This is a genomic window from Pseudomonas sp. OTU5201, assembly GCF_038440135.1.
In the GTDB taxonomy this organism is placed as follows: domain Bacteria; phylum Pseudomonadota; class Gammaproteobacteria; order Pseudomonadales; family Pseudomonadaceae; genus Metapseudomonas; species Metapseudomonas resinovorans.
The window spans coordinates 1-51,572 of record NZ_JASATC010000040.1 but is presented as its reverse complement, the minus strand read 5'-3'; the positions used below and the strand labels follow the sequence as shown (position 1 = coordinate 51,572).

Below are 51,572 nucleotides of genomic sequence, written 5' to 3'. Positions count from 1 at the left end.
CTGCTAGCCGATCACGTGGGGCGGGCGCTGCAACTGGTCTTCGTCCAGATTGCGCTGCACGTGCTCGGTCAACCGCTTGGATAACGCGAGCTTGATCGCCTTCCTGCGATCCGCATACGCCTGTCGCCGAGAGTCAGTAACACCCAGAAAACTGCGACAGTGCTTTAACGTGCTTATAGTTTGTTTGTAGTAGTCAGCCCATGTGCTTGGCTTTTTTTTGCCTGCCATTTGACTCGGCTCATGAGGCTGATTGGCCTTTCACTTTGGAGGTTGTCTATGCACATCGCGGTTCAGCGGCTCGACGACCAGGGACGAGATGCATGGCAAGTGGAAGCCTGCGGAATGGCGGTGTCGTTCAAGGACCAAGCCTCAGCCATCTCTTTCGCAGAGAAGTGGAAAGCGCGCGTAGAGGCGCCCCACTGCATCCCGGAAGAGGTTCTTCACCGTTGGGCTGAAGAGCACGCCCGGATGCTGGAGGGCTAAACGCCTTACCGATCAGGTGGCGTGCTTCATGATGCTGTGCCTAACTCTCTTGTCCCTACCCTGGAGGATTAGAGCATGGCGGAAACCTATTGGCAGAAAGCCGACAGGCTCGCGCGCGACGCAGGGAATGCGTTCAACGCAGTTGCGGATTTCCTCAGTTCTGGACCAGACCTGAGCGATGACGATGTAAGGGTCGACTACTGGGAGCTCCAGTGCAAAGCAATCGTGGCTGCCGAGACATTCAAAGAGCACTACGAGCATTCGTTGACCGGTGCCGGCAGGCTGGATACCGACGATTAGGCAGCACATGTCGGCGCGCCATCCGCAGGTTTGAACGGGCGAACAGCGTCATGAGATGTGCAGTGTTCTTGGCAAAGACACGGAAGCGCACCTTCATGTAGCCGAACTGGCGTTTGATCACCCGAAACGATGCTCGACCTTCGCCCGTACCTGCGCCTTGGCCTTCTTGATCGTGCGCCTGGCCTTTTACGGTGCGCTGCGTTCGTCCAACTGCTTGACCGTACTGCGCCGGGCTGCGACCTGCCAGATGACCTGGCGCCTTGCATGTTCTTCGCGTTTCTCTACTCCGGCATAGCCCGCAGGGGCGCACCGCAGCCGCTGCCGGCCACACTTCGCAGCGCCCCGGTGGGCCGTATCGCAGGTCGGCAATAGGCCTACCATTTGTCAGGTTTTTGGTTAAAAACTGAACAGATCGCCCGTTCGGCACTCTGAGTCCCGTGAGTGATCGAGTGCCCCGCCTCGCTTTTCCCTCAAAGACCCCGGAAGCGATAACCCCTTATGCGCATTGGCGCGCAGGGGCGTTTCATGTCCAAAAAAATTGGAGGGCAGAAAATGTCTAGCCAATCGTTGCAGAGCATCGAGCGCTTGCCGCGCCTCGTCCAGGCCCAACGTCAGCCGCAACAGAAAACCTTCTGGCGCCGCCTGCTTGCCATCGCCTCACCCTCACACCGCAGCTGGCATGGAGGGCTGAAACTCAGAGGCTACAAGGAATTATCCAACGCCGAGCCAATCGTCCCCGTGGCAATCGGAGACGTACAGCTGGCAATCCCGCTCGGGCGAGGGCGTCGATGCGCCCAGCCTTTCGTGCAGCAGGGACAACATGTGCGCAAGGGCGAGGTGATCGGAATCGGCGATCACAACACCCCTTGGGTGCATGCCAGCACGTCCGGTACCGTGGAACAGATCGGCTTCGCCTTCGCGGCTGACTCGGCCGAGCCGGTGATGGCCGTCATTCTGAACGCAGATGGTCTGGATGAGTGGATCGAGCGCCCGGAGATAGGGGCACCGCAAACGCCCGAGGCACTGGTCGAACGGGCCTTGCAGATGGGCATAGTTGGCCTGGGTGGGGCGGGTTTCCCTACGGCCCTCAAGCTGGCCGGCGCCCAGCACCCAGACCTGCTGCTGATCAACGGTGCCGAATGCGAGCCCTTCCTGACCTGCGATGACCGTCTCATGCGCGAACGCGCCGAGGCGTTGATCGAGGCCGCCGATTATCTCGCCGATCTACTGGGAATAACGTTGACCCGCTTCGGTATCGAAACCAACAAACCCGAGGCAATGGCCTCGTTACTTGCAGCCGCTCGCCAGGCGCGCACCCAAGTCGAGATCTGCCCGCTACCTGAGCGTTACCCGGCAGGGGGCCAGCCGCTGATGATCAAGAGCCTGAGTGGCCGGAACCTGGCGCCGGGGGCTCGGCCCGCCGAGATTGGAGTACTGGCGCTGAATGTCGCGACACTCCATGCACTGGGACGGGCCATCTTCCACGCCGAACCGCTGATATCACGCGTTCTGACACTAACCGGGGCCTGTGAGCGCGCCGGTAATGTCGAGGTGCCGGTGGGTTACCCGGTCAGCGCATTGCGCGCGGTTGCCGGTGCAGACCCCGAAGGCCAGTTGACCCAGGTCGGCGGCCCGATGATGGGGCAGCCGCTACCAGACGCTGCTGCCGTCATCAGCAAGACCAGTAGCTGCCTGATCTTCGGTGCCGAGCGCTACCTGCCAGCGACCCAGCCCGCGGGCAGTTGCATCCGCTGCACACGCTGCGTGGATGTCTGCCCGATGTCCCTCAGGCCGCTGGATCTCTACGCTGCTGCCGAACGCCTCGACAAGGCCAGCTTGCAGGCGCTGCGACTGGATGCCTGTATCGAATGCGGCAGCTGCAGCAGCACCTGTCCGAGCCATCTGCCGCTGCGCGAGCGCTTCCGCCAGAGCAAGACGGAGTTGCGTCCATGAGCCTGATTCGCCGTCCCACTCCGCTCCGACTCCGCACGGTGATGTTGCTGGTCAGCCTGTGTCTGATGCCGGGCACTGCACTGTACGCCTGGCAATTCGGCGTCGTGGTCTGGTTGCAGACCCTCTGGTGCGTGCTGCTGGCCTTGGGCTTTGAAGCCGGACTGCTGCGCCTGCGCGGACTTGATGTGCGCGCGGGGTTGAGCGACCTGAGCTGGCTGGTGCTCGGCCTGATACTGGCTCGGGCACTGCCGCTGATGGTGCCGCTGTGGATGATCGCCCTGGCCAGTTTTGCCGCTCTCGCACTGTGTAAACACGGCAGCGGAGGCCTTGGCCGCAACCGTCTCAACCCCGCCATGGTCGGCCTCGGGATCATCGCCATTTGCTTCTACCAGCAGTTGTACCCCGCGCCATCGAACTATGCCCCCTGGACCCTCGGCCTGGACGCCAAGGCGGTTCTCCTACAACAGTTACAACTGGCGCCCCCCCTCAACCTCGATGCGTTCGCTGGCGCCACTCAGCTGGCTCGGGACCAGTTCACACCGATCACCCCAAACCTGTCGGGGTACGGCTATATTGCCGGCGGTTTAGTACTGGCTGTCCTGCGGGTGATCCGAATCGAGATTCCGCTGGCGATGCTCGCCAGCACGGTATTGCTGTGCCTGGCAGCCGGCCATAGCCCACAGGAAAGCCTGTACAGCCTCAGCCTCGGCGGCTTACTGTTCACCGCTTTTTTCATCGCCACCGATCCAGTCACCAGTCCCGATACACCTGCCGGTCGCATCCTCTTCGGCGCGGCCATTGGCGTGCTGACCGAGTTGATTCGCGAATTCGGGCTTTATGTCGACGGTCTCTGCTTCGCCGTGCTAGCCGCCAACCTGCTGGTGCCACAGATCGACCAGCTGGTGCTGCGCATACAGCGCCCCTGGTACACGCGAAAACAGGGCACTGAGAGCGTGCCCAGTGCCGTAGGCGGGCGCGAAGGGAAACTGAGCGCCAACAGCCGGGGTATGGCTGGCAAGCGCCAGCTCATCGCGGAACCTGGGCAACACTGACGGTAGCCCGGTGGGCGGGTTGGCGGGCTGGCAGTGCCTCAGCCGTGCCTGCGTTGGCGGTCCCAGAACTGCTGCACCAACTCCCGCAGGCCCTTCGCCAGCTCGTCCACCCGGTGCGCGCTGTGCTGGCTGCGGCCGCCGCTCTCGGCATTGCTGTCGGCGGCGTTGCGGATGCTCGCCAGGCTGCGCTGGATCTCCTCGCTGGCGGCGCTCTGCTCTTCCACCGCGCTGGCGATCTGCAGGCTCATGCCGCTGATTTCGCTGACCTGGCCTTTGATCCGCGCCAGTGAGTCGCTGGCGCGCAACGCCTGATGCAGGCTCGCGGTCGCCTGCTGGCAGCTCTGCTGCATCGCCGTCACGGCCTGGTCGGCGCCTTGCTGGAGATTGTCGATCAGCGCGTGAATCTCCTCGGTGGAACGCTGGGTGCGCGAGGCCAGGGCGCGTACCTCGTCGGCAACCACGGCGAAGCCGCGACCGGCATCGCCAGCGCGGGCGGCCTCGATGGCGGCGTTCAGGGCCAGCAGGTTGGTCTGCTCGGCGACGCCGCGGATCACCGCCAGCACCTGACTGATGTCGCCGCTATGCCCCTGCAGCGCCTCCACTGCCTGGCTGGCCTGTTGCACTTTTGCCTCGAGGCCGGCGATGTGCGAGCGGGTGGCGTCCACATCCTCGCAGCCGAGGCTGGCCGCAGCGTCTGTCTGGTCGGCGGCGTTGGCACTCTGCTGGGCGCTGCGCGCCACTTCCTGGACGCTTGAGGCCATCTGCTCGATGGCGCTGGCTACCTGCTCGGTATCGCTCTGCTGCTGGCGCGTGGCCTGGCTGCTGCTGGCTACTGAGGCAGCGAGGTCTCCAGCATGCTCGGCCAGTTGCCGTGCGGACTCGCTGATACGCCCGACTACGGCGCCCGCCTCGGCCTCCAGCATGCGCAGGGCGAAGGCCAGCTCGCCGAATTCGTCGCTGCGGCCGCAGTAGAGCAGTTGGCTAACGGGGTTATCGGCGATCGCCCTGGCTTTGCCCAGCAGCGCCGCGAGGGGCCGCAACTGCCAGTGGACCCAGGCGGCGCAGAGCCCGAGGCCGGCCACGGCCGACGGTAGCCAGGCATGGTGCCACTGGCCATGCAGGCTCGCTGCCAGGACTGCTGCAAGCAGGCAGGCGGCGGTACAGCCGGCCAGCAGGCGCGCACGCAGGCCCAGAATAGGACGCCTCAGGGCGCGCGGCGCGCGGCCTTCGCGAAGCTCGCCGTAGAGCCATTCGGCGGCGGCGACCTGGGCCGACTCCGGGCGGGTGCGCACCGACTGGTACTCCACCACCTTGCCCTCGCGCAGCACCGGCGTGACATAGGCGCTGACCCAGTAGTGGTCGCCGTTCTTGCAGCGGTTCTTCACCAGGCCCATCCAGCTGTGGCCTCTCTTGAGGGTCTGCCAGAGGTCGGCGAATGCCGCCTGCGGCATGTCCGGATGGCGCACCAGGTTATGGCTGCGGCCGAGCAGGTCGTCCCGGTCGAAGCCGCTGATGGCTAGGAAGTCGGGGTTAACGTGGGTGATGACGCCCTTGAGATCGGTGGTGGAGAGGATATTGGCGTTGGCGTCGAACTCGACCGCCTGACCGCTGACTGGCAAGTTGATTTTCATTGGCTGATTCCCTGTTTGCTCCCGTGGGCCCATCCGGCGCTGGCCGGAAGGCAAACTTCACCCTCGAAATCTTCTTTGCCGCGCAGCAGGGGTTCCAGACCCTCCGGCGGGCGCGGCCGGCTGAACCAGAAACCCTGGGCGTAGCGACAGCCCTCGCCCTGGAGGAAATCCAGGTGCGCTGGGTTTTCCACGCCCTCGGCCACGACTTCCAGGCCGAGGCTGCAGCCCAGGCCGATGATGGCGCGAGAAATGGCGTTCAGTTCCGGGTCGTCTGGTACGCCACCAATGAAGCTGCGGTCCACTTTGAGGATCTGCAGCGGGAAGCGCTTGAGATAGCCGAGGGACGAATAACCGGTGCCGAAGTCGTCCAGGGCCAGGCGCACCCCGAGTACCGCGAGCTCACGCAGGCAGGCCAGGGTTTCGGCGCTGTCCTGCATCAATAGGCTCTCGGTGATTTCCAGCACCAGGCTGCTGGGCGCCAGACCGCTCTCGCGGAGGATCGCCGCGACCCGCTGGGCGAAGCCCGGCTGCAGCAACTGGCGGCTGGACAGGTTCACCGAGCAGCGCAGTTCCGGCTGCCCGCCCAGCTGCCACTCGCGGGTCTGCCGACAGGCCTCGCGCAGTACCCAGTCGCCAACGGCGACGATCTCGCCGGATTCCTCCAGCGCCGGGATGAACTGCAGCGGCGACTCCAAACGGCCGCCGCGCCGCCAGCGCAGCAGAGCCTCCACCGCGGTGACCAGGGGGCGCAGCCCGTCGATGCGGCAGATGGGCTGGTAATGCAGCTCGAATTCCTTGCGCGTCAGGGCTTGGGCCAGAGCGTTGAGCAACTCCAGGCGTTTCTGCGCGTCTGCCTGGAGTTCGACGCTGTAGCGGGCGAACTGCGCCTTGCCGGCTTCCTTGGCGCGGTACAGGGCCAGGTCGGCTGCCTGTAGGGTGTCCACCGCCTGGCCTTCGGCGAGTAGCCCGGTGATGCCGATGCTGGCGCTGACCGCCAGGTGGTGTTCGTCCAGGTGCAGAGGCTGGTGCAGGCTGTCGAGCATGCGCTGGGCGACCTGCTCGGCGTCGGCCAGGCACGCCAGGTCATCGAGTAGGACGACGAATTCGTCGCCGCCGAAGCGCACGAGGTGGTCCCCCGGTCGCAGGCAGCGCGACAGGCGCTGGGTCACCGCCATCAGCACCCGGTCGCCCATGGCGTGGCCGAAGCTGTCATTGATTAGCTTGAAGCGGTCGAGATCGATGAACAGCAGCGCGGCTTCCCGCGTGCCGGGCCGCTTGCGGCGCTGCAGGGCCTGCTGCAGCAGTTCGTCGAGACGCAGCCGGTTGGCCAGGCCGGTCAATGGGTCCTGGCGCGCAGTGTGGCGCAGTTGCTGCTCGTAAGCCTTGCGCTGGCTGATGTCGGTCTGCGAGCCGGCCATGCGGCCGTCCTCGGCCACCCCGCGCACCAGCACCCAGAGGTAGCTGCCGTCGCGCTGGCAGATGCGGTACTCGTGGTTCAGCCATGGCGTTTCGCCGCGCACGTGGGTGTCTATCGCCTTGCGCAGGCCGGGCAAGTCGTCCGGGTGGACCCGGGCGAACCAGCTGGGGCTGCCCTCGCCCAGGCTGTCGCGGCTGAGGCCGAGCATGGTTGCCCAGCGTTCCGAGAAATACAGCCGGTCCTGTTCCAGGTCCCAGTCCCAGAAGCCGTCGTTGGCACCGCGCAGGGCACGGGCGAAACGCGCCTCGCTGTCCTCCAGGGCCTGGCGCTGGGCGCAGGCGTAGGTGTCGATGGCCAGCGCCATGTCGAAGAACACCGCCTTGAGCAGGCTGGCGTAGGTGTCGCGGGCCTCGCCCGGCTCGAGCAGCGCGTCGAGCATGTGGTCGAGGTAGAGGCGGTAGGCGCCCAGGTACCACTTGAGGTCTACGCCGACATGCTGGTGCACCAGCCCCACGCGCAGGCGGTTGAGCACGTAGTCGTGGTCGTAGGAGCCGTTCCAGAGGCGCTGGTAGTAGTCTAGCTGGCTGTGTTTGAGGCGCTGCAGGGTGGCAGGCTCGTGGAGGATGCCGGCGATGGATTCGAACTCGTTCAGGTGGTCGTAGAGGCGTTCGATGAAGGTCCGGTGGCAGCCGTCCACGCCTGTCGCCCGTTCGCCCAGGCGGGCGGCGTCCGCCTCGCTCCACTCCAGGTAGTGGCGACGAGTGTCGATTTCCTCGCGTGACAGGCCGATCCGGTCGAGCATTTTTTCTAAACGCTGCCCAAGGTCCATGTCTCTTCCTTTCGTAGATTCCGGGCATAAAAAAAGCACCGTGACCGGGAATCCTCGAGAGAACTCACGCTCACGGTGCTCTGTCTTGCAGGCCCTTGCGTCCTGCCCGGCAAAGCCGGCTTCCGCTATCGCGGAACCTTGCACGGGCTGGTTTTACATCAGTCAAGCGGTTCCGACAACTCCCTGATAGCTTTCTGCAGGCGCTTGCGTAGCTGTGCTAGATCCGGGGACTTGAAGGCATGGCGCGTGCGCTCCAGGGTTTCCACAGTTTCACCCAGCAGGGCCTGGATACGCCCTGGCTGATTCAGTGGAGCATCGCCGATCCAGCGGCAGAGGGGCATCTGTCGGCAGTCTTCGCTCTTACTGATGAGGGTGCAGTCCAACTCGCTGTGGTTCAGCAGGGTGCTGGCCTGACAGGCCGTGTTGGGGTCGTTGCTGGCAAGGATCAGGTAGGGTTGCACGGGTTTCATGGCGTTTTGTGAATGGTTGATGTCAATGTGCCATTATGCTGGGTGGCTTATCGCGCGCGGATGCTGATCCGGATCAATGAACTGAGCCAACAGGACCAGCCCATGGCCAGCTTGCCGGTTTTGCCGAACCGGGGCAGCCAGGCGCGCTCGCCGGGAGACAATTGCATGTGGGAGCTTTGCAGCACAGTCATAATGAACCCCTATTATCTAACGGCGACAGGTTCCGGCACGGGTGAGAAATTACGGGCAGAACCGCCTTTTAGAAGTTGTATGTGAACTGTATGGCCAAACCATTGGCTCTATTCTTGAAGTTCGCGCTATACGCCGGCTGAAGTGCAGTGTCTCCAGGTTGTTTCACAGAAGCCTCGGAGTCCCAGAGATAGCCGTAGGCAAAATCGACCGTCAAATCGGGGCTTGGCGAATAGCCTGCGCCGATTGTCACCGCTTTTCGATTGCCGACAGGGATTCGCACGCTGCGGTCGGCATTGCGAACAGGGGAAGGGTCATATGCGTAACCGGCTCTCAATACCCACTGCGGATTAAGCTGATAGGAAACTCCAACTGCAGTGGTCCAGGTGTCATGCCAGTTCAGTGTCTCACCGACTCGATTCAACCCTACACTTTGGCCGATGGGGGAAACATTGCTATTGATGGCTTCAAACTTCTGGAGTCGGCTCCAGCGAGTCCAGGTGGCACCCAGGTATCCGGTCCAGCGGCTATTGAATCGATGAGTAATCGAAGTATCCACTGATTCGGGCATTTCGAGATCAATCGTGGCGGCGTAGTTTCCGTCAAGGGAGAGAAAAGCCGGCGAATCGGAAACCGTGGTATGTCCTTTTAGCTCATAGCTCCGTTTGGAGTGATAGGTAATTCCCCAGGTGGTTGCGTCGCTCAAATCAACCAAGAGCCCGATGTTGTAGCCAAGTGCCGTGTCGTCGCCCTTGATGGTGACCAGCGTCTCCGTACCGTTGTTCAGGTTGCCGGTGGCCAGATTACTTTGAAGCTCCGCATCGAAGCGGTTCAGGGTCAGGCCGGCACCTATGGAAAAAAAGTCATTGACCCGGTAGGCAATCGTCGGTTGCAGGGTCATTTCCCTGGTCTCGCTATAAGAGCCGTAGTGACGACCCTGGAAGGTGCTCTCGTAGTCATTGATGAGACCACTTGGAGCATAAAAGCCCAGGCCGATCGAGATGCGCTCATCAAGTGGCATGGAAATATAGCCGAAGGGCATGACTCCAATGGGGACCGAGTCTCCCTTATTTGTCCCTGGAGTACTGCTGCTTGCATCGCTGATATCGTTGCTGACCGATATCAAGGCTGCTCCTCCACTGACCTGCCTGCGTTTCAGTTTGGTCAGGCCGGCAGGATTTCCATAAATGGTGCTGGCATCCAATGCAGATGACGATCTTCCGGCATAAGCGGTTCCAGCGCTGCTGGCGCTCTGCTCGTTAAGTGCAATGCCATTGGCACTTGCGGTCGTTGAAAGGCTGAACAGGGCAGTGGCAAAGGTGAGCCTGGTCAACAGAGATTTATCCAGGGAATTGGAAGTGTATCGAGTTGCACAGCTATTGGTTTTCATCTTTCATATCTTTTTTGTACTAGTTTGTTTAACGCTGACCAAGCTTTTAGGCAATGACTTGCTTTTCCGAGCACTTTTCAGTGTCAGTTGGAGTGTTCCTTAGTTGTGCTTAATTCCCTGATTGCCCGTACTTGAAGGCGACTGAGTTGGTAAATGGCACGTAAAAGGCCGCCAGTCGTGGTGGCGGCCCAGGTCTCGGGCTTGTGGCCTTCAACTAGTGAAGTTTTTCAACGGACCCCGGCATTGCGCAGGGCGGCGGGGGTGTAGTCGGCGGCAAGGGCTTTGCCCCCGAACTCGACACCCTTACTTTCCTCGTTTTTCAGGCCCGAAACGATGTAGCGACCATTCAGCAGGTCATGCAGGGTTTCCACGGCCAGCCAGGGCACCTGGACGTTGTAGTAGGGCTGCAGATGGCCTTCGCCGACCCGCCAGAGGGTGCCGCGCGCGTCGTAGTGGTCGGCCAGGACGATCTGCCAGGAGTCCTCGTCGATAAAGAACGCGCGCTTGGCATAGACATGCCGCTCGCCCGGCTTCAGGGTGGCCTCCACTTCCCAGACCCGGTGCAGTTCGTAACGGGTGAACTCCGGGTTGAGGTGCCCGGCCTTCACGATGTCATCGTATTTCAGCTTGGGAGAGTCCAGCTTGAAGCTGTTGTAGGGGGTGTACAGTTCACGCTTGCCGACCAGCTTCCAGTCGTAGCGGTCTTGCGCGCCGTTGTACATGTCGAAGTTGTCGCCGACGCGCAGGCCCTCGGAAGCAGGGTAGGGGCCGTCATAGGCCACCTGGGGGGCACGTCGTACGCGGCGCTGGCCCGCGTTGTAGAGCCAGGCCAGACGCGGTTCCTTCACCTGGTCGAGGGTTTCGTGAACCAGCAATACACTACCGGCCAGGCGCGCGGGGGATACGACCTCCTCCTTGTAGTAGAACAGCACATTGCCCGGATTGGCCGGATCGAAGTCCTTTAGCTGATCGCGGTAGGTAAACTCCATCTTGAATGTCACCGGCGTGAAGGCACCGCTTTTCTCCGGCGTAGCCTGCGCGCTGGTGCGTTTCATGCTGCCGCCGCGGTAGCGAGTGAGGTGGTTCCAGACGACTTCCTGGCCATTCTGCGGGATGGGGAAGGGGTAGGCGGTCTGGAAGTTGGTCAGGCCATTGCCACCTGCCACGAGCTGGGTGTTCTGTGCGTTGGACCGTGCTGCGGCGTAGACGGAGTTCGGGAGTGCGACGCTGCGGTGGCTGGGGTAGACCGGCAGCCGATACGAGTCGGGATAGCGCTTGAACATGGCCAACTGGCCGGGGCTCAGCTTGTCCTTATATTGCTCCGCGTTCTGTGCAGTGATGGTGAAGAGCGGCTGTTCACTGGCGAAGGGGTCGTCGAGAAAGCCTTGGGCGTTCTGCTTGCCACTGTCCTTGCCGAGGCCGCCAGTCCAGGCCGGAATGCTGCCGTCGGCATTGCCCGCTTGCTCTGCGCCGAGCGGGGTCAGGGTCTTGCCGAGCTGGGCGGCTTGTTCCGGGGGGACGGCGGCCAGCGCCGCGCCGGCCACCAGGGAGAGACTCAGGGTTGTGCTGTGGATCAAGAATTTCATGGTCTGCTCTCCTGCTCAGAAGGACAAGCCGACGCTGAGCGCGATGAAATCGCGATCGACGTTGGTGTTGTAATCGCCGCCGAAGAAATCGGTGTACGACAGGCTGGCGTTGTAGGTATTGCGGTACTCGGCATCCACGCCCAGGCTGATGGCCTTGCTGCCTTCGTTGAAGCCCGGCTCAGGACCATAACCATCAACATCGTGGGACCAGGCCAGGTTCGGCTTGAGGGTTACCGCCGGAATCAGGTCGGTGTATTCCCAGATCGCGCGAGCGCGATAGCCCCAGGAGGTGGTGGTGAGGAAACCCTTGTCGTTGCAGTTCTGCGGCGTGGCAGAGCTGGTGAGGCACAGGTTGTTGTCCGGGAGCAGCTCGCCTTGGCCGAACACCGCATCGCGGCCATAGCGCAGGCCGCCTCGGCCTTCCAGATCACCGACATGCACCATGCCGATCTCGCCGACCAGGGTCAGGCGGTCAGCGCCCATGACTTGATCGAAGAAGTGCACGGCGGTGATCTGAGCCTGGGTCACGGGTTTGCGTTGATAACCCTGCACCAGCCCATTGTTTGTCGCCTGATAAGCCCCCGAGGAGAGCAGCGGCGAGAAGGCGGTTACGCCCGTGCCGGCGAGGACCTGATCGTTGCCGTTGAGTTGCAGTGGCAGGTTGGGCCGGTAGCTGATTTCCCCGGAGAGGGCGGTGCCGGTCGGCAGGGTGGTGGCGAAGCTCAGGCCATAGAGGCGGATATCCTCCGGGTAGGTCACCTGGTACTGCGCGGTGCCGAGGCGATAGGCGCCGATCAACTGCTGGCCAATAGCGGACCCGGCGACGCCGGCACAGACCGCGGGGTCGGTGATGCCGACGTTGGCGCAGAGCTGCGGGACGGAGGACAGGTCGGCGACGTTCGGGCTGGCGATCGAACTGACGTAGGGCTGACGGCTGTGATAGTTGAGGAAGTAGGCGCCGAATTCGGTATCCAGGCTGGGCACGAACCAGCGCAGGGCGGCGCCCCATTGGCCGCCATCGCGCGCATCGTCATCGGCAGCGCGCGGTACCTCGATGCCTTCCGCGCCCAGCCTGATGCCGAAGGGACTCAGGGCAGCTTGGGCCAGCGGGTTGGCACTGAGATTCGGGCCAACCGTAAGGGGCTGGCATCCATCGGCGACGAAATCGCTTTGCGAGAAGAAGGTGCCGCAGTTGTCCACCACCGTCTGCTGCCAATCCAACTGGTAGAAGGCTTCGGCCGTCAGGTTCTCGGTCAGGTTCTGCGACAGGTAGAACATATTGACCGGGATCAGGCCTTCCTTGATCTCGGCACCGGGACGGCGGAAGGCAGACACGTCCACCGGGTTGATGCTGTTGATCCCGCCCTGGATAAAGGTGCTCTCGCCCCAGCTGACCACCTGCTTGCCCAAGCGCACGACGCCGGGTAGTTCGCCGATCACGTAGTTGTGATAGACGAAGGCATCCAGCAGCTCGGCGCCGGAAGACTTGGCGCCTTCCTTGCGGCCGCTGTCGTCGATGTCCTTGAACAGGCGGCTCTCGTCCTTCAACTCGAAGTCGTACCAGTACTTGCCACGCACGAAGAGCCCGGTCTCGCCGTACTTCAGCTCCAGGTCGTGGATGCCCTTGAAAATCTTCGAGAAGGTTTCCCCTTTCTTAAAGTTCAGTCGGCCGTCATCCGTGACGCTGGCATCGCCCTTGCCGCCGTTGGTGGCACCGATCAGTTCGGGGTCGGCGCCACGCATGGCCCAGCTGGCGCCGACGCTGAGCGACGAGTCGAATTGCCCCTCGATCTCACCGAGGTTGAAGTTCAGGCCGAACGCTGGCGTTGCCAGGCCGCCGGCCAGGGCGATGGCCAGGGGTAGGCGGGCGCGCCGCCAGGGAAATCGCGTGTTGCTCATGCTCATTACCTCTTGTTGTTGTTTTGCACGCTGCTCGACTGGGATTTGCGGTACTGACTCCGGCGCTAAAGGTGGAATGGACGGGATCGCATAAGCTCTGCGTCGACTTTGGTAACGCTACTGGCTAGGGGAATGACCGAGCGTGGAGGTCGATGCGATTGATGGCAGCCACTCGACTTGAAAGCTGTAGCGCCCAAGACGAGAGGCCAAGGTTTCCCGGCTGGTGCAGCCTCGGATGCAGGCGACCAATCCACGACGACTGTCCTGAACGACCTCCACCGTGATGCCCGATAGCCCCAGGGGTTCGACTTCCTGAAGGACCACTCGGGCAATTTCCTGCTGCTGCAAGGCGGGCTTGAAAATCTTGCCCACGGCAGTCAGTGGCAGCGCCTCGAGTACCTCGATGCGCTTGGGCACGGCGGCGCGCTCGCTGATGTTGAGGTTGGCGAACTCCTGTAGTTCTTCCACCGTGCAAGCCTGCCCCTGGCGCAGTTGGACATAGGCCACGGGAACCTCGCCCGAGTAGGCGTCCGGGCTGCCCACTGCCGCGGCCATGGCGACCGCCGGGTGGGCCTGCAGGGCCTCCTCGATCTGCTTGGGATCGATGTTGTGGCCGCCGCGAATGATCAGCTCCTTCTTGCGCCCGGTCAGCCAGAAGTAGCCCTGCTCGTCCTGGCGCCCCAGATCACCGGTATTCAGCCAGCGCTGGCCGTTGATATCGATCCACACGCCGCGGTTATGGCTCTCTTCCAGATAGCCGTCGAACAGGTTCGGGCCGCTGATGGTGATCAGGCCGATCTCATCCGCGTTGGCGTCGCGCAGGTAGGCGCCTGCGTCATCGAGCACGACGGCGCGCATACCCTGGTAGGCGATCCGTATCCCGATGGACCCAACGTGGCGTTCGCCATGGGGCGGGTTGACCGAGGACACGCAGGCGCCTTCGGTGAGGCCGTAGCCTTCGAGAATCTTCACTCCGGTCTGCTGTTCGAACTCTCGGAACAGCTCCACCGGCAGTGGTGCGGCACCACAGAGCGCATAGCGCAGGCTGGAGAGGTCGCGGCCCTCGAGTCCGGTCTGCAGGAGCGCTGCATAGACGGTGGGAACGCCGGAGAAGAAGTTGATGCCGAAGTGTTCCACCATCTCCCAGAAGCGCGCGATCACGCCCTCGCCGCGGTAGCCTTGCGGCGTGCCGAGAATCACGTGGTCGCCCTGGGTCCAGGGCATCAAGCCTGTTACCAGTTGCCCGTTTACATGGAACAGCGGCAGCCCACAAAAAATGACCTGGCCGCCGTCGCGCGGTGCCATATGGGCGGCCATGGCCCAGGCGTTGAACACTTCGGAACCATGAGTGCGGGTGGCGATCTTGGGCAGTCCGGTCGTGCCGCCGGTGCTGAAGAACGAGGAGCGCTCCTCCGGGCGGATTTGCCGACCGCTCTTGAGGTGCGTGCCGGGCTGTGCGTCCATCAGCGCGCGCAGATCATGTATCGCGGTGCCCTTGCGCAATTCACGCTCTTTCTCTGCCAGGGAGCGGAGGGCTTCGCCTTGAGCCTTGCTGACATAGGGCTCCATGCCGACCCAGACGATGTTCCGGACCTCTGGGAGCCGATCCAGTTGCGAGGCCAGTTTGGGCCACAGGTCGCTACCCGGCGTCGGCGCCAGGGTCACCACTACGGATGCCTTGGCGGCCTGCAGCAGGCTGGCGGTCTGCCCGGCCTCCAGCAGCGGGTTGATCGCCATCACGATGCCGGCCGCCTCGCCGCCCCAGATGGTGAAGTGGGTCTCTGGCAGGTTGGGCAGGATGAAGGCGATGACTTCGCCGGGCCTAATACCCAGGTCGTGGAAGGCGTTCGCTGCGCGGGTGATATCCGCGAAAAGCTCGGAATAGCTCCAGTCGTGGGTGTTCCTGAAAGCGGTGGCGTCGGCGAAGAAGCTCAACGCGGGCGCGTCGGGTGTGCGCTCGGCCGTGCGTTTCAACGCTTCATAAGTACTGGAAGCCAGGCCGCGTTCCGATAGGGGGACCCGCTCGAGCTCCTTGATGTCGTTCAGGCACTGCACGGTCATCAGGCTTCCTCCACGACGCGGTTACGTTGCACACCCAGGTCGATCACGCCATCGGCGCTGCGAATGCGCGCCTCGACCACGTCGCCAGGCTTGAGGTATTGCGGCCGGCTCTCCTGGGCCTTGAGGAACATTTGCCATTTGGTGGCTTCCGGCAGCAGGGCCGCGATGCGTTGTTTGGCGGGGGAGGGGATCGACAGTGCGCAGCCCGCCGGCGTGCCGGTGGCGATCAGGTCGCCGGCGTCGAGATCTTGTACGGATGAGAGTTCGGTCAGGGTTTCTGCAGGGCCGTAGACCAGGTTGGCCGTGCTGTCGCTCTGACGCACCTGGCCATTGACCGTCAGGCGCAGCTGCAGGTCCTTCAGGTAATGCATGTCCTTGGCATCCAGCAGGCAGAGGTAGGGGCCGACCGGGCCGAAGGTGCGGAAGCTCTTGCCCTTGTAGAACTGCATCTGGGGAATCTGGATGTCGCGGGCCGAGTAGTCGTTGACGATGACGACGCCGGCGATGAACTCATGCAGGTTGGCGTCGGTGACGGCGACGGCGCCGTTGATCGCGCGCTTCATCACCAGCCCCAGTTCGATCTCGTAGTCCAGGAAGCGCACGTTGCGCGGCTTGATCAGGTCGCTGTCCGCCGCCACCAGGCAACTCGTCGCCTTGGTGAAGATCATGTTGTACTTCTTCGCGTCAGGGTCCATGCCCGACTCGATCATGTGCTGGCGGTAGTTGGCGCCCTGGCAGACGAACTGCTGGTTGCGGGTCAGCGGCGACAGGAGTTTCACCGCGCCCTCATCCAGCTCGGTACCTCTCACTTGAGCGAGGTCCTCGATACGGTTCTGTCGAATGAAGTCACCGGTGGTTTCAAAGGTACCGGGGACGACCGTGATGCGGCCCTGGCGTATCACGCCCCAGTGGATACCGTTCTCATATTCAAAGCGGACTACATGTACAGCAGACATTGAAGGCACTCCTGGAGCAGTGTCTGTCTCGTGCTCGTTGGCGCGAGGACTGTGGTGTTGTTCTGAACTTGGGCCGGCAAAGCGGTAGACCAGTGAACCGCCAGCGATCAAAGCGCCGGCTTTGAGCACGTTTCGCCGGCCTAACCTGGTTGAGTTGCTCGACATGGCGATACCTCTATCCGAACGTCCGCATGAGGGTCAGCAACTTGCGCAGCGTGAGGTCCGGGCTGCGTCGCAGGTTGCGGACCAGCGCGCGCAGATTGGCCAGGCCCAGCTTGGGCTTGGTGAAACTCTTGGGCATGCGTTGCCCCCACTGCGCCATGGCCTCCGGGCTGACGAAATGAACGCCAGTGGGTTCCGTGGCGGTGAAGATGTCGCCGTCGCAGTAGTGCTCGTGCTTGTCGCCCCAGGGGTCTTGCCAGTAGTCGAAGATCTGGCTGCCCAGGATGTGCCGGCCGATGCCCCAGGCGTGACGCCAGCCCCGCTCCCGCAAGACGCGCTGCCCCATCCCCACGGCATCGGTATCCACGAGCTCGTAAGCGCTGTGGCTGTAGGTCGCCATGAAGCCTTGGGCGATGGCGAGGGTGTGGTGATCGGCGGGCGTCTCACCGAGGTCCAGGCGCATGAAGGCGACGATGGGCGAGCCATCCGGGAGCACCTGTACGTCGCTGGGAATGAACCCCAAATGCTGCGTGTACCAGGCGCAGGTCGCCTGGTAGTCAGCCACTTCCACAACGACATGGCCGAGCTTGAGGACTTCCGGCGGCGCTACCGGCGCTCGCTGCGTGCTGTTGACTCGCGGATGCTCCACCAGATTGAGCGGCAGGGCGGCTCTATGGGGCAGAGGTTCACAAGGTGCCTGTCCGCAGATGGCCTCGACGATGAAGCCGGAGGGGTCAACCAGCCTGACCTGCTTTCCACCACCCGGATGCCTGCACGCTTCGAGGTAAGAGGCGCCGCTGAGCTGGCTCAGGCGGTTCAGGTCATCCAGGTTGCTAACCTCCAGTCCGAAACCGAGAAAGCGTGCCTGCGCCGCGCGATGGATGCGGTAGCAGTAGGGCGAAGGTGCGGCCGCACGGAGATAGAGCGTATCGGCATCCTGGTGACTGACCACCAGGCCGAAGTCGGTCAGGAAGCGTGCCGCTTCATCAAGGTCGGGACGCTCGAAGATCAGGTGAGCAAGGCGTTGAGCCTTGACCGTGGGGGCGGGGTGCCGGGCAGGTTGTGGTGTCGCCAGCCGGGGCATTTCAGTTCTGCTGCTCATTGTTCTTGTTGTCCGGTTTTCTGGAGCAAATACGGGCCCGCACCCCTGAGTTGCAGGGGTGTTGTCGAATGGAGTCGGTTACGAAATCAGTCGAGTGGGGGGAGGGCGGGCAACTCCATTGTCGCCAACGTACGGGCCTCCTCTGGCGGTACACCCAACGCTCGGAGCACGAATTCGGCCGTGTCAGTGCCCGATTCGCGCCATGTCTTGTGCCCTTCCAGCACCAGGAAAATCGAGCCCAGGACGCTGCCCGATATCAGTGTTATGACCGAGAGCAATTGTTCCTGCTGGAACTTGTAGCGCCCACTGGCCAGTCCGCTCAGAAGATCCGTAGTCGCCTGGCTGGTGAACATCTCGCGTAACGCGGAATTGCTCATGGCGAACTTATGGATGAACGCGCCCCACTGGGAATCCTCGTGTGCGCGACGAATGAAGAGTCGTATGCCACTGGCGAGGCGTTGAGCCGGATCCGAGAGGGTGTTGAAGCTTTTCTTGACGCGCTCGTGCATCTCCCCGGCGAGTTGGCTGGCGACCGCCTCGAACAGGCTCTCCATGCTCTCGACGTTGCTGTAGATGGTTCCGCGCGCGACGCCCGCCTCTTGGGCAAGGTCGAGGATGTTCACCTGGGAGGTGCCTTTGGCAGCGAACAGGCGAAAGGCGGCCTGATGAATGCGGCGCTGTGTGGGATTCAGGGCTTCCACGCTATTTCTCCACGTTTGCTTGGGTTTGATTGAACACGCGTGTTCTGTTCTCGTCAACAAGGTTTTTGAATGTCGGATCTGGCTTGCCAAGTTTAAATGGTTATAAACCCATTTTACTTGGGTTTACGAGCTTTTCAGCGGGGCTTGTGACGGTCTGTGAGGTCATGTGTATTGACTTGAGTGAACACGCGTGTTCAGCTTTTGGCGTTTCTGGCTCACACATCGACTGGGCCACCCGGCCGAGGGGCGATGCGAACCGACCCTGCCAAGCCAGTGGAAGGAGGGGCAAGACACCGAAGTGGAACCCATCGTCGTCCGCTGGAAGAGCAGGGCGTTGGCATCGCTTGCCGTGGCGTCGGTGGTCAAGAAGCAACTCGGGTTGCTGAGCAAGGGGAAACGTGCAAGGCCAAGGACATCGCCGCACATGGCCTTGATCGGCAACCAGCTGAAGTCACGTCGTCAGGCGAAACGCTACAGGCGATGGATTGGCGAAGCCTAGTGGGCACTCGAAACACCCGGTCCATAGACCTCAACCCGTCGGGAGGTGATGCGTTCTCAAACAATCGACCCAGGGAGCCGGCCTTTCCCGGCTTGTGAGCCCTGTGCGGGCGGACGGCTAACGCCGGACGGAGGGAGCCGCCCCGGCAACTGGACGCACCGGCGCCCAGAAGTCGTCCTGCTGCAGTGCCTCGAAACCCCAACACCACTGGCAACCTGAATGAAAAAACTACTTCTAAAAACAATATTGTTCGCCCTACCGAAGGTACTCGGCTTCACTGCCCGCAAGCATCCGCAATTCCGCGCCCGGCTCAAGCAGAGGAACTGTACCGTCTACATTGGCCTTCAGGACGGCAGCATCGGCCGATTCCTGGAAATTCGCGGCGGTAAGGTGTTCTCGCGTGTTGGCAAGGCGGCAGAGGCGGACGTCAGCATGCTGTTCAAGGACCTGCCGACGGCGCTGAAATTCCTCTCGCCCAACCCGGATATGGGCGAGATCGTCCACGCCGCCAAGAACTTCAAGGTCGTCGCCAAGGGGCCGGACCCTCTGGTGGTGTGGTTCACCCAGACGCTCAACCTCAGCCAGACGGTCGGGCTGGAGATGGGGCTGCCGATGCGCGACGGCACCCGGCGCTACACCACCTGCACCAATGGCGGCCCGCTGTTCATCTATGTGAAGGATGGGCGCATCCAGCGTGTTACGCCGTTGGAGCTGGATGAGAAGGACGCCCCGAGCTGGGAACTGCAGGCGCGCGGCAAGACCTTCCGTCCCAAACGCCGCGCCCTGGTGGCACCGCATGCCCTGTCGCTCAAATCCCTGGTTTATTCGGACAAGCGCATCCTGCAACCGATGAAGCGGGTCGACTTCGACCCGGACGGTGAACGCAACCCACAGAACCGCGGCAAGTCAGGCTATGTGCCCATCAGCTGGGACGAGGCGCTCGGAATCGTCGCCAAGGAAATCAATCGACAGAAGCGCGTCCACGGCCCTGGCTCGATCACCTTCCCGATGTCGTCCCACCACCAGTGGGGCAATGTCGGCTATTACCTCAGCTCGCTGATGCGCTTCGCCAACCTGATCGGTTTCACCCGCGTCGCCGCCAACCCGGATAGCTGGGAAGGCTGGTACTGGGGCGCCATGCACCACTTCGGCAACTCCATGCGTGTCGGCGTGCCGGCCGGTTATGGCGCCGTCGAGGACTGCCTGAAGGAAGCCGAGATGATGGTCTTCTGGTCCTGCGATCCGGAGAGTACCAACGGCGCCTACGCGGGCTTCGAGGGCACCACCCGGCGGCTCTGGGCCAAGGAACTCGGCATCGAGTTCGTCCATATTGATCCGCACAACAACCCCACCGCGCAGCTCCTCGGCGGGCGCTGGATTCCGATCCGCCCGCAGACCGATGCCGCCCTGGCCACGGCGATCATGTACGTGTGGGCCGTCGAAGGCCTGTACGACGCGGATTACGTCGCGAAACGCACCACCGGGTTCGACGAGTGGAAGCGCTACCTGCTGGGTGAAACCGACGGCATCGCCAAGACGCCCGAATGGCAGGAAGGCGAGACCGGCGTGCCGGCCAAGGACGTGCGCGCCCTGGCTCGCAAGTGGGGCAACCGCAAGGTCTATCTGGCGACCGGCATGACCGGCGCCGGCTTCGGCGGCGCCGGTCGCGGCGCGACCGGGCAGCAGTGGGCGCGCTGCATGATCATGATGATGGCCATGCAGGGCTGGGGAAAACCGGGCGTCAATTTCGGCTGCCTGCAGATCGGCTCGCCGGTGGACCATCATTTCTACTTCCCCGGTTACGCGGACGGCGGCATCTCCGGCGAATTGATGTGGACCGGCAACGCGGTGAACAACTACCAGCGCATGCCGCACATCCTGACCATGAACCCGGTCAAGCAACTGGTGCCCAGACAGCAGTTGCCCGACGCCATCATCAATGGCCATGCCACCGGCTACCTGTGGGACGGCATGTCGCAGGAGGCGCAGTTCGCCCCCTTCACCTATCCGATGGCGGGCTATTCGCCCATCCACATGATCTACCGCTACGGCGGTTCATCATTCAGCACCGTGACGCAATCTGGCCGCTGGGTCGAAGCCTACCGCCACGACAGCATCGAATTCGTGGTCAACCAGTCCATCTGGATGGAGGGTGAAGCCCAGTTCGCCGACATCATCCTGCCGGCCTGCACCCAGCTCGAACGCTGGGACATCGGCGAATGGTGCAATTCCGGCGGTTACGCCCACCATGGCTACACCCTGGTCAATCACCGCCTCGTGACGCTGCAGCACAAATGCATCGAGCCACTGGGCGAGTCGCGTTCGGACTACGACATCTTCGCGGCCATCCTCGAGCGTCTGGGCTTGGGCGGCGTATTCACCGAAGGCTGCAGTGAGCTCGATTGGGTCAAGCGGGTGTTCGACTCCTCCGACCTGCCGGATCACATCTCCTGGCGCGAGTTCTGTCGCAAGGGCTATTACGTCGTGCCGCCGGAAAGACCGGAACTGCGCCCGCCGGTGGACATGCGCTGGTTCGCCGAAGGCCGTCAGAAGGATCTGCCGGAGCCGTTTCCGCTGCCGTCGCAGTGGGCAGAAGAGTTCGGCAAGGGCCTGCAGACGCCCAGCGGCAAGCTGGAGTTCGTTCCCGAAACGCTCAAACGCCACACCAAGGACAATCCCGACCGGCCGGCGCTCAACCGTTACATCCCCTCCTGGGAAGGCTTGGGCACGACCGAACTGGTTGGCAAGTATCCGCTGCAGATGATCGCGACCCATTCGCGCTACAGCTTCCACACCTCCAGCGATGGCAAGAACGGCGTGACCAGTCGAGTGGCGGATCATCGTGCTCGCATCCTGGGCCATGACTTCTGGCTCTTGCGCATCAGCCCTGGCGACGCCGCTGCCCGAGGTATCGCCCATCGCGACCTGGTCAAGATCTACAACGACCGCGGCGCGGTGATCTGCGCTGCCGACGTGTCGGCTCTGGTGGTGCCGGGGGTGGTCAAGTCCTATGAAGCGAGCGCCGAGTTCCAGATGCTGGAAGTGGCCGGAGAAACGGTGGAGATCGGCGGCTGCCTGAACATCCTCACCCCGGATCGGCCGCAAACCCGGGGGACCAGCAGCATGAGTCCGAACTCATGCCTGGTGCAGATCGAAAAATGGCAAGGCGCCGACGCGTTCAAGCGCCTGCGCGCCGAGGTGGGAGTCGCCCATGAGTAAGTGGAACCTGATCATCAATGTGGGGCGTTGCGAGAACTGCTACAACTGCGTGCTCGCCGAGCGGGACGAACACGTTGGCAACGACTATCCGGGCTATGCGGCGCCGGCCTCGCTCGCCGACGAAGCACCGATCCGCATCCTGCGGCGCGTGCAGGGGGCGGCGCCGATGGTCGAGACGACCTACCTGCCGGTGATGTGCAACCACTGCGACGATGCGCCGTGCATGAAGGTCGGCGGCGACGCGATCAGCAAGCGCGCCGATGGCATCGTCGTGATCGACCCGGTGAAGGCCAAAGGCCGCAAGGACATCGTCCGCTCCTGCCCCTACAGGGCCATCGTCTGGAACGAAGAGCAGCAGGTTCCCCAGACCTGGATCTTCGACGCCCATCTGCTCGACGACGGCTGGAAAGGCCCGCGTTGCCAGCAGGTGTGTCCGACCGACGTGTTCGAGGCGGTGAAGCTGGACGACGTGGCGATGCAGCAGAAGGCACGCCAGGAAGGCTTGCACGTGCTGCTACCCAAATTGAACGCGAAGCCGCGAGTCTATTACCGGGGCCTGGAGCGCTGGGACACCTGCTTCATCGGCGGCAGCCTCAGCGCCAGCGTTGACGGCGTGGTCGATTGCGTCGCCGGTGCCGAAATCACGCTTTTTCAGAACGGGAAACCCATCGCAGTCACCCACAGCGATGCCTTTGGCGACTTCCGCTTTGGTGGCCTGGCCAAGAAAAGCGGCGGTTATCGCGTTGAAATCCACCACGGCCTGGGCGAGGCGCAGCGCGACTGCGAGCTCGACGAAAGCCTCTATCTCGGCGAGATCCGGCTGGTGAACAGCCATCAGCAATGCATTGAGGAGCAAACTGTATGAGTCACACTCAGGAACTGAGCGTGCCGCCGGAGTATCCGGAAAGCGCGGCGCCCGCCCACGTCAAGAAACTGGTCCGGCCGAAGGCCTGGCAGAAGGCGACGCAGCTTGCCTTCCTGCGTTTCGAAAAGAAGGATCTCGTCGCGGCTGAGCGCTTCTGGAACGATTTCGGCCTGGTGACCGTGTCGCGCACCGCGGAGCAACTGGTACTGCGCGGTGCCGGGACGGCGCCCGCCATCCTGGTCGCCACCAAGGCCGAGACTTCGCGTTTCGTCGGCTCGGTTTTCGTGGTCCCGGCCGATACCGATTTCGCGCGGCTGGAACGCGAAAGCAACGCCAAGCCGCTGCCACCCGAGCGCATTCCTGGCGGCGGGCGCGGCGTCACCCTCAATGACCCGGACGGCACTGAACTGTGGTTAATCACAGATTGGGGGACGGTGCCAGCGTTGCCGACCCGGCCGCCGATCCATCGGGAAATGAACGTACTGGGCGAGATCCAGCGGGTGAACCGCACGGTCCGTTCGCCTGTCGAGCCGGCACTGGTCGGTCGTCTGGGGCACGTGGTCTACCAGACCAGCAACTTCGAGGTGATGTCCGAGTGGTACATGCGCCACCTCGGCCTCATTCCGACGGACGTGCAGTACCTGGAAGACGGTTCGCCGCTGGTCACCTTCTTCCGTCTGGACCTGGGCGACCAGCCAGCGGATCACCACACCTTCGTCATGGCGAGCGCGCTCCAGCCGCGCTACGAACACAGCGCCTGGGAAGTGATCGACCTCGACGCCCTGGGGCAGGGACAGCAAGTCATGCATGCCCGTGGCCACAAACACTTCTGGGGCATCGGCCGGCACCTGCTCGGCAGCCAGCTGTTCGATTACTGGAAAGACGCCGACGGCTTCGACTTCGAGCATTACACCGATGGCGACGTATTCACCGCCGATCACGAGACGCGCTACGTGCCGTTCTCGACGGGCAGCATCTGGGCCTGGGGGGACGATGCACCCAGGAAGATCTTCCCGGCCAAGTCTCTCGGGCTCGTCTGGCGGGCACTGAAGCTCATCCGCCAGGGGCGCCTGACCTTCGCCAAGCTACGGATCATCGGCAAGACGCTCGATACGCCGGCGCGTCCCTGGCTTTGAATTCGACACACAAGGACCTGATCCATGGCCACCCCTCTTATCCGCTTCATCCCGGTCAACGCACCTGCCGACACCGACCCCCGCTGGGGTGTCGTCTTCGGCGAAAAAATCGCACCACTGGACGGCCGCTACGCGACCACCGCCGACCTCATCCGGAACGGGCGCGAAGCCGCCCGTCAGCTCACGTCGGCCCAGGCAACGCTCGAACTGGACAGCGTCCGCGTCCTGCCACCGATCACCTCGAACCAGCAATTCATCTGCCAGGGCGTCAATTACGAGAGCCATGTGCGGGAGTCGGGCCTTGATCCGAAGAACTTCCCGTTCAACACGATCTTCACCAAGGCACCATCGTGCATCAGCGGCCCGTACGACGACGTCGTGCGCCCCGTCCACGTGAAACTGCTGGACTACGAGATTGAGCTGGGTCTGGTCCTCGGGCGCGATCTGGTTCCTGGCGAGGTTGTCACGCCGGACAAGCTTCACGAGGTACTGGCCGGCGTGACCATCGTCAACGACGTCTCGGCCCGCGATGTGCAACTGCCTCAGGGCCAGTTCTACAAGGGCAAGAGCTACCAGACCTTTGGTCCGGTCGGCCCGGTGCTGCTCCTGCTCGAACCCCGGGAGTGGCAGCGCTGGCGCGAGCTGAAGATGACCCTGACGGTCAATGGCATCGCCCGGCAGCAAGCCTACTGCGGCGAAATGCTGTTCAAGCCGCATCAGACGCTGACCGAACTCGCCTCGCTGCACGGCATGCACGCCGGTGACCTGGTGGCGACCGGGACTCCGGCCGGTTGCGCCGCCAAGGCACCCGGCAAATTGGTCATGTTCATCCTCAAGCACTTCATGTCCGATGCCGGGAAGTGGAAGGCCTTCATCGCCAAGGCGACGAAAAACCCGCTCTACCTGAAACCCAGCGATCTCATGTCCCTGAGCATCCGTACCGACGATGGCGCGCTGGATCTCGGCCAGCAGCGCACACGGGTGGTACAGGCATGACCGCAGGCGAATGGCCGCTCTGCCTGAGCCCGGCCGAACCAACCGTGTGCTCGGCCGCGTGTGATGGATAGCATGCTGCGGGATGGCTTCGGTCGCAGCATCGATTACCTTCGCATGTCGGTGACTGATCGCTGCGACTTCCGCTGTGTCTACTGCATGGCCGAGGACATGACGTTCCTGCCGCGTCAGCAGGTACTCAGCCTGGAGGAGTTGTATCGCTTGGCGGCGCTGTTTGTGCGTAGCGGGGTGAAGAAGATCCGGCTCACCGGCGGCGAGCCGCTGGTGCGCAAGGGCATCGTCCAACTCTGCGCGCAGATCGCCGCCTTGCCGGGGCTGCGCGAACTGGTGATGACCAGCAACGGTTCGCAGCTGGTCAAGCTGGCCCCGCCGCTGGCCGATGCCGGGGTCAAGCGCCTCAACATCAGCCTGGACAGCCTTGATGCACAGCGCTTTCGGGCGATTACCCGTACCGGCGACCTGGCCCAGGTGCTGGCCGGCATCGACGCGGCTCGCGCCGCCAGCTTTGCCCGGGTCAAGCTCAATACCGTGGTGATGCAGGGGCGCAATGCCGACGAGGTGCTCGACCTGCTCGACTATGCGGTGAACCGTGGCCTGGACATCAGCTTTATCGAGGAAATGCCACTGGGCGAGGTAGGCCGCTCGCGTGGCGAAAGCTACTGTTCCAGCGACTGGGTGCGCGAACGTATCGCCGAGCGCTACAGCCTGCTCGATAGCGCCGAACAGAGTGGTGGGCCGGCGCGCTATGTGCGCCTCAAGGAATTCCCTGGAAGCCGTATCGGCTTTATCTCACCGCATAGCCACAACTTCTGCAGCACCTGCAACCGCGTGCGCCTGACCGTGGAAGGGCGCCTGCTGTTGTGCCTCGGGCACGAGAACTCCATCGACCTGCGCGCCCTGCTGCGCCGCCATCCGCACAGCGATGCGCCCCTGCTGCAGGCGATCCACGCCGGCTTGGCGCGCAAGCCGTTGCGCCACGAATTCAGCGTTGGAGGCGAGGTGCAGGTGCTGCGCTTCATGAACGCCAGCGGTGGTTGACCCGCTTGAACAACATGCATCGAGCGAAGCTACCGCCCAAGAAACTGTCGTCCAATCGATCTGCCATACCAAAGGGACAAGCATGTTCAATCCAGGTCATCTGCATCGCACCAATCCAATCGATCTGCCGCACCTGCCGAAGTTCGACATCAACGTGTACTACGAGGTCCGCCGCGACGCGGTCGAAGGCGTGCTGATGCATTTCAAGGTGGTCGGCACTATCGGCGGCCGCGAGTTCTGCGAGGAATTCGACCTGCATCGCGATACCGCCTTCAACTTCGCCATCCCGATCACCAAGGCAGTGGCCAAACACGGTCTGCCACTCAACGCCGGCCCGATCATGCCCGAGCATGCCGAATACGACGCCATGTTCGAGGATATCCGCCAGCAGCTCGGCGCTCGAACGGGCGAGCCCGTCGATTTCGATCACCTCGACAAGGATGGCCTGTAAGCCCGCAGCGTTCGTATGCGCTGGGATTCTTGAGCGTTTTCTCCGGGCGCCGGCCCAGAAGCGGGTGTCCCAGTGGGTTCGCGACTGGGTCAGCCGATGGTGGGTAACGGCAGGCTGGCGATCTTCCTGGCCTTGGCCGGGGTAGTGCCCAGAGCCTTGAGGACCATCTCGGCGACCTGAACATCGTGCCCCGTCACCGCGCGACCCTCGACGACCGAACGCATCGCGCCGGTTGTGCACGACACCACGAAATCCATGGCGATGCCTTCGTCCTCGAACGTGAAGGCACCTTCGCGCCGGCCTTCACGCAGGTCGCTCAGCACATGGGTGGCCAATCGCGAGCGAATGGCCTGGTCGAAATGGATGATGCGCAGCAGCGCGTTGGCCCACTGGCGGTCTTCCGTGGCGCGGTGGATGAACATGCGCACGCCTATCGAAAGCCGCTGGGCACCGCTTTTTACGTTCGCGCTGAGAACGGAAATGGCGTCGGAGAACTCCGCTGCCAGGGTAATTCCCACCGCCTCCAGCACTTCGTCGCGGGTGCGGAAGTAGTTGTAGATGGTGCCGTTGGAGACTTCCGCTTCCGCAGCGACTTCGAGCAGGGCGATTTCCCCCACCTCTTTGCGCGCAATGAGGCGCAACGCGGCGTCCACCAGACTGCGGCGCGTGCGCTCACGCTTCTTGTGGCCGCGCGTGAGCGGCTGCTGTTCGTCCTGGTCGGGCGGTGGAGTGGAGGAGGGCATGCTCAGGCTCGCATTCGAAGAGGCTCGGTGATGGTAAAGGAAACGCTGTCGGCGGTGGAGTCGCCGCTGGCCATCAGGTCCATGCAGGTTTGAACCAGTCTGGCGGCCTCCGTGCTGGCGGCATGGTGCATGATGTGCCGGTCGGGGCGTACCACGACGAGTGTGCCCCTGGGCGCCAGCGGCAGGATGGCATGGTTGAGGTCTTCGATGAATGCGGAGTTTCCGCCAGGGTGCTGGCCGCAGGCTCCGATCTGCACGAAGCTGCCACCCAGCTTGACCCAGGATGCGGCCTGGGCAGGGGAGAGCAGCGAGAGCGGATCGACCCCGAATCCGACCAGGGTGAGTTGGTCACCCAAGGCGTCGTCACTCAGATGCACGCGCTGCTGTGCGTTGCGCACCCAGGCTTGAGGAAACAGGCCGCCGCGAACAAGCTTGTCGCCGCGGCGATGGGGCGCAAAAAGGCCGTGCCTGAAGATGTTTTTCGGCTTGATCTGCAGCTCCTCGAAGTACTTCCGGGTAGCGGGCGTCAGCGCCAACGTGCGCATCAGTCCATGAATCAGGAAGGCGGCCAGTTTGTTCCTGGGCATCACCAAACGGCCCATCAGCTTGGCCATGTCGATCATGGCTTTCGCGTGGGGGCGGCGCTCCTCGTCATAAGAGTCCAGCACCGCGGGCGAGGCTTGACCGCGCAGGACCCAGGCGAGTTTCCAGGCCAGGTTGGCGACATCGCGAAGCCCGGCGACGAGCCCCTGGCCGACGAAGGGGGGCGTGATGTGGGCGGCATCCCCCACGAGGAAGATGCGTCCTTTGCTGAAGCTGTTGCAGCAGCGGGCGTGAAACCGATACACGGCCTTGCGCTCGATCTGCAATTCCTTCGAATCGATCCACGGCGCAAGCAGCCTGGCGATGCTTTCCGGGCGTTCCATCTGCTCGCGAGTCTCCCCCGGCTGCAGCATGAACTCCCAGCGCTCCCGGCCGCCTGGCGCGGGCATATGCGGAGCGGGGCGCTCGGGGTTGCAGCGGAACTCGACATGATCGATGGCGGACTGGCGCCGGTTGCCGGCATCGATGATCAGCCAGTCCTCGGCGTAGGTCTCGCCCTCGAAGTCCTGGCCGATCAGGCTTCTGACCCTGGAGCTGGCACCATCGGCTCCTACCAGGTATCGGGCGCGAACGAAGTGTCTCCTGCCTTTCTGATCCTTGACTGAAGCGACGACGCAATCCCGTTCCTCGGACAGGTTCTCCAGCTCGAGACCGCCCAGGCTGGTCACCGATTCGAATTGCGAGACCCGCTCGCGCATCGCGTGCTCGAGGTCGGGTTGGTAGAAGGTCACCAGCTTGGGATGGCCGTCGATGCAACCCGCCGTATTGGCCCGAGCGAACTGTCCGAGCACCGGCGAATGCATGCGCACCTCGGGAATCACGATCTTCTCGAAAGCGTCTTCGGCCAATCCGGCAAGTTGCAGGATGCGCAACGCTTCGTTGTCCAGGGCAATGGCTCGGGGTATCAGCAAGACCTCATGGGCCTTATCCAGGACCAGAGTGCTTACGCCATAGCGACCCAGTAGTGCGGCGAGTGTCGCGCCTGCGGGGCCGTAGCCCACTATCAGCACATCGACTACATCCGGCGGCAGTGCGGAGCATTTCTTGTTGTTCATATCGAGCCCTTGTTGTGATTGAAATCGTGAGACGCGAGATCTCATCGTCAGGCAGGGTCAAGGTATGTAAAATTGAGATGTTTTTCAATATTGATGTTTTTGTCATGTTTTGTCGGGATCGTTTGCCCTGCCAGGGCGAGGCCGCGCAGGCTCTGCCGAAGACGCTCCGATAACGGATGTCGTGCGCGACCGCCCACCACTCACCTGTCGCCGGGCAGGTTTCCGACCGGCGAGGCTTGGCTTGCGCATCGATAGGCGTTGTCATCGGAGCAACGGAGCAGGTTCCAGCCGCCGAGGCACAACGGTGAATTTGTCTTAGATTTCAGGAATCAAGCGTGGCGCGTCCGCAGCTCCAACCGAGTCCAGTCCAGATCCGCTTCGTCGACTTCGAGCTCGACGAGGCCAACGCCTGCTTGTTGCGCCATGGAAAGGCCGTGGCGCTGGCGCCCACACCCTTCATGCTGCTGTGCGTGCTTGCCCGCCAGCCGGGCTCCCTGTTGAGCAAGGATGCCTTGCTTGACGCTGTGTGGGGCCACCGACATGTCAGCGAATCGGTGCTGAAGACCGCCATCAGCGAACTGCGCACAGCGCTGGGTGACGATCCCAGGCAGCCACGCTTCATCGAGACTGTGTCGCGGCGGGGCTATCGCTTCATCGCCGCGCTGTCGCCTGGCGCTACCTCGCTGCCTGAGGCCACTGTGGCTCCGGCGGCCGTCGGGCAACCGTCGCTACCCTTCGTCGGTCGCGCCGATGCGGTCGCAAGGCTGCAACGGGCCTGGGAGCGGGCGAATCGCGGCGAGCGCGCCGTGATCTGGCTCGCCGGAGAACCGGGGATCGGCAAGACCACGCTGATTGAGCGTTTCGTCTCCGGCCTGGGCAGCGTCGCCTGCGCGCGCGGCCAATGCGTTGAGCACTACGGTGCCGGTGAGCCTTATCTGCCGGTGCTGGAGGCGCTGGCCGATCTGTGCCGCAGTGACCCCGCGCTGCCGGAGCTGCTGCGCACCGTCGCGCCGATCTGGCTGCTGCAACTGCCGTGGTTGAGCACAGCGCAGGAGCGCGATGCGTTGCGCCGCGAGCTTGCCGGCGTTGGGCCGGAGCGCATGCTGCGGGAGATGGGCGAATTGCTGGACCGCTACACGGCGCAGCGGCCGCTCTTGTTGGTGACCGAAGATTTGCACTGGGGCGATAGGGCGACCGTTCAGCTCATCGACTACATCGCGCGCCGACGTGGCTGTGCGCGGCTGATGTGGCTGGCGAGCTTCCGCGTCGCCGAGGTGGTGGCGCTCGATCATCCGCTCAATTCATTGCGCCACGAACTGCGCCTGCAGCGGCTGTGCGAAGAAGTGGCGCTCGACCCGTTCTCGGAAACCGAGGTCGCCGCCTATGTCGCGCGACACTCAGCCTCGCTGGCGCGTGATGAAACCTTCGTGCGGGCCCTGCACGAGCGCACCGACGGTGTGCCGCTGTTCGTGTCGTCCGTCATCAGTGAGGTCATGGACCAGACGGACGACGACGTCACCATCGAAGCTCGGCTGGCCAAGCTGGCGGTCCCCGAGAACCTGGTGGCCATTATCGATCACTACATCGCCAGGCTCGGGCAGGCGCAGCGTGAACTGCTCTCGGCGGCGGCAGTTTGTGGGGGCGAATTTCGCGTTGAGACGGTTTCGCTGGCCCTTGAGCGCGACCTCGCTCCGCTGGTCCAGGCCTGCGAGGAGCTGGTTCGAGAGCAGTTGTGGCTCGCACAGTCGCGGGGCGCCGAAGTCGACGAGCCTACGGAGCGGCCCTACGCGTTCCGCCATGCACTCTTCCGTCAGGCACTGTACGACCGCACGCCGCGCGCCTTGCGCATCAACCTTCACTACCAGGTTGGCGTGGCCCTTGAACGCGAGCGGGCGGCCGGCGTGCCGGTCGCCGCCTCGGAGCTGGCGATGCACTTCGACCGGGCCCGGCAGCCGATGATTGCGCTGCGTTACTACGCCGAAGCGGCGGAAACCGCACTGCTGCACTTCAGTCCTGTCTCGTGCACCGGCTTCACCGAGCGCGCCCTGGACCTGCTGCAGCAGGCACCAGAGGGTGCGGAACGCGACGCGCTGGAAATTACCCTGGCCACGCTCCAGGGCGTGTCAGCGTTCCACGCGATGGGCGTCGGCAGCGAGGCCAGGAACGCATTCGAGCGCGCGTACGCAATGCTGGCGCACGCTCCCGAACATCCGATGCGCGGTCGCCTGCTGCACGGGTTTGGCTATCTCCTGGGTCTGCGCGGTGACTATGCGCAGGCGCTGGCAGTGGCGGAGCGCGCCGAAGCCCTCTCGTCCGAGGTGAACGATCCCGCGCTCTCGCTGATCGCGTGCATCGTGCAGGGCGAGGTGCACCACCTCCAGGGTCGAACGCAGATGACCCGCAGCTGGCTGGAGCGTGCGCTCGCGCTCGCCGAGCCGCTCGATATAGGCGCGAACGAGATCTTCGCGACCGATCCCCAGGTCATGCTGCACGGCATGCTGGCCATCGAACTGGTGCGTTCCGGGCTGATCGAGCAGGGCCGTGCCCATATGCAGCGGGCGCGGGCTCGCGCGCAGGTGCTGCGCCAGCCCATGACGTGGATGGTCGCCGCCTGGCAGGAAGTGTTGATCGAGGTGCGGATGGATAACCACGCGCGCGTGGCCGAGCTGGCTGACGAGATGCAGGTACTGGTGGATGAGTATTCGCTGGCACTGGGGCGTACCGCGTGCCGTTGGTGGCGAGGCTGGGCCGACGCACGCAACGGCGCGCCGCGCGACGGCTACCGCTGCATCCGCGAGGCCTACGAAGAACACGCCGGGCTCGGCATGTGCTCCGGTGCGAGCGAGGTGCTCGGCTACGCTGCCGAGGCCCTGCTGTTGGCGGGTGATTTCGACGGCGCGATGGCCGAGTTGCAGGAAGCATTGAGGGTAGGGGAGGAACTGGGCGAGCGCGTGTACCTGCCGCAGCTGTTGCTGCTGGAGGCGGCGATCGCGCGGGAGCAGGGGCGACCGGATGCCGGCGCCCATGCGGTGCGGCGCGCGGTCGAGGAGGCGCGCGCCCAGGAGGCACCCTGGCTGGAACTGCGCGCCCTGGTCGAGCTGTGCGAACACCACGACGCCGCGCCCGCTGAGCGGCAGGTCCTGGCGGCGCTGCTCGGCCAACTGCCCGAAACCCAAGGCACTGAGCTGGCGCAGCGCGCGTGCACGCTGCTGCGGGCTGAAAGGTCGGATTGAAAGGATGAGGGCGCCCCCTTCATGACGACCGAAGTCTGACCTTTCGCTTACGACTCAACCCGGGGGGCGGCTTACGCTGTCGTCGAACTTCCTTGATCCCCAGGTCCGCAATGACCCTCAAACCTGAATGCAAGTACCCGAGCCGCCGCTCCTATGTGGTGAAGCTGCGTAGCGACGCCACTCCGGGGTGCCTCATGGGACGCCTCGAAAACCTCGTCACCGGGCGTCAGCGCGAGTTTTCGTCCGCTGAAGAGCTATTGGTGTCGATTGCCGCCGACCTCGTGTCGGCGGCTCGCGAGGACGCAGCGGATGCGGCCGTCGAGTGACCTCTCCCACCGAAATCAGCCCTCTGAATGGCGACCGAACCGCGACGCATCGCTGACAACTTTGCGCGCACCGGGCCTTACGCTGCTGCAACCTCGAATCTGCACGAGTCCAATCCGATGCTGCGATTTCCAACCCACTCCTTGATGACCCGCTACGCCGGGCAGATGCCGCTGCGACGGGCCGAACGCCTGGTCGGCGTCTTCGTCGGCGCGGCGCTCGCCGCCTCTATTGCCCTGGCCGTGACCGGCTGCTCCACGGAGGTCGCCAAGCCTTCGCCGGACCTGCCGAGCGGGTTCGCCGCGAGCAGGGCCTCGCAGATGGAACCTGAAGCCGCCTGGTGGGAGGCATTCAACGACCCGGTGCTGACGGACCTGGTGCGCCGCGCAATGCGCGAGAACCGTGACATCAAGATCGCCGCCGAGCGCGTGCGCGCCGCTCGTGCGGGTGAAACGATCAGCCGTTCCTGGTTGTTCCCGACGGTCGGCGTGTCCGCCTTCGGTGCCGATCGCAGCACCGGGTATGGCACCGCCAAGAAGCAGGGCGCCCCGGACATCAACACGGCCGGTGCGGGCCTGGACGTCTCGTGGGAGCTTGACCTGAGCGGACGCCTGCGCGCCGGCGCAGATGCCGCCGAGGCCGAGGCACTGGCTGCGGAGCACGGTGTGCGCGGCGTGCGCCTGCTGGTGATGAGCGACGTCGCCAGCAACTACTTCACGCTGGTCGGTGCGCAGCGCCAGGTCGACACCCTGCGTGCCATGTCGGCGATGCAGGACGAGACGCTGCGCCTGGTCACCGCGCGTCACCGTGTCGGGCTGGCGACCGCCTTCGACGTCGAGCGCGCCCAGACCGACGCCGAATCCGTACGCGCGCAGATTCCCCCCATGGAAACGGTAGCGGCGGTTGCTCGCCATCGCATCGCGGTGTTGATCGGTGACCAGGCCTTCAATGCCGCCTCCATTGTGACCTCCCGTGACGATCAGGTTGTGCCTCAGGCGCGGCCCGGCCAGCCAGCCGAATTGCTGCAGCGTCGGCCTGACGTGCTGGCGCTGATGGCGCAGCTCGACGCGGCGAATGCGCGCCGCCAGCAGGCCGCCGCCGAGTGGTTTCCACGGCTGTTTCTCGGCGCTTCCTTCGGCCGCCAGAACCTGGAGTTGAACGGTCTGGATCTCGGCGCCGCGCGCTTCACCAACGTCGCCGGCCTGCTGGCGATGCCGATCTTCAACGCAGGGCGCACGCGCGCGATCAACGAGGTCGCCGAGAGCGGCCAGCGCGAAGCGCTGCTGCGTGCCGAAGACGGCATCGCGCGTGCGCTCGAGGATGTGGAGAACGCGCTGATCAGTCTTTCCCATGAGCGTCGCCGCTCGCAGTCACTGCAGTTGGCGGCCGCCGCTGCGGACTCCGCGCTGGACCACTCGCAGTCGCTTTACGACCGTGGACAGATCGATCTGCTGCCGCTGCTGGACGCGCACCGTGCGCGCCTCACGTCGCGTCTCTCCGCTAACGAGAGCAGGACGCGGCTGCTGCTCGACAGCGTGCAGCTCTACAAGTCGCTGGGCGGGGGCTGGCAGGTGTTCGATCAGCCGGCCCACCCCACTGCGACCACCGATACCGATCATCCGCCCCTTTCCTGAGAACCTGTCGTCTTCAAAGAGGAATCGCCTTGAAGAACTCCAATACTGCGGCCGTTGCCCTGGCCGTAGCCTTCCTGCTGTCCGCGTGTAGCCCGGACCAGCCGACTGTGCAGGCGCTACGACCGGTACACGTCGTTGAAATCAGCTACGACAATGCCCGTGATATCAATCGCTACGTGGGCACCGTGCAGTCGCGGCATCAAGTCGACCAGGCCTTCCGCGTTGGCGGCAAGGTCACCCAGCGCAAGGTCGACGTTGGCCAGTTCGTGCGCCAGGGCGACGTGCTGGCTCTGCTGGATGACAGCGACTACCGCCTTGCCGAGGAAGCGTCGCAGCAACAGTGGGCGGCTGCCGTCGAGCAGGCGCGTCAGGCCGAGTCGGACCGCAAGCGCTTGACCGCGCTCAAGGAGGACGGCTCGGTCAGCGTGGCCGACGACGAGCGCGCGCACACGACTGCGCAGACTGCCGTTGCGACCGCCGAGGCGGAAGCGCGCAAGCTCGAGTTGGCGCGTAACCGGCTCAAGTACACCGTGCTGCGCGCCTCGCGCAGTGGGGTGGTTACCTCCGTGCGTCTAGAGGTTGGGCAGGTCGTGGCGGAGGGCCAACCCGTCATCTCAATTGCGAATCCAGGCGAGCCCGAGATCGTCGTCGACGTGCCCGAGGATCATCTGTCCTCCTTCAAGGCGGCGCATTTCAAGGTCTCGCTGGCCAGCGCGCCGAACGACACGTTCGATGTCGCGTTGCGCGAACTGTCGCCGCAGGCGGCAGAGCAAACGCGCACCTACCGCGCGCGGCTGAAGCCTGTGGGCTCACGGTCGCTGCCGCTGGGTGCCACCGCCACCCTGGTCGCTGAGCGTGAGATGGAGGGGGTTCCGGTGGCGGCGGTGCCGGCCACGGCGCTGACCCAGGATCGCGGTCAGCCAGCGCTGTGGGTGGTCAAGCCCGAGGAGCTGAAGGCGGTGGGCGTTGTCGGGCTGGAGTCTGTGGTGGTGCTGGGTTACCGCAATGACGAAGTACTGGTGTCCGGGCCTCCGCCGCGGGCGCTGGTCGTCGCCGCCGGGGTGCAGAAAATGGCGCCCGGGCTGAGGGTTGCGCTACCCGGCTTCGGTGGCGCTGAAACCAACACCCTGCAGCAGGCCACGCGATGAGTAACTTCAACCTTACCGATTGGGCGCTGCGCAATCGTGCCATCGTGCTGTTCATGCTCATCCTGGTGGCGGTAGCCGGCGCCTTCAGCTTCACCCGGCTGGGTCAGCTCGAGGACCCGAACTTCTCCGTGCCCTCGATGACCGCCATCGTCATCTGGCCCGGCGCCACCGCCCAGCAGTTGCAGGACCAGGTCCTCAACCGCATGGAGAAGAAGTTCGAGCAGATCGACAACTTCGAAAAGGTGGTCACCTACGCGCGGCAAGGCTATGCGGGCATGACGCTCACCGTGCGCGGCGGCACCTCCAAGGCCGACCAGCGCGAAGCCTGGTACCAGGCGCGCAAAAAGCTCAACGACCTGAGCCTCGAATTGCCCGACGGCGTGATCGGCCCGATCGTCAACGACGAGTACGGCGACGTGTACGGCCTGATCTACGCCGTCAAGGGCGACGGCTTCGGCCAGGCCGACCTGTCCGATGCGGCCGAGGACATCAAGCGCCGCATGCTGAAGGTGCCGATGGTCAAGAAGATCGATGTCATCGGCAAGCAGGCCGAGCGTATCTATGTCGAGTTCTCGCACGAGCGCCTGGCTGCGCTGGGCATCACCCCGCTGGCCATTGCCGAGAGCCTGAAGAGCCAGAACGCCATGCTGCCCGCCGGCCAGATCGACACCCGCAGCGACCGCGTCATGGTCCGCGTGAGCGGCCACTTCGACAGCGAAGACGCCATCCGCAACGTGCCCATCTCCGCAGGCGGGAGGCTGATCAAGCTCGGCGACATTGCGACCGTCACACGCGGCTTCGAGGACCCGCCGACCTACACCGTGCGCCACAACGGCCAGCCGGTGCTCATGCTTGGCATCACCATGACCAGCGACGGCAATATTGTGGACCTTGGTCAGGCGATGGATCAGGCAGTCACCAAGATTCAGTCGGAACTGCCCTATGGTGTGGACCTGGAGCTCGTGGCCGACCAGCCCACCACGGTGAAAGACGCGATCCATGACTTTGTAAAAGCGCTGGCCGAAGCGTTGATCATCGTGATCGTGGTCAGTCTGGTCAGCCTGGGCTGGCGCGCCGGCCTGGTGGTAGCGACCACGGTGCCGCTGGTGCTGGGTGGTGTGGCGTTGGTGATGCTGGCGATGGGCTGGAACCTCGAGCGCATCTCGCTCGGCTCGCTGATCATCGCGCTGGGCCTGCTGGTGGACGACGCCATCATCGCCATCGAGATGATGGTGGCGAAGATGGAAACCGGCTGGGACCGCGTGCGGGCGGCTGCCTTCTCCTACTCGGCCACCGCCATGCCGCGCCTGACCGGCGCGCTGATCACCGTCGTGGGCTTCCTACCGATTGGCATGTCGCAATCCACCACGGGCGAGTACGCGGGCGGCATCTTCTGGATCGTCGGCGCCGCCGTGCTGTTCTCGTGGATCTGCTCCGGCATTTTCACGCCCTACCTCGCGGTGAAGATGCTGCCCAATGACCTGGGCAAGCACCAGCATGGCGATGATCTATACGATACGAAGTTCTACCGCAGCCTGCGCCGTCTCATCGACGCCGCCATCGAGCGCCGCTGGGTTGTCATCGGCGCAACGTTTGGCGCCCTGGCGCTCGCTCTGGCGGGTATGAAGCTGGTGCCGCAACAGTTCTTCCCCAACAGCTCGCGACCTGAATTGATTGTCGACGTGCGCGTCAAGGAAGGTGCCTCGTTCGCTGCGACGACCGAGCAGGTCAAACGCATGGAGGCGATCCTGGCGAAGGACGATGACGTGCGCTTCTTCACCGCCTACACCGGCGCTGGCGCACCGCGCTTCCTGCTGTCGCTCAACCCCGAGCTGCCGAACCCGGGCTTTGCCCAGTTCGTCGTGATGACCAAGGACCTGGAGGCGCGCGAGCGAGTCCGTGAGCGGTTGATGACTATGGCCGACCAGCAGTTCCCGCAGGCGTGGTTGCGCGTGACCCGCCTGGAGCTGGGGCCGCCCGTTGGCTACCCGGTGCAGTTCCGCGTCGTCGGTCCCGACACCCAGGTGGTGCGTCATATTGCCCGCGAGGTGGAGGCGGTGGTCGCATCCAGCCCGAAGGTGCGCGATGTCCAGCTGGACTGGAACGACCCGGTGCGCGTGTTGAAGGTGGAACTGGACCAGGACAAGGCGAGCGCGCTGGGCCTCACACCGGCCGACGTGTCGCTGGTGACCCAGTCCGTGATGAACGGCGCGACCTTGTCGCAGCTTCGCGAGCACGAGGAACTGATCGACATCGTCGCCCGTGCCGTGCCTGAGGAGCGCCTGAGTCTCGACACACTGAAGGACATCAACCTCTACACCCGCGAGGGCACTGTGGTACCGCTGTCGCAGGTGGCACAGGTGCACAGCGAGCTGGAAGAGCCGGTGCTGTGGCGCCGTAACCGCGACATGGCGATTACCGTGCGCGCTGACGTGAAGGATGGCGAGCAGGGCGTGTCGGTGACGCAGGAGATCCGGCCGCTGCTGAAGGACATCGAGGCGAAGCTGCCCTCGGGCTATCGCATCGACGTGGGCGGAGCGGTGGAGGAGAGTGACAAGGCCAACCAGGCGCTGCTGGCAGTGGCTCCGCTGATGCTGGTCACCATTCTGTTGCTGCTGATGCTGCAACTGAAGGACTTCTCCCGCATGTGGATGGTGGTGCTGACCGCGCCACTGGGCCTGATTGGCGTGGTGCCGGCGCTGCTGGTGTTCCAGTCGCCGCTGGGCTTCGTCGCAATCCTGGGCATCATCGCCCTGGGCGGCATGATCATGCGCAACTCGGTGATCCTGATCGACCAGGTGCAGATCGAGATTTCCCAGGGCCGCGACCCCTGGAATGCGGTGCTGGATGCCGCCATCTGCCGGGCCCGTCCGGTGATGTTGACGGCGCTGGCTACCGTGCTGGCCATGATCCCGCTGACGCGCAGCGTGTTCTGGGGGCCGATGGCTATCGCGATCATGGGCGGCCTGACGGTGGCGACCGTGCTGACGATCTTCTTCGTCCCGGCGCTCTATGCCGCCTGGTTCAAAGTGCGCCGCCATACGGCTGCTGATGACCAGCAGGTAACGGCCGATGCTGCGCTCAGCTCCTGAGTGAAAAGCGAGTCAAGTCCACGTTCGTAGAGCGTGGACTTGCTTTTGGCCCTTCATAAGGTGGGCTCTTCAGGAGCGAGCTTACTCGCGAAAGATCGCGCTCGGGCTGTGCGCGAGCAAGCTCGCTCCTACAGTCATCCGGCTTATCGGGGCATTTCAATCTTCGAATGAGTTCGCCCCCACAGGACTGCCGCCACCTTTCATGGAGTTCCCAACACCATGCTGAAAACAGTTGCATCTTGCCAACATCGGTGCAACCACAAACGGCGCCACGCCCCCCGCTATCATCCGCGCCGTGAGCGAGGCGCTTGCGGACGAAGCCAAAAAGGCGGTCACCGCGGCCATCGCCCGGAAGGTCAAATCCGCTGTCGACATGATCGAGCCGCCCGCACGTGGGCTGCCAAAGTCCATGCCGTTGCCTCCGCCCCTGCCGCCCCTGCCGTCCATGCCGACGCCGCCATCCCGTCCGTCCCTGTCTTCCGCGTCGACGTTTTGTGCGGGCGCGAGTAGGCCGCAGGCACAAAAAAGCCGCTGAGCTTTCGGGAGCGGTTAGTCCGCTGTGTGAGTAAGCGTTTCTTAGGCGCCGGAGACAGAGCCTATGGATGGCCCGCGGAAGCGGCAATGCAGTTGGCCTGTGGGGTTTGGCTGATTGCGCAAGGGGAAGCCACGTCGGGTGGGTGACGCGATGGCAATGCCGACCGCTACTGCGAGACATTAGCCTGCTATTTGCAGAGTCGCGTGCATGATTTCTTTTCATCTGCTGAAGCAAGCAATCGAGGGCGTGCCTGATTTTTGCCTGCTTCGCTGATCACCTTGTCTCGTAGGTGATCGGTCCTCGGCCGGGCGTTAATTTCCCTGGTGGTTGACCTGTCCGGGTACCCCCGATTCGTCCGCTGAATGAATGGCCCTCTTAATGTGAAGAGGGCCTTCAACTCTAAAGCCAACCCTTGATCTGGCTTGCCACTGCGTTGGTTGAAATGCCATAGCGGTCGTGCAGGGTGGGCAGGGCTCCAGCGTCGAGGAAGGCATCGGGCAGGGCAATCTGGCGGAACGTGGGTGTCACGCCATTGCGCATCAGTACTCCGGCCACCGCTTCGCCCAGTCCGCCGACGATGGAATGGTTTTCCGCCGCCACCACCAGTCTTCCGGGCTTGCGGGCTTCGGCGAGGATGGTGGCTTCGTCCAGGGGCTTGATGGTGGGTACGTGCAGTACCGAAACATCCACGCCATCAGCCTGTAGCTGTTCGGCCGCTTCCAGGGCGCGCATGGTCATCAGGCCGGTGGAAATGATCAGTACGTCGCGCCCCCCGCGCAGCGTTTGTGCCTTGCCGATCTGGAACCTGTAGTCGTAGCGGTCCAGCACCAGCGGCACGTTGCCACGCAGCAGGCGCATGTAGACCGGGCCCTGGTGGGCGGCGATGGCCGGTACGGCCTGCTCGATTTCCAGGGCGTCGCAGGGGTCGATGATCATCAGGTTGGGCATGGCGCGGAAGATCGCCAGGTCATCCGTAGCCTGGTGACTGGGACCATAGCCAGTGGTTAGCCCAGGCAGGCCGCAGACGATCTTCACGTTGAGGTTCTCTTCGGCGATGGCCATGCAGATGAAGTCATACGCACGGCGCGACGCGAATACGGCATAGGTGGTGGCGAAAGGGGTGAAGCCCTCGCGAGCCATGCCGGCGGCGGCGCTCATCAGCAGTTGTTCTGCCATGCCCATCTGGTAGAAGCGCTGCGGATGCTCCTTGGCGAAGATGTGCAGGTCGGTGTACTTGGACAGGTCCGCCGACAAGCCGACGATATCTGTGCGTTCACGCGCCAGTTCAGCCAGCGCATGGCCGAAGGGAGCAGAGCGGGTGGGCTGACCTTCTGCGGCGATCGAGGCGATCATCGCCGAGGTAGTCAGGCGTTTCTTTGGGGTGATGGCGGTGTTCATTGACGGCTCCCGGCTTCAAGGACTTCCAGGGCGAGGTCCCATTCGTTTTCGTCGACGCGGATGAAGTGAGTCTTCTCGCGGTTTTCAAGGAAGGGCACGCCCTTGCCCATGCGGGTATCGCAGATGATCACCCGGGGCTGCGCGCCATCGTGCTGGCGTGCGGCATCGAAGGCGCGCACCAGTTGCTCCAGGTCGTTGCCGTCCACCCGCTGGACGAACCAGCCGAACGCCTGCCAGCGGTCGACAATGGGCTCGAAGGCCAGCACTTCGCTGGAGTAGCCATCGGCCTGCTGGTTGTTCACGTCGACGATGGCGATCAGGTTGTCCAGCTTCCAGTGCGAGGCGGACATGGCGGCCTCCCAGGTAGAGCCCTCGTTCAGTTCGCCATCGGACAGCAGGTTGTAGACGAAACGGTCCGAGCCCTTGCGCTTCAGGCCCAGGCAGGCGCCGACGGCGATTCCCAGGCCATGTCCCAGGGAACCACCGGTGATTTCCATGCCCGGGGTGTAGGCGGCCATGCCGGACATGGGCAGGCGGCTGTCATCGCTACCGTAGGTCTCCAGTTCCTCCTCGGGCACGATCCCCGCCTCGATCAGCGCCGCGTAGAGCGCGATGGCGTAGTGCCCGATGGACAGGTAGAAGCGGTCGCGGCCTTCCCATTCCGGGTCGGCGGCGTCGTAGCGCAGCGCATGGAAATAGGAGACGGCCAGCAGGTCGGCGGCGCCCAGCGCCTGGCCGATATAGCCCTGGCCCTGGACCTGGCCCATGCGCAGGGCATTGCGCCGGATGTTGTAGGCACGCTCCGCCAGGGAGGGGGCGCCAGTGGAAACAGTGGGGGAACTCATCGTCGGGACTCCTTCGATCTCAACGGTTGACCAGGTTGGCCGGTACGCGGAACACCAGGATGGCTCCGAATACCAGCACGGCGGTGATGAGGTACATGCCGATGGCATTGCTGCCGAGGGTGGTGGTGACCCAGCCGATCAGGTAGGGCGAGCAGAAGCCGGCGAGGTTGGCGAAACTGTTGACTGCCGCGATTCCCGCGGCCGCCGAGACGCCACCGAGCAGGGTGGTGGGCAGCATCCAGAACAGTGAGGAGGCCGACAGGATTCCCGCCGCCGCAAGGCACAAACTGAGGATCGACAGGCTCAGGCTGCTGCCGAGCGCGGCGGCCAGGCTCAGCCCCAGGGCACCGGCAAGCATCGGTATCGCGAGATGCCAACGACGTTCCTGGTGCTTGTCGCCGCTGCGGCCTGCCAGCAGCATCGCGGCAATGGCGCAGAGGTAGGGCAGGCTAGTCAGCAGGCCGATGTGCACCGGTTCGGACACGCCGGCATTGCGCACCAGGGTCGGCAGCCAGAAGGTGATCGCGTACTGCCCCATCACCACACAGAAGTAGATGCCGGCCAGCAGCCACAGACGGCGGTCACGGATGAAGGCGGCCGGCGAGGCATGGTTCACTTTGTACTTGTCGTCCTCGGCTAATTCCTTCCGGACCAGTGCCTTCTCGTCCTCGTTGAGCCAAGTAGCCTGATTCACGCCGTCCTTGAGGTAGCTCAGCACCAAAAGGCCGACCACTACCGTGGGAATGGCCTCCAGCACGAACATCCATTGCCAGCCGGCCCAGCCGTGCACGCCGGCGAAGCGCTCCATGATCCACCCGGACAGCGGCCCGCCAACCATGCCCGAGAGGGGAATGGCGATGAACCAGAGGGCGGTCATCTTGGCGCGGCGGTAGGAGGGGAACCAGTAGGTGAGGTAGAGCAGCAGGCCGGGGGCCAGTCCCGCTTCGGCGACGCCGAGCAGGAAGCGCAGGACATAGAACTGCCAGGCCGTCTCCACGAAGGCGAAGAGCGCGGAGATGATGCCCCAGGTGATCATGATGCGGGCGATCCAGCGCCGTGCACCGACCTTGTGGAGAATGATGTTGCTGGGTACTTCGCAGAGGAAGTAGCCGATGAAGAACATGCCAGCACCCAGGCCGTAAACGGCTTCGCTGAGGGCCAGGTCGTCCATCATCTGCAGCTTTGCGAACCCGACGTTGACCCGGTCGAGGTAGGCGCAGAGGTAGCACAGCATGAGAAATGGCATCAGTCGCCAGGCCGTCTTGCGGTAGGCGTTGCTGCGTGCGGCCGAAGCCGCATCGAGGGCTATCGTCGTCATGTTGATCTGATCTCTTGTTTTTATTCATATGACCCGGCGGACGAGGAGTCGCTCGCCGGGCTCAGATTCGGAACATCGCGAGCCGGAAGGCAGGGCTCGTCAGTGGATCAGCATCCCACCGTTTACATCCAGCGTAACGCCGGTCAGGTAGGTGGACAGGTCGCTGGCCAGGAACAGCGCGGCATTGGCCACGTCGCGTGCTTCGCCCAGGCGGCCAAGGGGGATGCCCTCGATGATCGCGTGGCGACGCTCGTCGTGCATCAACCCACCCGTGATGTCAGTCTGGATCAGGCCGGGCGTGATTGAGTTGACGCGAATATTGTCGGCTCCCAGTTCGCGTGCCATCGCCTTACCCAACCCGAGCACACCGGCTTTGGCGGCGCTGTAATGCGGGCCGCCGAAGATGCCGCCGCCACGCTGGGCGGACACCGAGGACATGCAGATGATGCTGCCGGACTTCTGCTCGCGCATGGTCGGGATCACCGCCTGGGACATCAGCAGAGTGCCACGCAGGTTCACATCGAGGATGCGGTCGTAGTCCTTCCCGGTGATCTCCAGGGTTTTCACCGGCTGGGTGATGCCGGCGTTGTTCACCAGCACGTCGATACGGCCGTAGTGGGCCAAGACCTGGGCGACGGCATCGCGCACCTGAGCCTCGTCGGCCACGTTGGCGGCCAGGCCCAGGTGACCTTCGCCCAACTCGGTGGCGGCCTGGCGGGCAGCCTCCAGGTCCAGGTCGAGGATGGCCACGCGAGCACCCTGTTCGGCGAAGCTCCTGGCGGTGGCGCGGCCGATGCCGCGGGCCGAGGCAGCCCCGGTGACGATTGCGATTTTGCCTGCGAGTAGCATTGTTCTGCTCCGGATGATTGTTGTTATGGACGCCGGTTCGCGGAGAACCGATGGGCATAGATTCGTTTCACAACCCCTGCCGGGCAACGCAGCCAACCTCACCCTATGCTGAATAAAATTCAGCACTGGGCGGCTCGGTTCGAGGTGGGCAAAGTACGTAATCCACCGCCAAGCCCCGGAAAATGCAGGAGTCGAGATGCATCACGAGTCAGACAAGAGGCCCATCCAGCTGCCACCGCTCAAAGCGATTCAGGCCTTCGAACAGGCAGCGCGGTTCGGTAACGTCGCCCGGGCGGCCGAGCAGCTCAACCTGACGCCTTCGGCGGTGAGTCACCAGATCGCCAACCTCGAGGCGCTCATTGGCCGTCCGCTGTTCCTGCGCACGGCCAAAGGCGTAACACTGACGCCTGCGGGCGAGCAGTACCTACGAGACGTGTCTGGCGTCCTGCAAAGCCTGGCGATTGCCACGGAGCGCGCCGGTAGCGAGGTCAGCTCCGACTATCTCCGTCTGCACTCGGCTCCGAGTTTCGGCCTGCTGTGGCTGTTGCCACGCCTGGAACGGTTCCGGGCCAGCCATCCCGATATCCAGATCAACCTGTCCTGCTCGTACGAATCGTTGCACTTCGGCCGCAATCAGATCGATTTGGATATCCGCCACGGCTATCCGAACTGGCCGAGCCTTGAAGTGCGAACCGTCCGCCATGAGCAACTGATGGTGCTGGCATCGCCCGCGTTGCTTGCGCGAGCGCCCATCCGCGAACCACAAGAGCTCCTGGGGCAGAACCTGATTCTCTCCGAGGCGGCACTGGTGCAGTGGCCGCAATGGTTCGCTCAGCATGGGATATCGCTGCCGGAGGCTCCCTATGCGCTGAGTTTCGACCGCTCATACATGAGCCTGGAAGCCGCAAGCCACGGGTATGGCTATGCCCTGGAAAGCTCGATGCTGTCCCAGGACTATGTCAGTCAAGGGCGTCTGGTCCCGGTATTCGGTGAGGCGTTGCGCAGTCCCGTCAGCGCCCACCATCTGGTTTTCCCTCGCACTCACTCGGAGCTGCCGAGGGTGAGACGATTCCTTGACTGGATGCAGCAGCAACTGGGGCATGACTTCAGTTACTGATAGGTAGCAAGTGAACTACGCATGCAACCAGCTGCCTCAGCGGCTGACTGCCCAGGATTTCACCGCGCGGGCGACGGCGGTGTGCTGAAGCGCTTCGATCGAGCAAGGGATCGCTATCGGGGCCCGCGGACTCATCAATTCGCGGCTCCGATATTGGCCGATTCTGTTGAAAAAGGCGGTTTTTGCTGGAACCGCCTTTCAAGCGTTCAAAAAACGCAGGGTCTTGGCGTTGCTACGCGAAATCTGAAGCAGATCGGGAGCGGGAAGACTGCTTCAGATTTCAATGTCAGCGGCCTACTTTCGCAGGCAGAAATCACTGAGGGATTTTCTCGACACAATCGGCCAGGAGCGGTCACTCGTGGACGGTCAGATCTTTACCCGAAGCAGCATTTCATCAATGGCTAGAAGCAAGAATCTTTAGTGGTGATAGCGTCGCTGCGCTCCACTACTTGAATGCCTTTTTCCGTGAGCGCTTGCCGCACAGCCACTTGGTAAGTATCTATCGCACCGCGTAGCCAAGTTTCGAACTTTTGGCTCGCAGGTGAGCTCTGCCTTGCTCTGGGTTTGAATAGGCTGTAGTTCTGCGCACTGACTAGCCCAAGTGGGTAGGGGACGATCAGCTCGCCTGCTCGGATAGCGGGTAGTGCAAGGAAGCTGTCGCCGATGGTCAGACCGCCACCTGATGCAGCGACGGACAGGCACAGGGTGGTTTCGTTGAACATGGTCTGCTGGCGTCGAGGGCCGCCGGGATCGAGCCCGGTCAGGGCGCACCACTCGTCCCAGACATCGTAATTGGCGTCGATCAGGTAAGGCGCATTGCAAGGCTTGCGGCCCTCACCCAAATAGGTGTCTGCAAAGTCGCGGGTGCAGACCAGCAGGTCGATCCAACGGCACAGTTCGGTTTCTTCCAGTCCTCCACCGGCCCGGGCACCCTGCATGCCATAGAAAATACGGAAGTCGAAATCCTCATCGAGGCGGAAACTACCGTTTTTTTCGGCGGTGATCTCCACGGAGATGCCGGGGTTGGCAACCAGGAATTTCCCTACCTGGCCGGCCAGCCAGCTCGACGCGAAGTCACGACACACGAGCACTCTCAGATGCTCGCCCTGCCGCGCTCGGCGGCTGATGGTGTCGGTGGTCAGCTGGATCAGCTCGAAGGCTTGCTGCAGCGCCAGAAACAACTCGCTGCCGGCCGGCGTCAGGCGGATCACATTGCCCGTACGCAGGAGCAGGGGGCAGCCCATGTCGCTCTCCAGCTGCGCTACCTGCTTTGACACTGCCGGCCGCGTTACATGCAGCTCCTCCGCAGCGGACGAAATGCTGTTGAGTCGGGCGACGGCCTCAAAGGCGCGAAGCGCGGTCAGGGACTGGTGTTTTCTCAAGAAGGCGCTCCGTAACCTGAAGTGACTCAGCCTGAAATCTTGTCACTTGTTCGTATGGGAGCCCGACTCTAGCTTAGGCGTCAATCCCAACGCGCAAGCCCGAGGTTTCATCATGCTTCTACCGATTCGTTTTTCTTCGACTGGCCCGACTGGCTGGAAGGAATTGCCGAACGAAGCCCTTGAACATGCCGAGCTGATCGAAGGTCGGCCGATGGGCCTGGACCATGCTTACTTCAGCCGCAGCGAACCGCCGGTGAAATCGGGTATCTGGCGCTGCGAGCCCTATACCGAGCACTACGAGAGCTATCCGGCCGATGAGTTCATGGTGGTACTGGAGGGCGAGGTCACGCTTGAGACAGACGGCTTCTGCGAAACCTATACCCAAGGTGATTCCTTTCTGGTGCCCAAGGGCTTTCGTGGCGTATGGCGCCAACCAGTGCCGATGCTGAAGTTCTATGTGATTGTCGGCTAGCCAGCCTAGGTGCGGGTGCGAGTCAGAGGAGTCCACCCAATCAGCCAAGCCTGACCCGGACATCGCAACGCCCGCACTGAGCAAACTTCCCCATCCAACCCAACCCAACCCGGACCCCGAACCTGGCGCGGACATTGCCGCGCGGGGCAAATGGGTCTGCCTCCAGCCTTACGTCTGTGGGAATCAGTACCATGTCGACCCCTGAGAAAACATCATTATCCAGCCCGCAAGACGAGGGGCACTATGACTACATCATCGTAGGTGCCGGGGCCGCCGGCTGCGTGCTGGCCAATCGCCTTGGCGAAGACCCTGACATGCGAATACTGGTGATCGAGGCGGGTGGCAGCGATGCCTCGGTCATCGTGGCGATGCCAGCCGCGCTGTCGATCCCGATGAACACCAAGCGTTTCAACTGGGGCATGAAGACCGAGCCGGAACCTGGCTTGGGTGGTCGGCAAGTGAACCTGCCCCGTGGCAAGGGGCTGGGGGGCTCCTCGTCGATCAACGGCATGTGCTGGGTTCGCGGCAACCCCATGGATTACGAGTTATGGGAGGCGCTGGGGGCCGATGGCTGGCGCTGGTCGAACGTGCTTCCTTACTTCCTGCGCATGGAGAACGTCGAGGGTGGTGGCCCCCTGCGCGGGACCAATGGTCCGATGCGCATCAAGCGCGGGCCAGAGACCAATCCACTCTATCGGGCCTTCGTCAAAGCCGGCAACGAGGCCGGCTACGCCTTGAGTGACAACATGAACAGTCGGCAGCACGAAGGCTTCGGGCCGATGGAAATGAACATTGGCGACGGACGCCGCATGAGCGCTGCTCGCGCCTATCTGCGACCTGCCATCGCCCGGGGCAACGTGCGTGTAATCAAGGGCGGGCTGGTTGACCGGGTGATGTTCGATGGCCGACGGGCGACGGGAGTCTTGTTCTCGGTAGCGGGCAGGCCTGCCCGGGCTATGGCCACGCGGGAGGTCATCCTATCGGCCGGGGCCATCATGTCCCCGGTGATCCTCAAGCGCTCAGGCGTCGGGCCGGCGCAGGAGCTCGCGCAGCATGGCATTCCGGTGATCTACGACGCCCCCGAAGTGGGCGAGAACCTAATGGATCATATGGAGCTCTACCTACAAATGGAGTGCACCCAGCCGGTCAGCCTGTTTCCCACCCAGAGCCTTCTTGGCAAGGCCAAGATCGGTATCGAGTGGCTTGCCACTCGACGCGGGCTCGGTGCGACCAACCACTTCGAGAGCGGCGGACATATTCGCAGCCGGGCAGGCATCGTTTATCCAGACATCCAATTTCACTTCCTGCCGCTGGCCATCTCTTATGACGGGCAGACACTCGCCGAAGGGCATGGTTTCCAGGTGCATGTCGGTACCAAACGTTCGAAGAGCCGTGGCTGGGTCAGGCTGCGCGACGCCCGTCCGGAGAGCCTGCCGCGGGTGCGCTTCAACTACATGACCCATGCCGATGACTGGACGGAGTTCCGGGCCTGCGTGCGCCTGACGCGGGAGATCTTCGCCCAACCAGCCTTCGCCCCCTATCGGGGCCGGGAACTGGCTCCGGGCGCGGCAGTTCAGGACGATGCCTCCATAGATGCCTTTCTCAAGCAGAAGCTCGAAAGCGCCTACCATCCCTGCGGCACTTGCCGTATGGGCAGCGACGAGGCTGCGGTGACCTTCCCCGACGGCCGGGTGCGCGGCGTCGAGGCGCTACGGGTGGTGGACGCCTCTCTGATGCCTGCTGCCACCGCCGGCGACTTGCAGGCCCCAACCCTGATGCTGGCCGAGCGGCTGTCCGACCTGATCCGTGGCCGTCACCTGCCGGAGGCACAAGGGGCCCAGCTCCTGGCGGATCCGCAATGGGCCACCCGGCAACGCAGTCAAAGCATCACCCGCGATTACGCCAGCGAGCGCCATCGGTTAGCGGCCGCCCTGCTGGCCAATGCCAAGGGAGCCTCCCTGCCGATGGCAGCGGGTTGAGTCAACGCGTTGCCGGACCGAGGGCCGTCGCTTCAACCCTTGGATGAGCAGAAGTGAAATGCCTCGACGATTTTGAACGCATCGATCAGGTGCCATGGAGAGCCGGTCGAACCTTTCCCGGGTTCATCCCGACGCCCTGAGCTTTTCCTCCATGACTACCGAGGTCGCGTGTCCCTTGTGGCTGTAGAGGCGCTAAACGTTGTACCGCGATTGACCTGCAATGGAGGCCACACAGATAGCTCGATGAATGAAGCATCAATGATGCAACCCCGATCAATCTCAACCAGGAAAACAAGAAAATGGGAATGACATCTAACGGGCAAAGTGCCTCGGTGAGTCCTGCGATTGCGCAGGGCCGATCCGATGGTGCGGAACGGCGCTCTGTAGATTTCGTACCCGTGTCTGAGCGTCACGGCACGGTGCGACATCTCGGTGCGGTCTGGATAGTTGCAAACATCAACCTGACAGCTATGGCTACTGGCGTTACAACGCTAGCGCTTGGTGGTTCACTCTTCTGGACTCTGGTCGCGACCGTGTGCGGCTCACTGTTCGGAACCCTCTTCATGGCTCTGCATTCCTCGCAGGGACCCCATCTGGGCCTTCCCCAGTTGGTTCAGTCCCGAGCGCAGTTCGGATTCTTCGGGGCCGCGATCACGGTGTGGGTCTTCGCCCTCGTGAACTACTTCAACTACAACGTCGCAGACGCGATCCTTGCAGGATCGAGTCTGCACTTCCTCCTCGGGATTCCAACCTCCTGGGGGTTCCCGATCGCGGTACTGTTCGCCGGCACCTTGGCGCTGTATGGCTACCGATGGATCCACCGGGTCAACCGATTCCTGGTCGTACCGCTGGGTTTGACGATCGTGATACTCACCTTCGCTGCGGTGGCACGGGGTGGAGTTCCCGAGGGCGCGTTCACTCCGGGCACCATTGAATGGCACGCCTTCGCGACGACCTTCGTCATCGTGGCGGGCTTCCAGCTTGGCTGGGCGCCTTATGTATCGGACTACTCCCGCTACCTCGCCCCCACCGTCTCCACACGGGCGTCGTTCCTGTGGACCTATATACCTTCGGCGATTTCCGCGCTTTGGGTGATCGGCCTGGGCTCGTTGCTCGCGGCGGCGACTCCAGGTGCCACGGTCATCATCGCGATAGCGCAGGGTGGCGACACCCTGTTCGCAGGCGGCGGCCGAATCGCAGTCGCACTGCTGTTCATCGGCCTCCTGGTGGTGATGGCACTCAATGCGTATGGCGGCAGCCTGACCCTCATCTCGATCGTGGACTGTTTCCGCCGGGTCCGGCCGTCGTTGGCCATGCGAGCCATCACTATCGTCGTGATGACGCTGTCCGTGTGGGTTGTCGCGGCAATGGTCGGCGAAGAGCGGTTCAACGTGTTCTACGGAAACGTCCTGGTGTTTCTGGCATACCTGTTCACACCCTGGACGGCCATCAACCTGGTGGACTTCTATTTCGTTCGCAAGGGTTGCTACTCAATCCGCGAACTCTTCAATCCCGCAGGCATTTACGGACGATGGGGATGGCAAGGAAATGTCGCCTATATCGGAGCACTGGTGGCAATGGTGCCTTTCTTTGTCACTGCGCCTTACACCGGATGGATAGCTCGCCAAATTGGTGATATCGACATCTCGATGTTCGTAGGTCTTTTAGTCGCCAGCGCGCTTTATCTCCTCACATCTCGAACCCTTGATCTGGGCTACGAACGCAGCCTGGTGGAAAAGGAAAAACAGGTCAGCGAACTATGAATATGAAGACAACCGGCTGGATTTGGGACGAAAGGTTTATCACTCACGATACGCGGGCATGGAGCCTGCCGTGGCAGGAACCCATCGACCATCCCGAGAAGGGCGACACCAAACGACGCTTCGCAAGCCTCGTCAAGCGCAGCGGCCTTGAGCAACACCTTGTTTCGCTACCATTCAACTCGGCCTCGGAGGCCGACCTGCTGCGGGTACACACTCCGGAGTATGTCGAACGGATCCTGAATCCGACCGGCCCCGCCTGGAGCGATGCGGGCGATGGTGAGACTCCTGTTGGACCTGGCTCGGCGGACATTGCCAGACTCGCAGCAGGAGCTGTTATCTCGACGTTCGATGCCGTTGTATCGGGTACTGTGACCAACGCCTACGCCCTCGTACGACCGCCAGGCCACCATGCGATTGCCGGACAGGGAATGGGGTACTGCATATTCCACAACACGGCGATTGGAATCCGCCATCTTCAGCAAACGGGAGCGGTGGCACGCGTCGCGGTCATCGACTGGGATGTTCATCACGGCAACGGGACCGAGACCCTTTTTTACGACGACCCGTCGGTGTTGACGATCTCCCTCCATCAGGACGACCTCTACCCAATCGGACGCGGGAAGGTACGAGACAGCGGTACGGGCCCAGGAGTGGGCGCCAACCTCAATATCCCTCTTCCCGCAGGGTCGGGGCGAGGGGCATACGTGGGCGCGTTCGAGCGTGTCGTAGTACCTGCGATCCGCCGCTTCCAGCCGGACCTCATCGTGATCGCGAGCGGATTCGACTCGGCTGCAATGGACCCCTTTGGCCGCCAACTCCTGCACTCCGCGGCATATCGCGAACTGACGACGCTCGTGATGAACCTGGCGGATGAAGTGTGCAATTCGCGAGTTGCCGCCGTACACGAGGGCGGCTACGACCCGCTCATGGGCCCGTTCTGTGGACTCGCCGTGGTTGAAACCCTTGCCGGGCGGCGCACGGCAGTCGAGGATCCCTGGATCGGCACGGTCGTGAATCTTCCGGAACAAGCCCTTTTGCCACACCATGACGCGGCGATACGAGCGTGCGAACAACTTGTCGCAGGCGTGCCGGTTGGACCTAAGAATGCGCGATGACAAGGGATTACATTAGCCTCGTCCGTGTCTAGTCCTGAGATAGGTTTACACCTGTTCAGGTAGGCCGATAGGCCGCGACAGGCCCGATGCCCCGCATCGGGCATGTTGGTTTTCGAGGCGGTAGTTCAGACTCGTGCGCAATATGCGCACTCAGTGCGCTCATCATCGCTGGTGGTAACGGATCAAGGATGCGAAGTGGTGTCTCCGAAATAAGCATTACGGATGCCAGCTATCTGTCCAAGTCGATTCATCGGCGCTTTAGTGATACCGCCGCAACAATTCGAAGAGCGACCTTAAAGTTTCAACGGCCTTTATTTGAAAAACTCGTAGAGTAGCGGGGGAGATGGTCGAAGGGAGTGATTCAACGTCCCCTTTTGGCCGTTCCCGCCCATTGGCATTCGCCTTTGGGGCACGAAAATACTCCGCTATGAAAAAGGGCCGGCGAACATTGCTCGCCGGCCCTTTCGTTTACTCCTGAATGGCTCCACTTCCCTGGGGGCCAATGGTCTTGCCCTTTACCGCTCGGCCAGCCTTGGATGGCCGGCGCCGCCGGCCCCCCCCCCG

At 63.2% G+C, this 51,572-nt stretch carries 36 protein-coding genes and 3 pseudogenes; 20 read left to right on the top strand and 19 right to left on the bottom strand.

The annotated features are described in order from the left end of the window. Positions 1–276: 276 nt before the first annotated feature. Both AAHM40_RS21700 and AAHM40_RS21695 read left to right on the top strand, forming a co-directional pair. Positions 277–483 carry a hypothetical protein gene (locus AAHM40_RS21700; protein ID WP_342246496.1) on the top strand — a complete coding sequence of 69 codons (207 nt, stop codon included), beginning with the start codon at positions 277–279 and terminating at the stop codon, positions 481–483. Positions 484–558: 75 nt separating this feature from the next. Next, positions 559–783: a hypothetical protein gene (locus AAHM40_RS21695; RefSeq protein WP_342246498.1), complete on the top strand. Its 225-nt coding sequence runs from the start codon at positions 559–561 to the stop codon at positions 781–783. Here the strand turns inward: AAHM40_RS21695 and AAHM40_RS21690 are convergent. After that, a pseudogene (locus AAHM40_RS21690) lies at positions 725–1,092 on the bottom strand (transposase); the annotation flags it as partial. The gene AAHM40_RS21695 and the pseudogene AAHM40_RS21690 sit on opposite strands and share 59 nt — an antisense overlap. A 243-nt stretch (positions 1,093–1,335) precedes the next feature. On the opposite strand from AAHM40_RS21690, the gene rsxC reads away from it, so the two are divergent. After that, positions 1,336–2,736 (top strand): electron transport complex subunit RsxC, encoded by a 1,401-nt coding sequence (rsxC, locus tag AAHM40_RS21685; RefSeq protein WP_342246495.1) that lies wholly within the window; start codon positions 1,336–1,338, stop codon positions 2,734–2,736. Further along, positions 2,733–3,788: an RnfABCDGE type electron transport complex subunit D gene (locus AAHM40_RS21680; protein WP_342246494.1), complete on the top strand. Its 1,056-nt coding sequence runs from the start codon at positions 2,733–2,735 to the stop codon at positions 3,786–3,788. The genes rsxC and AAHM40_RS21680 overlap by 4 nt, the downstream gene beginning before the upstream one ends. Positions 3,789–3,826: 38 nt before the next feature. On the opposite strand, the pseudogene AAHM40_RS27335 reads toward AAHM40_RS21680, so the two are convergent. The 11 genes and pseudogenes from AAHM40_RS27335 to AAHM40_RS21630 all read right to left on the bottom strand — a co-directional run. Further along, positions 3,827–4,360, bottom strand: a pseudogene (locus AAHM40_RS27335) (methyl-accepting chemotaxis protein); the annotation flags it as partial. 363 nt (positions 4,361–4,723) lie between these two features. Further along, positions 4,724–5,419: pseudogene (locus AAHM40_RS27330) on the bottom strand (PAS domain-containing protein); the annotation flags it as partial. Further along, positions 5,416–7,665: a putative bifunctional diguanylate cyclase/phosphodiesterase gene (locus tag AAHM40_RS21670; protein WP_342246492.1), complete on the bottom strand. Its 2,250-nt coding sequence runs from the start codon at positions 7,663–7,665 to the stop codon at positions 5,416–5,418. The gene AAHM40_RS21670 and the pseudogene AAHM40_RS27330, both read right to left, overlap by 4 nt. A 158-nt stretch (positions 7,666–7,823) precedes the next feature. Continuing rightward, on the bottom strand, positions 7,824–8,135 hold the full coding sequence (locus tag AAHM40_RS21665; protein WP_342246491.1) for a hypothetical protein: 312 nt from the start codon (positions 8,133–8,135) through the stop codon (positions 7,824–7,826). A gap of 259 nt (positions 8,136–8,394) precedes the next feature. Next, positions 8,395–9,714 carry an OmpP1/FadL family transporter gene (locus tag AAHM40_RS21660; RefSeq protein ID WP_342246490.1) on the bottom strand — a complete coding sequence of 440 codons (1,320 nt, stop codon included), beginning with the start codon at positions 9,712–9,714 and terminating at the stop codon, positions 8,395–8,397. A 227-nt stretch (positions 9,715–9,941) separates the two neighbouring features. After that, entirely contained in the window at positions 9,942–11,300 is a 1,359-nt protein-coding gene (locus AAHM40_RS21655; RefSeq protein ID WP_342246489.1) for a DUF1329 domain-containing protein, read from the bottom strand. A gap of 15 nt (positions 11,301–11,315) precedes the next feature. Continuing rightward, positions 11,316–13,199, bottom strand: a complete 1,884-nt coding sequence (locus tag AAHM40_RS21650) for a DUF1302 domain-containing protein (RefSeq protein ID WP_342246488.1) — start codon at positions 13,197–13,199, stop codon at positions 11,316–11,318. A gap of 117 nt (positions 13,200–13,316) precedes the next feature. Beyond that, positions 13,317–15,260: an acyl-CoA synthetase gene (locus tag AAHM40_RS21645; protein WP_342246487.1), complete on the bottom strand. Its 1,944-nt coding sequence runs from the start codon at positions 15,258–15,260 to the stop codon at positions 13,317–13,319. After that, positions 15,260–16,216 (bottom strand): fumarylacetoacetate hydrolase family protein, encoded by a 957-nt coding sequence (locus tag AAHM40_RS21640; protein ID WP_342246486.1) that lies wholly within the window; start codon positions 16,214–16,216, stop codon positions 15,260–15,262. Before AAHM40_RS21640 ends, AAHM40_RS21645 begins: the two co-directional genes overlap by 1 nt. Positions 16,217–16,391: 175 nt before the next feature. After that, a complete protein-coding gene (locus tag AAHM40_RS21635) occupies positions 16,392–17,480 on the bottom strand; it encodes a VOC family protein (protein WP_342246485.1) in 1,089 nt (362 codons plus the stop codon). Positions 17,481–17,566: 86 nt separating this feature from the next. Then, positions 17,567–18,181 (bottom strand): TetR/AcrR family transcriptional regulator, encoded by a 615-nt coding sequence (locus AAHM40_RS21630; RefSeq protein WP_342246484.1) that lies wholly within the window; start codon positions 18,179–18,181, stop codon positions 17,567–17,569. A gap of 718 nt (positions 18,182–18,899) precedes the next feature. Between AAHM40_RS21630 and AAHM40_RS21625 the strand changes: the two genes are divergently transcribed. The 6 genes from AAHM40_RS21625 to AAHM40_RS21600 all read left to right on the top strand — a co-directional run bounded on the left by AAHM40_RS21625 (position 18,900) and on the right by AAHM40_RS21600 (position 26,403). Continuing rightward, complete coding sequence (locus AAHM40_RS21625) at positions 18,900–21,899, top strand: molybdopterin-dependent oxidoreductase (protein ID WP_342246483.1); 3,000 nt, start codon at positions 18,900–18,902, stop codon at positions 21,897–21,899. Continuing rightward, positions 21,892–22,764: a 4Fe-4S dicluster domain-containing protein gene (locus AAHM40_RS21620; protein WP_342246482.1), complete on the top strand. Its 873-nt coding sequence runs from the start codon at positions 21,892–21,894 to the stop codon at positions 22,762–22,764. The genes AAHM40_RS21625 and AAHM40_RS21620 overlap by 8 nt, the downstream gene beginning before the upstream one ends. After that, positions 22,761–23,900, top strand: coding sequence for a glyoxalase (locus AAHM40_RS21615; protein WP_342246481.1), 1,140 nt, complete (start codon positions 22,761–22,763; stop codon positions 23,898–23,900). Before AAHM40_RS21620 ends, AAHM40_RS21615 begins: the two co-directional genes overlap by 4 nt. 24 nt (positions 23,901–23,924) lie before the next feature. Then, entirely contained in the window at positions 23,925–24,896 is a 972-nt protein-coding gene (locus AAHM40_RS21610; RefSeq protein ID WP_342246480.1) for a fumarylacetoacetate hydrolase family protein, read from the top strand. Positions 24,897–24,959: 63 nt separating this feature from the next. Then, positions 24,960–25,952, top strand: a complete 993-nt coding sequence (gene moaA / locus AAHM40_RS21605; protein ID WP_342246479.1) for a GTP 3',8-cyclase MoaA — start codon at positions 24,960–24,962, stop codon at positions 25,950–25,952. Between the two features lie 82 nt (positions 25,953–26,034). Next, positions 26,035–26,403: a DUF5064 family protein gene (locus AAHM40_RS21600; protein WP_342246478.1), complete on the top strand. Its 369-nt coding sequence runs from the start codon at positions 26,035–26,037 to the stop codon at positions 26,401–26,403. 89 nt (positions 26,404–26,492) lie between these two features. Here the strand turns inward: AAHM40_RS21600 and AAHM40_RS21595 are convergent, their stop codons facing one another. Together AAHM40_RS21595 and mhpA are read right to left on the bottom strand one after the other, a co-directional pair. Further along, the gene (locus AAHM40_RS21595) at positions 26,493–27,146 is read right to left on the bottom strand and encodes a TetR/AcrR family transcriptional regulator (RefSeq protein ID WP_342246477.1); all 654 of its coding nucleotides are present in this window, start codon (positions 27,144–27,146) and stop codon (positions 26,493–26,495) included. Between the two features lie 2 nt (positions 27,147–27,148). Beyond that, on the bottom strand, positions 27,149–28,804 hold the full coding sequence (mhpA, locus tag AAHM40_RS21590; RefSeq protein ID WP_342246476.1) for a bifunctional 3-(3-hydroxy-phenyl)propionate/3-hydroxycinnamic acid hydroxylase MhpA: 1,656 nt from the start codon (positions 28,802–28,804) through the stop codon (positions 27,149–27,151). Between the two features lie 335 nt (positions 28,805–29,139). Here mhpA and AAHM40_RS21585 point away from each other — a divergent pair, with 335 nt between their 5' ends. The 5 genes from AAHM40_RS21585 to AAHM40_RS21565 all read left to right on the top strand — a co-directional run bounded on the left by AAHM40_RS21585 (position 29,140) and on the right by AAHM40_RS21565 (position 38,235). Further along, positions 29,140–32,037, top strand: coding sequence for an AAA family ATPase (locus AAHM40_RS21585; RefSeq protein ID WP_342246475.1), 2,898 nt, complete (start codon positions 29,140–29,142; stop codon positions 32,035–32,037). A gap of 110 nt (positions 32,038–32,147) precedes the next feature. Further along, the gene (locus tag AAHM40_RS21580; protein WP_215381385.1) at positions 32,148–32,363 is read left to right on the top strand and encodes a hypothetical protein; all 216 of its coding nucleotides are present in this window, start codon (positions 32,148–32,150) and stop codon (positions 32,361–32,363) included. 117 nt (positions 32,364–32,480) lie between these two features. After that, positions 32,481–33,995: a TolC family protein gene (locus AAHM40_RS21575; protein WP_342246497.1), complete on the top strand. Its 1,515-nt coding sequence runs from the start codon at positions 32,481–32,483 to the stop codon at positions 33,993–33,995. Between the two features lie 29 nt (positions 33,996–34,024). Further along, on the top strand, positions 34,025–35,143 hold the full coding sequence (locus AAHM40_RS21570; RefSeq protein WP_342246474.1) for an efflux RND transporter periplasmic adaptor subunit: 1,119 nt from the start codon (positions 34,025–34,027) through the stop codon (positions 35,141–35,143). Next, entirely contained in the window at positions 35,140–38,235 is a 3,096-nt protein-coding gene (locus AAHM40_RS21565) for an efflux RND transporter permease subunit (protein ID WP_342246473.1), read from the top strand. Before AAHM40_RS21570 ends, AAHM40_RS21565 begins: the two co-directional genes overlap by 4 nt. Before the next feature lie 934 nt (positions 38,236–39,169). Here AAHM40_RS21565 and AAHM40_RS21560 read toward each other — a convergent pair. From AAHM40_RS21560 to AAHM40_RS21545, 4 genes are all read right to left on the bottom strand, one after another. Next, positions 39,170–40,168 (bottom strand): transketolase family protein, encoded by a 999-nt coding sequence (locus tag AAHM40_RS21560; protein ID WP_342246472.1) that lies wholly within the window; start codon positions 40,166–40,168, stop codon positions 39,170–39,172. Further along, on the bottom strand, positions 40,165–41,013 hold the full coding sequence (locus AAHM40_RS21555) for a transketolase (protein ID WP_342246471.1): 849 nt from the start codon (positions 41,011–41,013) through the stop codon (positions 40,165–40,167). The genes AAHM40_RS21560 and AAHM40_RS21555 overlap by 4 nt, the downstream gene beginning before the upstream one ends. Positions 41,014–41,032: 19 nt before the next feature. Next, a complete protein-coding gene (locus AAHM40_RS21550; protein ID WP_342246470.1) occupies positions 41,033–42,331 on the bottom strand; it encodes an MFS transporter in 1,299 nt (432 codons plus the stop codon). Between the two features lie 99 nt (positions 42,332–42,430). Continuing rightward, a complete protein-coding gene (locus AAHM40_RS21545; RefSeq protein ID WP_342246469.1) occupies positions 42,431–43,180 on the bottom strand; it encodes an SDR family NAD(P)-dependent oxidoreductase in 750 nt (249 codons plus the stop codon). A gap of 196 nt (positions 43,181–43,376) precedes the next feature. Here AAHM40_RS21545 and AAHM40_RS21540 point away from each other — a divergent pair, with 196 nt between their 5' ends. Further along, positions 43,377–44,297 carry a LysR substrate-binding domain-containing protein gene (locus AAHM40_RS21540; protein WP_342246468.1) on the top strand — a complete coding sequence of 307 codons (921 nt, stop codon included), beginning with the start codon at positions 43,377–43,379 and terminating at the stop codon, positions 44,295–44,297. Between the two features lie 401 nt (positions 44,298–44,698). Here the strand turns inward: AAHM40_RS21540 and AAHM40_RS21535 are convergent, their stop codons facing one another. Further along, the gene (locus tag AAHM40_RS21535) at positions 44,699–45,679 is read right to left on the bottom strand and encodes a LysR family transcriptional regulator (protein ID WP_342246467.1); all 981 of its coding nucleotides are present in this window, start codon (positions 45,677–45,679) and stop codon (positions 44,699–44,701) included. A gap of 112 nt (positions 45,680–45,791) precedes the next feature. On the opposite strand from AAHM40_RS21535, the gene AAHM40_RS21530 reads away from it, so the two are divergent. The 4 genes from AAHM40_RS21530 to AAHM40_RS21515 all read left to right on the top strand — a co-directional run bounded on the left by AAHM40_RS21530 (position 45,792) and on the right by AAHM40_RS21515 (position 51,008). Next, positions 45,792–46,151: a cupin domain-containing protein gene (locus AAHM40_RS21530; RefSeq protein WP_342246466.1), complete on the top strand. Its 360-nt coding sequence runs from the start codon at positions 45,792–45,794 to the stop codon at positions 46,149–46,151. Between the two features lie 191 nt (positions 46,152–46,342). Next, positions 46,343–48,130: a choline dehydrogenase gene (locus tag AAHM40_RS21525; protein ID WP_342246465.1), complete on the top strand. Its 1,788-nt coding sequence runs from the start codon at positions 46,343–46,345 to the stop codon at positions 48,128–48,130. 299 nt (positions 48,131–48,429) lie between these two features. Continuing rightward, complete coding sequence (locus AAHM40_RS21520) at positions 48,430–49,893, top strand: purine-cytosine permease family protein (RefSeq protein ID WP_342246464.1); 1,464 nt, start codon at positions 48,430–48,432, stop codon at positions 49,891–49,893. Beyond that, the gene (locus AAHM40_RS21515) at positions 49,890–51,008 is read left to right on the top strand and encodes a class II histone deacetylase (protein WP_342246463.1); all 1,119 of its coding nucleotides are present in this window, start codon (positions 49,890–49,892) and stop codon (positions 51,006–51,008) included. The genes AAHM40_RS21520 and AAHM40_RS21515 overlap by 4 nt, the downstream gene beginning before the upstream one ends. Positions 51,009–51,572: the final 564 nt, after the last annotated feature.

Excerpts from the sequence above, each read along its gene's own strand:
- AAHM40_RS21515 (WP_342246463.1), top strand. The coding sequence starts at position 49,890 with ATGAATATGAAGACAACCGGCTGGATTTGGGACGAAAGGTTTATCACT.
- AAHM40_RS21525 (WP_342246465.1), top strand. The coding sequence starts at position 46,343 with ATGTCGACCCCTGAGAAAACATCATTATCCAGCCCGCAAGACGAGGGG.
- AAHM40_RS21665 (WP_342246491.1), bottom strand. The coding sequence starts at position 8,135 with ATGAAACCCGTGCAACCCTACCTGATCCTTGCCAGCAACGACCCCAAC.
- AAHM40_RS21695 (WP_342246498.1), top strand. The coding sequence starts at position 559 with ATGGCGGAAACCTATTGGCAGAAAGCCGACAGGCTCGCGCGCGACGCA.
- AAHM40_RS21575 (WP_342246497.1), top strand. The coding sequence starts at position 32,481 with ATGCTGCGATTTCCAACCCACTCCTTGATGACCCGCTACGCCGGGCAG.
- AAHM40_RS21540 (WP_342246468.1), top strand. The coding sequence starts at position 43,377 with ATGCATCACGAGTCAGACAAGAGGCCCATCCAGCTGCCACCGCTCAAA.
- AAHM40_RS21520 (WP_342246464.1), top strand. The coding sequence starts at position 48,430 with ATGGGAATGACATCTAACGGGCAAAGTGCCTCGGTGAGTCCTGCGATT.
- AAHM40_RS21700 (WP_342246496.1), top strand. The coding sequence starts at position 277 with ATGCACATCGCGGTTCAGCGGCTCGACGACCAGGGACGAGATGCATGG.
- AAHM40_RS21610 (WP_342246480.1), top strand. The coding sequence starts at position 23,925 with ATGGCCACCCCTCTTATCCGCTTCATCCCGGTCAACGCACCTGCCGAC.
- AAHM40_RS21580 (WP_215381385.1), top strand. The coding sequence starts at position 32,148 with ATGACCCTCAAACCTGAATGCAAGTACCCGAGCCGCCGCTCCTATGTG.
- AAHM40_RS21645 (WP_342246487.1), bottom strand. The coding sequence starts at position 15,260 with ATGACCGTGCAGTGCCTGAACGACATCAAGGAGCTCGAGCGGGTCCCC.
- AAHM40_RS21565 (WP_342246473.1), top strand. The coding sequence starts at position 35,140 with ATGAGTAACTTCAACCTTACCGATTGGGCGCTGCGCAATCGTGCCATC.
- AAHM40_RS21680 (WP_342246494.1), top strand. The coding sequence starts at position 2,733 with ATGAGCCTGATTCGCCGTCCCACTCCGCTCCGACTCCGCACGGTGATG.
- AAHM40_RS21660 (WP_342246490.1), bottom strand. The coding sequence starts at position 9,714 with ATGAAAACCAATAGCTGTGCAACTCGATACACTTCCAATTCCCTGGAT.
- AAHM40_RS21640 (WP_342246486.1), bottom strand. The coding sequence starts at position 16,216 with ATGTCTGCTGTACATGTAGTCCGCTTTGAATATGAGAACGGTATCCAC.
- AAHM40_RS21620 (WP_342246482.1), top strand. The coding sequence starts at position 21,892 with ATGAGTAAGTGGAACCTGATCATCAATGTGGGGCGTTGCGAGAACTGC.
- rsxC (WP_342246495.1), top strand. The coding sequence starts at position 1,336 with ATGTCTAGCCAATCGTTGCAGAGCATCGAGCGCTTGCCGCGCCTCGTC.
- AAHM40_RS21670 (WP_342246492.1), bottom strand. The coding sequence starts at position 7,665 with ATGGACCTTGGGCAGCGTTTAGAAAAAATGCTCGACCGGATCGGCCTG.
- AAHM40_RS21615 (WP_342246481.1), top strand. The coding sequence starts at position 22,761 with ATGAGTCACACTCAGGAACTGAGCGTGCCGCCGGAGTATCCGGAAAGC.
- AAHM40_RS21655 (WP_342246489.1), bottom strand. The coding sequence starts at position 11,300 with ATGAAATTCTTGATCCACAGCACAACCCTGAGTCTCTCCCTGGTGGCC.
- AAHM40_RS21550 (WP_342246470.1), bottom strand. The coding sequence starts at position 42,331 with ATGACGACGATAGCCCTCGATGCGGCTTCGGCCGCACGCAGCAACGCC.
- AAHM40_RS21635 (WP_342246485.1), bottom strand. The coding sequence starts at position 17,480 with ATGAGCAGCAGAACTGAAATGCCCCGGCTGGCGACACCACAACCTGCC.
- moaA (WP_342246479.1), top strand. The coding sequence starts at position 24,960 with ATGGATAGCATGCTGCGGGATGGCTTCGGTCGCAGCATCGATTACCTT.
- AAHM40_RS21595 (WP_342246477.1), bottom strand. The coding sequence starts at position 27,146 with ATGCCCTCCTCCACTCCACCGCCCGACCAGGACGAACAGCAGCCGCTC.
- AAHM40_RS21555 (WP_342246471.1), bottom strand. The coding sequence starts at position 41,013 with ATGAGTTCCCCCACTGTTTCCACTGGCGCCCCCTCCCTGGCGGAGCGT.
- AAHM40_RS21560 (WP_342246472.1), bottom strand. The coding sequence starts at position 40,168 with ATGAACACCGCCATCACCCCAAAGAAACGCCTGACTACCTCGGCGATG.
- AAHM40_RS21625 (WP_342246483.1), top strand. The coding sequence starts at position 18,900 with ATGAAAAAACTACTTCTAAAAACAATATTGTTCGCCCTACCGAAGGTA.
- AAHM40_RS21530 (WP_342246466.1), top strand. The coding sequence starts at position 45,792 with ATGCTTCTACCGATTCGTTTTTCTTCGACTGGCCCGACTGGCTGGAAG.
- AAHM40_RS21600 (WP_342246478.1), top strand. The coding sequence starts at position 26,035 with ATGTTCAATCCAGGTCATCTGCATCGCACCAATCCAATCGATCTGCCG.
- mhpA (WP_342246476.1), bottom strand. The coding sequence starts at position 28,804 with ATGAACAACAAGAAATGCTCCGCACTGCCGCCGGATGTAGTCGATGTG.
- AAHM40_RS21650 (WP_342246488.1), bottom strand. The coding sequence starts at position 13,199 with ATGAGCAACACGCGATTTCCCTGGCGGCGCGCCCGCCTACCCCTGGCC.
- AAHM40_RS21545 (WP_342246469.1), bottom strand. The coding sequence starts at position 43,180 with ATGCTACTCGCAGGCAAAATCGCAATCGTCACCGGGGCTGCCTCGGCC.